The organism is Serratia sp. A07 (assembly GCF_058725505.1).
In genome coordinates, this window is sequence record NZ_JBZXDO010000014.1 from 1 (window position 1) to 57319 (window position 57319).

General features: G+C 59.7%; 53 protein-coding genes and 1 tRNA gene (1 of these 54 cut by a window edge). 15 read left to right on the forward strand and 39 right to left on the reverse strand.

Annotated features, from left to right (window positions below; all coding sequences use genetic code 11):
• The 14 genes from AC4PR2_RS15125 to AC4PR2_RS15190 form a co-directional block, all read right to left on the reverse strand.
• On the reverse strand, positions 1–1082 hold a 1082-nt coding region (locus AC4PR2_RS15125; RefSeq protein ID WP_492175267.1), incomplete at its 3' end, for a fimbrial protein.
• Positions 1083–1089: 7 nt separating this feature from the next.
• Positions 1090–3639, reverse strand: coding sequence for a fimbria/pilus outer membrane usher protein (locus tag AC4PR2_RS15130; protein ID WP_492175268.1), 2550 nt, complete (start codon positions 3637–3639; stop codon positions 1090–1092).
• A 106-nt stretch (positions 3640–3745) separates the two neighbouring features.
• The gene (locus AC4PR2_RS15135; protein WP_060422955.1) at positions 3746–4423 is read right to left on the reverse strand and encodes a fimbrial biogenesis chaperone; all 678 of its coding nucleotides are present in this window, start codon (positions 4421–4423) and stop codon (positions 3746–3748) included.
• Between the two features lie 96 nt (positions 4424–4519).
• Complete coding sequence (locus AC4PR2_RS15140; protein ID WP_060441332.1) at positions 4520–5041, reverse strand: fimbrial protein; 522 nt, start codon at positions 5039–5041, stop codon at positions 4520–4522.
• Positions 5042–5522: 481 nt separating this feature from the next.
• Positions 5523–6071 carry a tyrosine-type DNA invertase gene (locus AC4PR2_RS15145; RefSeq protein ID WP_044030581.1) on the reverse strand — a complete coding sequence of 183 codons (549 nt, stop codon included), beginning with the start codon at positions 6069–6071 and terminating at the stop codon, positions 5523–5525.
• 545 nt (positions 6072–6616) lie between these two features.
• Positions 6617–6859 carry an acyl carrier protein gene (locus tag AC4PR2_RS15150; RefSeq protein ID WP_060422950.1) on the reverse strand — a complete coding sequence of 81 codons (243 nt, stop codon included), beginning with the start codon at positions 6857–6859 and terminating at the stop codon, positions 6617–6619.
• 11 nt (positions 6860–6870) lie between these two features.
• Positions 6871–8124: a beta-ketoacyl-[acyl-carrier-protein] synthase family protein gene (locus tag AC4PR2_RS15155; RefSeq protein WP_197803868.1), complete on the reverse strand. Its 1254-nt coding sequence runs from the start codon at positions 8122–8124 to the stop codon at positions 6871–6873.
• Positions 8125–8126: 2 nt separating this feature from the next.
• A complete protein-coding gene (locus AC4PR2_RS15160; protein WP_330113037.1) occupies positions 8127–9506 on the reverse strand; it encodes an efflux transporter outer membrane subunit in 1380 nt (459 codons plus the stop codon).
• Positions 9503–11461, reverse strand: a complete 1959-nt coding sequence (locus tag AC4PR2_RS15165) for an ABC transporter permease (protein ID WP_492175269.1) — start codon at positions 11459–11461, stop codon at positions 9503–9505. Before AC4PR2_RS15165 ends, AC4PR2_RS15160 begins: the two co-directional genes overlap by 4 nt.
• Positions 11451–12638, reverse strand: a complete 1188-nt coding sequence (locus AC4PR2_RS15170) for an efflux RND transporter periplasmic adaptor subunit (RefSeq protein ID WP_458309232.1) — start codon at positions 12636–12638, stop codon at positions 11451–11453. Before AC4PR2_RS15170 ends, AC4PR2_RS15165 begins: the two co-directional genes overlap by 11 nt.
• Positions 12616–14739 (reverse strand): peptidase domain-containing ABC transporter, encoded by a 2124-nt coding sequence (locus AC4PR2_RS15175; RefSeq protein ID WP_084827204.1) that lies wholly within the window; start codon positions 14737–14739, stop codon positions 12616–12618. The genes AC4PR2_RS15170 and AC4PR2_RS15175 overlap by 23 nt, the downstream gene beginning before the upstream one ends.
• 19 nt (positions 14740–14758) lie before the next feature.
• Complete coding sequence (locus AC4PR2_RS15180; protein WP_197803865.1) at positions 14759–15703, reverse strand: lysophospholipid acyltransferase family protein; 945 nt, start codon at positions 15701–15703, stop codon at positions 14759–14761.
• Complete coding sequence (locus tag AC4PR2_RS15185; protein WP_330113039.1) at positions 15703–16212, reverse strand: DsbA family protein; 510 nt, start codon at positions 16210–16212, stop codon at positions 15703–15705. The genes AC4PR2_RS15180 and AC4PR2_RS15185 overlap by 1 nt, the downstream gene beginning before the upstream one ends.
• A gap of 333 nt (positions 16213–16545) precedes the next feature.
• Positions 16546–16749, reverse strand: coding sequence for a DUF4762 family protein (locus tag AC4PR2_RS15190; RefSeq protein ID WP_060441325.1), 204 nt, complete (start codon positions 16747–16749; stop codon positions 16546–16548).
• Between the two features lie 426 nt (positions 16750–17175).
• On the opposite strand from AC4PR2_RS15190, the gene AC4PR2_RS15195 reads away from it, so the two are divergent.
• The 3 genes from AC4PR2_RS15195 to lldD all read left to right on the forward strand — a co-directional run bounded on the left by AC4PR2_RS15195 (position 17176) and on the right by lldD (position 21185).
• Entirely contained in the window at positions 17176–18096 is a 921-nt protein-coding gene (locus tag AC4PR2_RS15195) for a LysR family transcriptional regulator (protein WP_060443595.1), read from the forward strand.
• Between the two features lie 323 nt (positions 18097–18419).
• Positions 18420–20003 carry an L-lactate permease gene (locus AC4PR2_RS15200; protein WP_197803863.1) on the forward strand — a complete coding sequence of 528 codons (1584 nt, stop codon included), beginning with the start codon at positions 18420–18422 and terminating at the stop codon, positions 20001–20003.
• A 42-nt stretch (positions 20004–20045) separates the two neighbouring features.
• Positions 20046–21185 (forward strand): FMN-dependent L-lactate dehydrogenase LldD, encoded by a 1140-nt coding sequence (lldD, locus tag AC4PR2_RS15205; RefSeq protein ID WP_047570674.1) that lies wholly within the window; start codon positions 20046–20048, stop codon positions 21183–21185.
• Position 21186: 1 nt separating this feature from the next.
• Here lldD and AC4PR2_RS15210 read toward each other — a convergent pair whose 3' ends face one another.
• On the reverse strand, positions 21187–21996 hold the full coding sequence (locus AC4PR2_RS15210) for a MoaF C-terminal domain-containing protein (protein ID WP_330113040.1): 810 nt from the start codon (positions 21994–21996) through the stop codon (positions 21187–21189).
• Between the two features lie 36 nt (positions 21997–22032).
• The gene (locus AC4PR2_RS15215; protein ID WP_236553274.1) at positions 22033–23298 is read right to left on the reverse strand and encodes an MFS transporter; all 1266 of its coding nucleotides are present in this window, start codon (positions 23296–23298) and stop codon (positions 22033–22035) included.
• Positions 23299–23952: 654 nt separating this feature from the next.
• On the opposite strand from AC4PR2_RS15215, the gene AC4PR2_RS15220 reads away from it, so the two are divergent.
• Positions 23953–24384 carry a VOC family protein gene (locus AC4PR2_RS15220; protein ID WP_084827904.1) on the forward strand — a complete coding sequence of 144 codons (432 nt, stop codon included), beginning with the start codon at positions 23953–23955 and terminating at the stop codon, positions 24382–24384.
• Positions 24385–24390: 6 nt separating this feature from the next.
• Here the strand turns inward: AC4PR2_RS15220 and AC4PR2_RS15225 are convergent, their stop codons facing one another.
• Complete coding sequence (locus AC4PR2_RS15225; RefSeq protein ID WP_087763655.1) at positions 24391–25935, reverse strand: BCCT family transporter; 1545 nt, start codon at positions 25933–25935, stop codon at positions 24391–24393.
• A gap of 158 nt (positions 25936–26093) precedes the next feature.
• Between AC4PR2_RS15225 and betI the strand changes: the two genes are divergently transcribed.
• Positions 26094–26690: a transcriptional regulator BetI gene (gene betI, locus AC4PR2_RS15230; protein ID WP_330113041.1), complete on the forward strand. Its 597-nt coding sequence runs from the start codon at positions 26094–26096 to the stop codon at positions 26688–26690.
• A gap of 9 nt (positions 26691–26699) precedes the next feature.
• On the opposite strand, the gene AC4PR2_RS15235 is transcribed toward betI, so the two are convergent.
• Complete coding sequence (locus AC4PR2_RS15235) at positions 26700–28469, reverse strand: ABCB family ABC transporter ATP-binding protein/permease (RefSeq protein WP_060441369.1); 1770 nt, start codon at positions 28467–28469, stop codon at positions 26700–26702.
• Positions 28470–28650: 181 nt separating this feature from the next.
• Between AC4PR2_RS15235 and AC4PR2_RS15240 the strand changes: the two genes are divergently transcribed.
• Positions 28651–29508 carry an AraC family transcriptional regulator gene (locus tag AC4PR2_RS15240; protein ID WP_047729951.1) on the forward strand — a complete coding sequence of 286 codons (858 nt, stop codon included), beginning with the start codon at positions 28651–28653 and terminating at the stop codon, positions 29506–29508.
• 34 nt (positions 29509–29542) lie between these two features.
• Here the strand turns inward: AC4PR2_RS15240 and actS are convergent, their stop codons facing one another.
• The gene (actS, locus tag AC4PR2_RS15245) at positions 29543–30298 is read right to left on the reverse strand and encodes an amidase activator ActS (protein WP_048234629.1); all 756 of its coding nucleotides are present in this window, start codon (positions 30296–30298) and stop codon (positions 29543–29545) included.
• A 149-nt stretch (positions 30299–30447) separates the two neighbouring features.
• On the opposite strand from actS, the gene AC4PR2_RS15250 reads away from it, so the two are divergent.
• Positions 30448–31017 (forward strand): HdeD family acid-resistance protein, encoded by a 570-nt coding sequence (locus tag AC4PR2_RS15250; RefSeq protein ID WP_033644791.1) that lies wholly within the window; start codon positions 30448–30450, stop codon positions 31015–31017.
• 135 nt (positions 31018–31152) lie between these two features.
• Positions 31153–31491: a hypothetical protein gene (locus tag AC4PR2_RS15255; RefSeq protein ID WP_049194795.1), complete on the forward strand. Its 339-nt coding sequence runs from the start codon at positions 31153–31155 to the stop codon at positions 31489–31491.
• A gap of 20 nt (positions 31492–31511) precedes the next feature.
• Here the strand turns inward: AC4PR2_RS15255 and AC4PR2_RS15260 are convergent, their stop codons facing one another.
• Positions 31512–32000, reverse strand: coding sequence for a GNAT family N-acetyltransferase (locus tag AC4PR2_RS15260; protein ID WP_330113042.1), 489 nt, complete (start codon positions 31998–32000; stop codon positions 31512–31514).
• A 232-nt stretch (positions 32001–32232) separates the two neighbouring features.
• Between AC4PR2_RS15260 and AC4PR2_RS15265 the strand changes: the two genes are divergently transcribed.
• The 4 genes from AC4PR2_RS15265 (at position 32233) to AC4PR2_RS15280 (ending at position 36672) form a co-directional block, all read left to right on the forward strand.
• A complete protein-coding gene (locus tag AC4PR2_RS15265; RefSeq protein ID WP_224217742.1) occupies positions 32233–32847 on the forward strand; it encodes a 2OG-Fe dioxygenase family protein in 615 nt (204 codons plus the stop codon).
• The gene (locus AC4PR2_RS15270) at positions 32844–34076 is read left to right on the forward strand and encodes a cysteine desulfurase-like protein (protein WP_159318579.1); all 1233 of its coding nucleotides are present in this window, start codon (positions 32844–32846) and stop codon (positions 34074–34076) included. The genes AC4PR2_RS15265 and AC4PR2_RS15270 overlap by 4 nt, the downstream gene beginning before the upstream one ends.
• A gap of 95 nt (positions 34077–34171) precedes the next feature.
• Complete coding sequence (locus AC4PR2_RS15275; protein ID WP_225529547.1) at positions 34172–34519, forward strand: hypothetical protein; 348 nt, start codon at positions 34172–34174, stop codon at positions 34517–34519.
• A gap of 155 nt (positions 34520–34674) precedes the next feature.
• Positions 34675–36672, forward strand: a complete 1998-nt coding sequence (locus AC4PR2_RS15280) for a BCCT family transporter (RefSeq protein ID WP_047729946.1) — start codon at positions 34675–34677, stop codon at positions 36670–36672.
• 167 nt (positions 36673–36839) lie between these two features.
• On the opposite strand, the gene AC4PR2_RS15285 is transcribed toward AC4PR2_RS15280, so the two are convergent.
• The 6 genes from AC4PR2_RS15285 to xerD form a co-directional block, all read right to left on the reverse strand.
• A tRNA-Gly gene (locus AC4PR2_RS15285) sits at positions 36840–36913 on the reverse strand.
• A 147-nt stretch (positions 36914–37060) separates the two neighbouring features.
• Entirely contained in the window at positions 37061–38578 is a 1518-nt protein-coding gene (lysS, locus tag AC4PR2_RS15290; protein WP_197803858.1) for a lysine--tRNA ligase, read from the reverse strand.
• Between the two features lie 9 nt (positions 38579–38587).
• Positions 38588–39686 (reverse strand): peptide chain release factor 2 gene (gene prfB / locus AC4PR2_RS15295; protein WP_096242572.1). Its coding sequence is split into 2 segments (ribosomal slippage): positions 38588–39610 and positions 39612–39686, totalling 1098 coding nucleotides; the frame shifts between segments, so codons are not numbered across the junction.
• A gap of 166 nt (positions 39687–39852) precedes the next feature.
• The gene (gene recJ / locus AC4PR2_RS15300) at positions 39853–41586 is read right to left on the reverse strand and encodes a single-stranded-DNA-specific exonuclease RecJ (RefSeq protein WP_337046860.1); all 1734 of its coding nucleotides are present in this window, start codon (positions 41584–41586) and stop codon (positions 39853–39855) included.
• Positions 41587–41592: 6 nt separating this feature from the next.
• The gene (gene dsbC / locus AC4PR2_RS15305) at positions 41593–42309 is read right to left on the reverse strand and encodes a bifunctional protein-disulfide isomerase/oxidoreductase DsbC (protein ID WP_060441317.1); all 717 of its coding nucleotides are present in this window, start codon (positions 42307–42309) and stop codon (positions 41593–41595) included.
• Positions 42310–42335: 26 nt separating this feature from the next.
• Positions 42336–43235 carry a site-specific tyrosine recombinase XerD gene (gene xerD / locus AC4PR2_RS15310; protein WP_060441367.1) on the reverse strand — a complete coding sequence of 300 codons (900 nt, stop codon included), beginning with the start codon at positions 43233–43235 and terminating at the stop codon, positions 42336–42338.
• A 106-nt stretch (positions 43236–43341) separates the two neighbouring features.
• Here xerD and fldB point away from each other — a divergent pair, with 106 nt between their 5' ends.
• A complete protein-coding gene (gene fldB / locus AC4PR2_RS15315) occupies positions 43342–43860 on the forward strand; it encodes a flavodoxin FldB (RefSeq protein ID WP_038871234.1) in 519 nt (172 codons plus the stop codon).
• Between the two features lie 36 nt (positions 43861–43896).
• On the opposite strand, the gene creD is transcribed toward fldB, so the two are convergent.
• The 5 genes from creD to sdhE all read right to left on the reverse strand — a co-directional run bounded on the left by creD (position 43897) and on the right by sdhE (position 48121).
• Positions 43897–45261, reverse strand: coding sequence for a cell envelope integrity protein CreD (gene creD / locus AC4PR2_RS15320; protein WP_049277063.1), 1365 nt, complete (start codon positions 45259–45261; stop codon positions 43897–43899).
• Positions 45262–45341: 80 nt separating this feature from the next.
• A complete protein-coding gene (creC, locus tag AC4PR2_RS15325) occupies positions 45342–46760 on the reverse strand; it encodes a two-component system sensor histidine kinase CreC (RefSeq protein WP_197779674.1) in 1419 nt (472 codons plus the stop codon).
• Complete coding sequence (gene creB / locus AC4PR2_RS15330; protein WP_033644777.1) at positions 46757–47452, reverse strand: two-component system response regulator CreB; 696 nt, start codon at positions 47450–47452, stop codon at positions 46757–46759. The genes creC and creB overlap by 4 nt, the downstream gene beginning before the upstream one ends.
• Positions 47452–47874: a protein YgfX gene (locus AC4PR2_RS15335; protein ID WP_060422869.1), complete on the reverse strand. Its 423-nt coding sequence runs from the start codon at positions 47872–47874 to the stop codon at positions 47452–47454. The genes creB and AC4PR2_RS15335 overlap by 1 nt, the downstream gene beginning before the upstream one ends.
• The gene (gene sdhE, locus AC4PR2_RS15340) at positions 47855–48121 is read right to left on the reverse strand and encodes an FAD assembly factor SdhE (protein WP_019455657.1); all 267 of its coding nucleotides are present in this window, start codon (positions 48119–48121) and stop codon (positions 47855–47857) included. Before sdhE ends, AC4PR2_RS15335 begins: the two co-directional genes overlap by 20 nt.
• Positions 48122–48441: 320 nt before the next feature.
• Here sdhE and ygfZ point away from each other — a divergent pair, with 320 nt between their 5' ends.
• Positions 48442–49440, forward strand: coding sequence for a tRNA-modifying protein YgfZ (gene ygfZ, locus AC4PR2_RS15345; protein WP_492175270.1), 999 nt, complete (start codon positions 48442–48444; stop codon positions 49438–49440).
• A gap of 38 nt (positions 49441–49478) precedes the next feature.
• Here ygfZ and AC4PR2_RS15350 read toward each other — a convergent pair whose 3' ends face one another.
• Together AC4PR2_RS15350 and trhA are read right to left on the reverse strand one after the other, a co-directional pair.
• Entirely contained in the window at positions 49479–49976 is a 498-nt protein-coding gene (locus tag AC4PR2_RS15350) for a DUF2165 family protein (RefSeq protein ID WP_060422863.1), read from the reverse strand.
• A gap of 150 nt (positions 49977–50126) precedes the next feature.
• The gene (trhA, locus tag AC4PR2_RS15355) at positions 50127–50801 is read right to left on the reverse strand and encodes a PAQR family membrane homeostasis protein TrhA (RefSeq protein ID WP_038871224.1); all 675 of its coding nucleotides are present in this window, start codon (positions 50799–50801) and stop codon (positions 50127–50129) included.
• A gap of 183 nt (positions 50802–50984) precedes the next feature.
• Between trhA and AC4PR2_RS15360 the strand changes: the two genes are divergently transcribed.
• Positions 50985–51593 carry an HD domain-containing protein gene (locus AC4PR2_RS15360; protein WP_060422860.1) on the forward strand — a complete coding sequence of 203 codons (609 nt, stop codon included), beginning with the start codon at positions 50985–50987 and terminating at the stop codon, positions 51591–51593.
• Between the two features lie 32 nt (positions 51594–51625).
• Here AC4PR2_RS15360 and rbsK read toward each other — a convergent pair whose 3' ends face one another.
• The 6 genes in view from rbsK to AC4PR2_RS15390 are tightly spaced (at most 30 nt apart) and all read right to left on the reverse strand, a layout consistent with a single transcriptional unit that may run on beyond the window.
• Positions 51626–52552: a ribokinase gene (rbsK, locus tag AC4PR2_RS15365; protein WP_197779676.1), complete on the reverse strand. Its 927-nt coding sequence runs from the start codon at positions 52550–52552 to the stop codon at positions 51626–51628.
• Positions 52549–53457, reverse strand: a complete 909-nt coding sequence (alsK, locus tag AC4PR2_RS15370; RefSeq protein WP_337046859.1) for an allose kinase — start codon at positions 53455–53457, stop codon at positions 52549–52551. The genes rbsK and alsK overlap by 4 nt, the downstream gene beginning before the upstream one ends.
• Positions 53458–53467: 10 nt before the next feature.
• A complete protein-coding gene (gene alsE, locus AC4PR2_RS15375) occupies positions 53468–54139 on the reverse strand; it encodes a D-allulose 6-phosphate 3-epimerase (protein WP_033635837.1) in 672 nt (223 codons plus the stop codon).
• A gap of 30 nt (positions 54140–54169) precedes the next feature.
• Positions 54170–55204, reverse strand: coding sequence for an ABC transporter permease (locus tag AC4PR2_RS15380; protein WP_038871213.1), 1035 nt, complete (start codon positions 55202–55204; stop codon positions 54170–54172).
• A gap of 10 nt (positions 55205–55214) precedes the next feature.
• Positions 55215–56201, reverse strand: coding sequence for an ABC transporter permease (locus tag AC4PR2_RS15385; protein ID WP_060422852.1), 987 nt, complete (start codon positions 56199–56201; stop codon positions 55215–55217).
• A protein-coding gene (locus AC4PR2_RS15390) for a sugar ABC transporter ATP-binding protein (protein ID WP_060441311.1) crosses the window boundary here: on the reverse strand, positions 56194–57319 show its 3' portion. Its footprint extends 392 nt past the window's final position; 1126 of the gene's 1518 nt are visible here — the last part of the coding sequence; its start codon lies off the right edge, out of view — the gene reads right to left on this strand; its stop codon occupies positions 56194–56196. Before AC4PR2_RS15390 ends, AC4PR2_RS15385 begins: the two co-directional genes overlap by 8 nt.

A 57319-nucleotide genomic window follows, 5' to 3' on the forward strand; every position in this document is an offset into this window, starting at 1 on the left:
GAGGCGGCATCACTGGCGCCGTAGTGAACCGGCCATTTTAATTGTCGCCGACCGGCCAAAATAATTGACGCGAGATACTGGCCGGTGGTGTTGATCGGATAGATGCTGATCCGTGAACTGCCACTCTGATTGGGATATTGGAAGTTATCGATTGGCAAGCGCCCGCTCTGAGGCCGAATCACATTGCCCTGCATATCCTTAATCATCACGCCAATGTCGCGATTGCTGGTTTTCAGCGCCTCAGGCATGCTGCCGTCAGCCTCGCCGCGGAATGACAGGCTGACCTTGACGCCGGCGGAAATATTGCGACAGGCCAGCGTCAGCGTTCTCTCTTCTGGAGTAAAACGGGGCGGCATCGCGCCCTTGGTTTGGATATTCGAGGTCAAGATGTCGCCAAAATTGACCGTAACCACTTGCGGATCGATAACACAACTTTGCGGCACGGTGACGGTGCCACTCATTGATATCGTGGAGACCGGCACATCGCTTTTCACGCCACTCGCCACCGAGACATAGGTGTCCACCAGGCGGGTGCTGGGGATTGTGGTCACGCCAACGAAAGGGCGGCGGAAATACAGATGAATTCGCCCGCGAGCGCCGCTGTTGTAGGGCGTGCTAGCACAGGATTCGTCATCGCCATCCATATCGGTCTTAAAGTTAGACTCATTGGTGAACGGTGCGGCAATAAACTCATTGCGATATCCCGCCACGAAAACTTCGCTCGCGACCCCCAGGTATTCATTCAACGCGTAATACGTTAACCCCCCGCTGCTGAATACCGGCTCGCTCAGCAGCATTTTGGCGGTGACATAAGACGCCGTACGCGTCTGGCATTCGCACTTCACCCGATAAGAACCGGGCAAATTCCAGTTGCCGCCGTCAGCATTCTTAATAATCCGCCCCACCACGTTTTGCGACGGGTCGGTTAAAACCGGGGAAAAGAGGAATGAAAACCCATGAGTCCCCGAAATAGGAGCACACTGCCCGAAAGCCGCCTGTACTTGTGGTGCGCTGAACGTTGCGCACGCCAATAGCCCGCCGACGATGATCCCTCGTTGAATCGATATTCCTGTCGCCATCATATGTACCTTATAAACACTGCCCGTTAACGAGACGAATCCCACCGCTCTCGAGCTGATTAGCCAATTGATAGTTGACCTGACATTGCTGAGCCGCGTCATTGCCCCACTTCACCCGCAGCTGCCCACTCTCCGCCAGGCCGGCCAGATAAACCTGGCCACCGTCGCCGACGATGCCGGCATTGTCAGAGGGGCTGTTGAGATTGCTGACGGTGGCGCCGAACGGCACCGGGTCACCGCTGCGCGTCAGCAAGGTCAGCAACACGCGGGCACCGACGTCCGGATTGAAGCGGGCACGCACCACGGCGCCGCGGGTTGGGATCACCGTTTGGCTGCTCAGCGTCATGTCGACATCTTCAGCAAAAGATTCACCGTCCAATCCGACGATATTGCGCCGGTAAGGCGTCAGGTAAGGCACGACCGCATAGCCGCGCCAATCGGTGCTCACCCCGGTTTGGTTCAGGACATCCACCCCTGACGCGCCGGGCGCCTGCACCAACGCCACCGTATCGCCCAGCGGCTGCGACAGCGTGACGCCGTTTTGGTGCACCAGAACGCCCCCCTGTACGCCGTAGTTCACCTGCCGGCGATGGCGATCGTAGCCATACCCCAGGTTCCACTCGGCGAGGGCGCCTTTGTAGTCCGCCTGAATATTGCCGTTCGCCCCCGCGCCCCTGCCGGTATAGCCCTGGTTGATGCTGTAGTTGAGGTTATTGCCCGGCAAGGTGGTACCGCTCAACCCAAGGTTATTGCTGGTAGCGCCATTGCGGCTGGCGTTCATGCTGTAGGTGGCATAGCTGCCCGGCAGCCATTTGCTGAGCGGTACGCTGACGTTGAACGCTACGATATGGTCACGAATACTGCTGCGATTGCCGTTACTGTCGTAGCCGTTCTGGTTGAAGGTGTAATTCAGCCCGTAACTGACGGCCTCCCAGCTGTTGTTGTAGCTGAGGCTGACAGACTGCGAACGGCGGTTATCGTCCCAGTAGTCTTCGTTAAACAGGCTGAGCGACAACGTTCCCCCCCGCTCCCACAGGCTTTGGCTCATCGTCAGCTCGGCGCGACTCTTCTTGTGATCGTTATAGATAGCGCTGTTGCCGCCGTAGCTCTCCAGCGCCTCTTGCAGGTTATAAAAACCGCGCGTGGAATAGCGGTAGCTGGCCAGACTAAAGTTGGTGCCGGTTTCAATGAAGTTCTTGCCGTAACGCAAACGCCATGACTGCCCCTGCTCCTTCGGCCGGGTTTCCTGCTTGGTCCAGGCCTGGGTGACATCGGCAGACAGCGCGCCCACCGCCCCCAGGTTCTGCCCCCAACCCAGCGCCAGGGACTGATACTTACTGGCCGCCTGCACGCCGCCATACAGCGTGGCTCCCCACGGAAGACCGTAGATCCCGGTCGCCTGGCTGAACGGGCGTTCATCAACGCCACCGCCGTATGAACGGTATTTCCCGCTGGTCAGGCTGTATTTAAAACGCCCTTCGCGCTGCAATACCGGCACCACGGCGTACGGCACCACAAAATGCTGCTCCTGGCCGTCAGCCTCACGCACGTTCACATTCAGGTCGCCGCTGCCGCCCGTGGGATACAGATCGGTAATTTCAAATGCCCCCGGCGGCACATAGCTTTGATAAATCACATAGCCGTTTTGCCGGATTACGATTTGCGCATTAGTACGCGCGATCCCGCGCACCACCGGCGAGTACCCTTTCATGCTGTCCGGCAGGATGTCGTCCTCAGAGGCCAATTGCCCCCCACGGAACTGCACGCTATCGAACACATCGCTGGGCGTTGTGCTGTCCCCCAGGGTCAGGCGGCTTTGCAACGCAACGATATCGCGCTGCAGGTAGGTGTTGATTGAGCGCCAGGAAGAAGAACCGCCGGTGTAATGGTTCCAGATCGAATAGTTACGCAGGCGCCAGGCGCCCCAGTTGATGCCCGAGCGCAGATTGAGGTAATAGTTATTGTTGTTTTGCCGTTCGCTGTCGCGCATCTGGTTATTGGCGCCGCTGAAGTTGTAATTGACCAACAGCGCCGGTATGCCGGAGTCCCATTTATCCGGGGAAACGTAGTCGCGCGCATTCAAGCGCAGTGCCGCTTGCGGGATGCTCAAATTCAGCCTCAGCTGATTGAACAGGAATACCGCAGAGGCCTGTGGAATGGTCTGTGCCAGGTTGACGCAGCTATCCCCGGGCACCATCGCCGGAAACATGGCCACCCTCACGCCCAGTTCCGCCAATTTTTCCGTGCTGAAACAAGGCTGCAGCGCTTGCTTCCCGTCGGCTCCCGGCATAAGCCGAAACTCGACGTCAAGGCTGTCGATCTGTTCGCCGTTAAGGTAAAGATCGACCCGGTAGTTCCCGGGCGCCTGGCTGCTGTTCTCCTCAAACACCGAGAGATCGGCGCCGCGCAGCGCCGGATTATCAATTTCCAGCAGCGCCGGGTTGAAATAATCGCGCGCATGAGCCGTGCCGATCGAGCTCAGCAGCGCCATTTGGCAAGATATCAGGCCGGCCAGAACCGATCGCGCCCCTGGTAAACCAATGCAATTCGGGTTATTCATCCTTTTAACTCCCTGTCCCGATTGGCTCGGCCCGACGAAGAATCAGGTAAGCCGAACGCCTGCTCCAGCGTTATCCCAGAGCAAAAAAACACGCACCGCGGCCCGGTTATAACGTGCTGGTGAAGGTCTGGCCGGTGCCGCCATAGTCGTTGATGATTTGCCAGCTCAGGCTGCCACCTGCGCCACTTGCCGTCGGCAACGGGAAACTGGCGCTCGCCTGCGGCGCCACCATGGTGTTGCCGGTAATGGCGCGGCCATTCAGCTTCAAATTGAAAAAGGTGAGGTAGTAGGGAGAAGGGTTGGTCACCTGCAAACGATCGCCGCTGCGCCGCCACGTCACTTTACCGGCCGCCTCTTCCAGATTGCCGACGAGCCCCTGCGGGCGATAAATCAGCTTTATGCGGGTCTTGATCGCAATTTGCAGCGTGTTCTCTTTCTTTTCCACCGAAGGAATAGCCTTCACATTCAGCCAATACAGCGACTCTCTGTCCGTCGGTAAATTGCCGCCCGCACGTACCACGCGCAGCAGGTTATTTTGGCCCCCGTCTAAACGAAATAGCGGCGGCGTGATAATAAAAGGTGCTTTCGCGCTATCGCCCTCTTGCGCATCGACCCAGGATTGGATCAGATAAGGCACCGCATCCGGATTGTTGATATTCAGAGCAGACTCTTTTTTACCGCCGTCATAGATGAGGCGCGTTCCACCCACTACCACGCCGGCCTGTACCGGAGCCCAAAGCGTCATCAACAACGCCGCCGTCAGCGCAAAGTATCCAGCTTTCATCTCTTTCTTCCCGTTCCCATCACCGATGAACAAGAGCCAGAGAACACGCCCTCTGGCTCATTTTTCTAACTGTTTCGCCGCCGTGACGGCATAGCCTTACTGATAAACGATGGTGAAGTTGGCCGTAGCGTTAGCGCTACCGACGGAAACGTCGTCATAAGCGAAATAGCGCGCGACAAAGCCCAGGGTGTTGTCTTTGTTTTCTTCCAGCGCATACACGCGGGAATCGTTGCCGATATTGAGCACGTTGCTGCCGTCGTCCAGCAGCTGTACGCCAATACCGCCCGCGACCCCAGCGGTGCCGGCGCCGGTCAGTTGCAACAGCCCGGACTGCCCCTGCACCTGAGTACCGTCAAAACGCACGGTGGCGCCGGTCACAGTTTTCGGGCAGTTTTTCAGCACCAGGTTGAAGGCTTTGGCGCCAGCGGTTTTAGACAGGGTGAATGCGTCTTTGGCAATCTTACCCAGAGCGACCTGCTTGTTCTGGGAGTCCGGATCGACGGTGCAAGACTGATCGGTAATGGTGCCAGTGATATTCAGCGCGCCGTCAGCAGCAAATGCAGAGGGGATAAATGCGGACGCGGTCAATACAGCTACAGCCAACAGATTCTTTTTCATCCTACTTTCCTTAAAATTATGCAAAATATGCATGGGGTTTATTTCCGACATATCCTTAATGTCATTCCTTTTATTTAGTTCCATGAATGTGAAGGGCCGTAGCCAGACTGATTAATGACTTCGGGCTTATTCACCCAAACGATTCATTTTGAACTAAAGTGACTCCTTTGGTTTTTAAAACCAATAAAAACCCATTTAACAGGATTTAAAACCAGCTGAGTAACAAAGTGATATTAAATCAGACTAAAAAACCAAGGCGTAAACTCAATGATTTAAATTCGCGGATTTTTGATTAGGATTTTGCTTAGATTAAGAGGGGGCAGGGGATACGAGAAAAAATCACAACACACTGTTTTCAAAAAGAATTAAGCTTTAAGCAGGAAAGAGGGCATGGGAATATTGACATTGTTTTTACGCGTCCTTACAGTATGTTTCAGTTTAGTTCAAAGTGACTCCTTATCGTTATTAACTTAAATCACACTTACCAAATTTCCTTAAAGCGCTGTGCATTGCTGGCGGTATAAATCACCGTATTCTGGATATTTCGGTGCCCGAGGTAATCCTGAATTAAACGGGTGTCGATACCGCGGTCCGCCAATGCAAATCCGCAGCCATGCCGCAGCATATGTGGATGAGCGTTGACCTCCAATTTGGCCACCTTGCTGTAATGGCGAATCAACCCGTAAATACGTTGGCGCGACAGACGGCCACCGCGGTTGGACAGGAACAGCCACTCTTGATCGGCCCAGCGGTGCCGTTGACGCTTATCCAACCAGCGCCGCAGACATTGCCTTTCGCGCAGATAGAGCGGATGGACGGTGGAAAAGCCATTTTTCAACCGATGTACATAGATATTACCGCCTTCCAGATCGATATCCGATAAGCGCCACCCCCCTATTTCGCTGGCGCGACACCCATGAATAAAACACATATAAATCAAACAATAATCGCGTTCTGGATTCTTTCCCTGCAGCGTGACCTCAAGAAGTCTCTCCACTTCGGAAGGCGTCAGATGTTTACGATTAGACATACAACCTCATTACTTTGCTCGGAAAAATGTGGCTGTCATTTTCCTTTTACGTCACCACAATGGACACTCAGGGTAGCCCCTGGCTTATGGATAGGTTCCTGCATCCAGCGCGGAGTATAGCGGATTTGCCGAATGCGAACAGCGCGACAGGCGTTATTATCACGGGCATCAACCACCCTTGTGAGTCGCTCTTGCGAATGGGTTCCGCAGATTCCCGGCATTATCACCACACGGCTTCCTGTTTGCTTTAGCTTGCGTTATCACTGCCTGGCACGATGTGGCGTAAGATTGATAAATTAACCGGCAAAACAAAGAATATTCCTAAAAAATATTGCCATGTCATTAACACTCGCCATTAATAACACCGCCAAAATGAGAATGAAAAACCGCCATCACGGGTTCATATTAACCTGACGGATAAGCATTAATAATTATGGATATCGATAACAGAGTGAAACTGGAAGGGTAAGAGATGAAATGGCAGTCACAACAGACGAAAAAAACCCAGGCCTGACCTCAACAAGCGATCGCCTGGGGGGATGAAATTATTGACGGATTATCACGTGGCACAATTCACCGAGCGTCAACTCAGGGTGTTCGATAAGCATTTCCGCAGTGAGCGTAATGCCGAATTCTCGCCGAACCACCAGCATCAGCTCCATATAATCCAGGCTGTCCAGCCCAAGCTGTTGTAGCGGCATATCTGCCGACAGCTGCGTTCTCTCCAGCCCTCTGGCTTCGTACAACATGCCGCAAATCGTCTCATATAACCGATGATACTTTTCCATAGGCCCTATCGCTATTCATTGTGATAACCAAATACCAGCGCCGCATTGGCGCCGCCGAAACCGAAGCTGAGGCTCATGACATTACGCAGACGGCCATGCCGATGCCCCTCGCGAATATAATCAAGATCGCATTCGGGATCGGTCTCGTGCAAATGGCAGGTTGCCGGCATCATTTGTTGCTGTAACGCTTGCAGGCAGACGATGGCCTCAAAACTGCCGGATGCGCCAAGCAGGTGCCCAGTATAGGATTTCGTGCTGGAAATCGGCGTGCGGTAAGCATCGCGCCCCAGAGCCGCCTTGATCGCCTCGGTTTCGCTCACATCGTTTTGCAGCGTAGAGGTGCCATGCGCATTGATATAGTCGATTTTATGACTGTCGAGCTGCGCCTGCTCTAAAGCCCGTCGTATGGTTTTCACTTTCGCCTGCTGATCCTCCGCCGGGGCGGTAAGATCGAAAGCGTCTGAAAAATTGCCGTACCCTTTGATCTCCCCCAGGATCGTCGCACCACGCGCTAAAGCCGCTTCCCGTTCCTCAAGGCATAACACGGCGGCCCCCTCCGCCAGGACGAAACCGTTGCGATCCCGGCTGAACGGGCAACTGGCTTTGGTGATATCTTTCTGCTCCCGGCTCAACAAACGCAACGCATCCATATTCCAGATCGCACCGTTGCCGCTCAGCGATTCCGACGCGCCGGCCAGCATCATTGCGGCGCGGCCGCTGCGAATCGCCTCAAACGCATCGCCAATCGCGATGCCGCCGGTCGCACAGGCCGCCGCCGGCGAGCCTTGATAACCCCGTAGCAGCCAATGCTGGCCGCATATGGCGGTCGCGATATTGGGCATCGCGTGAAAACAGCCAAACAACTGCCCCAATCCGGATTGCAGATAGTCCGCATTGTTTTGCATGATCTCATCCTGCCCTCCCCAGCCGCTGCCGATAATCGCCCCGCACTCCAACGACGAATAAAAGTGCGCAGGCCCCCTGTAAGAGGATGAAAACGCCATTTCGATCGCCTCTGCGGCGGCGGCAAGCGCCAACCTGGCGAATCTGGGTAGCCGGCGACTTACCCGCGCAGCAACGCCCTCCAGCGGCGGCTCAGACTCCAGCAAAGCAAAAAAGCGCGCGTGGATCCCTGCCGCCGATTTATCGTGATAGCGATAGGCCAGGCGGCTGGCCATGATAGCCTGCCAGTTTTGCTGCGCATTGCCGCCCAGCGCGGTGACGGCACCGTAACCGGTGACCACCACTCGTCTTATTTTCTCCATGCTTATTCTCCTTGCCCCGATGCGAAAGCCTCGTTGCCGCCCAGCGCCAGCCAGAGCTGCATCGTGGCGTTCAGGTAGCGGTATTGCAGCGCCGACAGCGAATTTTCGCTGGTCAACACCGCCTCTTGCGCATCCAGCAGCGTTTGCAGCGCGACGGAACCAGCCTGATATTGATGCCGCGCCAACGCCACGGCTTGCCGGCTCATCGCCAGATGCCGCCGCTGGTTGCCGATTTGCCGCTGTGCTTCCAGGCGTTGTCGCATGGCGTTGTCCACATCGGCCAGCGCGCGGTAGACCGCATCGCGAAATTGAATCTCCGCCCGCTGCGCCTGCAACGCCGCTTTGTCACTGGACAAGCGCATCTTGCGCCATTCGATAAACGGCAGCGTCAACGTGGCCCCCAGCGAACGCGAAGGTTCACTGAACCACCGGCGGAAAAGCCCACTGCCGGCATCCAACCCGGCTTCCAGGCTCAGCGTCGGATAAAAACTCAACCTGGCCGCCTCGGCACCGGCCAGCGCCGCTCTCAGGCGGCGCTCTGCCGCCTGAACATCCGGCCTGCGTGCAATCACCGCCGCTGGCAGGCGCTGCGCGATAGCCACCTCTTCAAGCGGCAACGAACGTCGTTCGCTATAGCGCAGCAGCGGCGATCGCCCAAACAATAACGCCAGCGAGTTACGCGCGTCTTCCCGCTGCCGCTCCAGCTCATGCAGCTGATTCTCTCTCGCCAACAGGTTCTGTTCCGCCTGCAACAGCTCGAATCGGCCAACGTCGCCCGCGGTGTGACGTGCCGCCACCAGCCGCAAAGTTTCACGCGCGATCGTCACCATCCGTTGCTGATGGATAACTTGCTGATTCAAATCGGCAATCTGCCAATACCCGCGCGCGGTAGCACCGATCAAGGTCAACGCGGTATTGCGCCGGTCCAACGCCGAGGCGACGGCCTGCCATTCTGTCTGTTCGCGAATGCGCGCCAGCTTGCCCCATAAATCCAGTTCATAGCTCAGAGAAAGCCCTGCACGGTAGCTTTCCTGCGGCGTAGTCGTGCCCCGCAGCGCTCGGGTATTGCGGCCACTCAGGCTGGCGGCCAGATCCGGCGTCAAATTGCCCTGCGCTAATCCGGCCTCCAACATGGCCTCACGCCACTGCAATCCGGCCAGCGCCAGATCCTGATTCGCGATCAGCACGCCGTCGATCAGCGCCGACAGTTGCGGATCGTTGAAGTTTTCCCACCAGGCGATGCCCGCGCGCAGTGAACCGGAGCGCTCATCGACCACGCGCCACTGCGGCGGCAACGACGGTGGCGTCGTGGCGTCGATCGGCCGCCATCCGCAGGCGCTCAGCGACAGCATCACCAGCCCACAAACCCAAAGTCGGCTCATTCTCGCGCCAGCGCCTCCACCGGCTGCAGGCGCGCGGCGGTGCGGGCGGGAAAGAACCCGAACCCGACACCGATCAACGCCGAGAATCCGCAGGCCAGCAACAGCGGCGGCCAGGTAAAGATCATCGTCACCTGCGGCGCCAATCCGCTCAGAGCCCCTTTAACCAACGCGGCGCAGGCGATCCCCAACACGCCCCCCAGGCTGCAGATCACCACCGCCTCGATCAGAAACTGCCGCATAATGTCCCTCTCAGCGGCGCCCACCGCCAATCGAATGCCGATCTCATGTGTCCGTTCCGTCACCGAGACCAGCATGATGTTCATTACCCCCACACCGCCCACCAGCAGCGAGATGGCGGCAATCGCGGTAATCAGCAGTTGCATGGAGTCTGAGGCGCGCTGAATGGATTGCGTCAGCTGATCGTCGGTCAGGGTGAAGAAATCCCGCCGCCCGTGTTCTACGATCAAACGCCGGGTCGCATCCCGCCCCGCCTCTTCCAGCGTCAGTTTTTCATTCACTCGCATCACAATGGATTCCAGCGGCATATCGCCGGCGATGCGGCCGGTGAGGGAGGTATAGGGCAGCCAGGCAAGCGGTTGAGAGCCGGCGTATTGAGCGCCGCGACGCTGCGCGACGCCAATCACCCGATAAGGCACGCCCGCTATCAGCAATACCGCGCCTACCGGGTCTTGCCGGGAAGAAAACAGCGCCTGCTTTAACAAGGGATCAATCACCGCTACCGGTGCACGCTCACTCAGATCCTGCGCGGTTAACAGGCCGCCGGAAAGCAGGCGAATGCCCTGCGTGCGGAAATACCCTTCGCCGACGCCCATCACGGCGAGTGGCACCTGTTTGCTTTCGCGAACGGCCAGCAGTTGGGTGCCGATCACCGGCGAGACGCTGTCGACGTAAGGCAGCGCCGCCAAAAATGCAGCATCGCGCGCGCTCAGCGAACGCGCGAAATCAGGGCGCGATTTTTCCCACCCGAGGCCAGGGCGAATCTCCAACGTGCTGGTGCCAAGCTGGCTGATTTCCTTGAGAATATTACGCCGTGTGCCTTCTCCGATGGCGATGGCGGAGACCACCGCCGCAATGCCGATAATGATGCCGAGCATCGACAACACGGCCCGGACCCGATGCCCCAGCAATGCCCGCCAGGCCATGCCGACAGCCTCTTTCAGCGCCACACCCGGTGCCATGCGCTTCAGGGGGGCCACCGGCGATAGCGGCCGTTCGAACGTAGCAGGCTGTCGGGAGGCCTCATGGCGACGATCCGCCACGATCTCGCCGTCGCCGATCTCAATGATCCGCCGTGCCTGCTCGGCGATCCGCCGATCGTGCGTCACGATAACGACGGTGTGCCCGACCGCGTTCAGCTCGTGCAAAATGGCCATCAACGCCTGACCGCTGGCGCTATCCAGCGCGCCGGTCGGTTCATCGGCCAAAATGATTTCCGCACCGTTCATCAGGGCACGGGCAATACTGACCCGCTGCTGTTGCCCACCGGAAAGCTGCGCCGGGCGATGACCGCCGCGCTGCGCCAACCCTAGCCGAGCCAACAAATACGCTGCCCGCTGGCGGCGCTCTGCGGCCGGCATGGCGGTATACAACGCCGGGATCGCCACATTCTCGCCGGCGGTCAGATAGGGCATCAGATGATAGCGCTGGAAGATAAAGCCGATATGCCGGCTGCGAAGCTGCGCCAGGCGATCGCCGTCGGCTTGCCCAATAGCCACCCCGTTGATGTACACATTGCCCTGAGAAGGCTTGTCCAGACAGCCGATGATGTTCATCAGCGTCGATTTTCCAGAACCGGAGGCGCCGACGATAGCGACCATTTCCCCCCGCTGAATGCTCAGGGATACGCGCTTGAGGACCGCAATTTTCTGCTCCCCGGCCTGAGACTCGCGCGAGACGTTTTCCAACGCAATAATGGGCTCGGCGTTAGCTGACATGGCCTTCCTCCGCATCAGGCTGCTGATCCAGCAGCACCCGTTCCCCTGCGCTCAGCCCTTCCAGCACTTCGGCATAGCGACGATCGCGGGTACCGATACGCACTCGGCGTACCACGGTCTGCTCGCCATCCAACACCTTGACCTGGTAATCCCCTTCATCTAATGCCTCGCCCAGCGCAGCCATCGGCACCCGCACCACGCCCTGCGCGCGTTCGGTAATGATAAATACCTGCGCCGTCATCGAGGTGCGCAGTCGGCGTTCGTCGTTGGCGACGGCAAACACGCCGTTGTAATACACCGCCGCCGTTTGCTGGCTTGAATTCCTGCCCAGCGGGTCGGTTTCCAGCGCCTCCGCCGGCGCCTGCTGTATCGCACCCATGGCCCCCTCATATCGGCGGCTGGGATCGGCGGCGACGTAAAACCACAGCGGCTGCCCCGTCTTCACCTGCAAGATGTCATTTTCCGATATGCGGGTGTGCACCATCATGGTATCCACGTCTGCCATCACCAAAATGGTCGGCGCGCTTTGCGACGAGACGATGGTCTGCCCTTCCTGGGTGACAATGCCCAGCACCTCGCCGTCGATAGGGGCGGTAATACGGGTAAAAGCCAGATTGGCCCTCGCGGTTTCCTGCGCCACTTCGGCCTGGACGATCTGCGACTCGTTCACTTTCAGCTGCGCCAGTTGCGCGTCGCGCTGCGCCTGCGCTTTTTCCAAATCGCTGGCCACGCCGGCGCGGTCACGCGCCAGCGCCCTTTGCCGCGTCAGTTCCAGCTGGTACTGCTTCAGCTGCGCCTGGCTCGCCAGTTTCTGTGCCTGTGCGCTGCGTAATTCGGCCTGTGACTTGCGCAGCTCGTTAAGCTGCAGCGTCGGATCTATCTCGGCCAACAGCTGCCCCTGGGTCACCCTGTCCCCCTGTTTGACATACAGTTTTTTCAACTGCCCGTTGACCTGTGCGCCAACGTTCACCTGCCGGATCGGTTTTAGAATACCGGTCGCCAACACGCTTTTTTCGATGTCCCCGCGCTCGACGCGCGCCGTTTGCGGTGGTTGCATGTCAGGAGACCGATTCAGCAACGACAGCCCGCCAACCATCGCCACCAAAACGCACAGCGCCAGCGCCACTCGCCGCCAGCGTCTCTTCCCGGACTCGTCACTCCACCGCAGCACAATCATTCATCCTCACGTCATGGGGGAATTCAGGCACCAACCGCCCCTGAGACATGCGCAAGACCCGATCGAACAACGGCAACAGCCGCGGATTATGGGTGACCGTCACCAGGGTTTTACGATTTTCACGGCAATGCGCCACCAGAGCCGACATCACCGTCGCCGCGGTCTTTTCATCCAGATTCGCCGTCGGCTCGTCCAGCACCAACACCGGGCAACGGCTGTACATGGCGCGCGCCAGCAACAGACGCTGGCGTTGCCCCAGCGACAGCCCGGCATGGCTCTCCCGTACCAAGGCATTCACGCCCCCCGGCAGCTGCGCCACCGCGTCCGCCAACCCCAGGCTGCGCAGCGCCTGCTCCACCTGCCGTTGCTGGCCCGGCGCAGACGGCGCGAACAGCGTGATGTTCTGCAACACTGAGGCATTGAACAGAATGTCCTCCTGGCTTTGCAGGAAAAACAGCCGCTGCGCGGCGGCGCTTGCCAGTACGCGCCCATCCAGCGCCAGCGCCCCCTGCTGCGGCGTCAGCAGACAGGCGAGCACCTTCAGCAACGTGCTTTTACCCGCGCCGGAACCGCCGCAAATGGCAATACACTCTCCCCGTTCCAGTGTCAGAGACAAATCGCGCAACACCGGTTGGCCGGCATCGTAAGCGAAGGTCACCCCCCGATACGCCAGCTGCGCGTCAAAATGGCTCACGCTTTCGTCCTCAGACGGTGCCCGAACGGATACCGCAGGAAACAGGTCCCGCGCGCGTTCATCGATGACGTGCAGCTGGTTTTTCTGCAAAACGGCGAAAAAGATCTTGCTGCTGTACGAGGTAAAGATTTCGCGCAGAAAGCTGTAGGCGAAGAATGCCCCCAGGCTGAGCTCGCCCTCCTTGAGCAGCGGCAACGCCAGCAGCATGAACAACACCATCTCCAGACTGCCGATCAGCTGGTAAATGCTGCCCTTTATCTGCTCATAGATCTTTTGCTGCTGCAGGCAGTTGAACAGCGAGCGGGCATGTTCGGCGAACCCTTCCTGCCGCTGGCCGGCCAGGCCGGCGGACTTGATGGTCGAAAACCCCTGGATGGTTTCCAGGATGAAGTCATTTTGCACCGCGCCTCGTACCTGCAGCTGCTGGGTGTAATGCCGATCGCGGTAGATGGCCCACACGCTGACCGCCCCCATCAGCAGCACGCCGACAACCGGCACCAGTGCCAGCATCGGGCTCAGATACCCCATCACCGCTAGCGCGATGGCCCCAATGATCCAGTCGGTGCGCAGGCCGTTATCCAGTTCGATTTTCTGACCGGCGGCCATCTGCCAACTGGTGAAACGGCTGAAGATCTCGCCGGGGGCGCGTTTGCTGAAGAAATTGAGCGAGTTTTCCAGCAGGCGAGAAAAACCGGCGGCGCCGTGCAACAACACGAAATTTTTGATGAAGCGTTCGGTAAAGATGCGAGCAACCAGCGCCAACGCCGTGGACGCCACGAACGCCAATAGATAGTAGGCATAGGGGAACGCGACCTCGCCGGCCATGGCGAACACCTGATTGATCGCGCTGGCGACCATCATCGGCATGATGAACAGCGTCAGCGAGATAAAAAACGTCATCGCCGCCAGGCGATAAATGCCGGCGATGCCGGCGGTATCCTTCAGGCTTAAGCTGGCGAAAGCGCGCCGGCGGCCGCTGCGCGGGGCCGGTGCACCAGCCGGTATCTCATCGCGATCCAGTACCAACGCATAACCGCTGATTTCCGCTTTCAGGGCAGCGTACGGCAGCAGTTGCTGCCCCAATGCCGGATTCATTACGCATACGTACCCCCCCTGGCGATACGCCAGCAACACATAGTGGCCTGCGCCGTAATGCAAAATGGCCGGTAAAGGCAGCGCCGCCAGATCCTGATGCTCAAACGCCACCGGATAAGCCGGTAGCGCCAGCTCTCCCAAAATGGCGCACAGCGTCGCCAGCGAAGTGCCGTGCTGCGAAGCGGGATAACGCTCCCGCAGTTCCGTCAACGGTGCGCGAATGCCCTGAGTTTCCGCCAGCATGGCGATACAGGCCAGCCCGCACTCATTGATTTCGCTCTGCAAGACCGGCGTAGGAAGGATGTTTTCCATACGTAGTGATATCCCTGACTTATTCGTTGATGAAAAATAAAGAGTGCGAATGCCATAACAGCCAATCATCCGCATGCCGCCGGAGGGTTCGCTCGACGATCGCCGGCATGGCGCGGCCGACCCGGTCTGCAGCGACCGGCTCTTCGATGTGAATGCGGATGCCGCGATCGAAATAAAGCGAATAGAACACCACCTGAGCCCGTAGCGCCCGGGACAGCCGAACGAGGCCGCTGTGCAAATGCGCCGGCCGGCCGAACAGATGACAGGCCAGTTTGGCCGCAGCATCCTGATTGCTGTGCAGGGTGTAATCCGGCGTGATGTCCGGGAAGAGGATGATGTTGCGCCGATGTTCCGCCGCTTCCAGCATCGCCTGCGATAAGGTGCCGGCGATGTGCCGCGGATCGTCGTGAATAGAGCAATAGTCGAGCTGCTGCCGCCATTCGTCTTCCGGTGCTCGCCGCGCAAACGCCTGCACATCGCCGGAAACGATCACCGTGGCTCGTCTGGGATAAACATTCGCACCGACCAGCGTCGCCAACACGTCGGAGACCGTATGCATCGGCGCCAGCAGTACCGGCACGCCCGCGCGATGCAGCGGTTCCACGACCCGATCGAGCTGCGCGGAACAGTGCGCCAAATGCTTCATCAGCGCCGCATTGCGAGCATAGACCGCCGCGAGATCCAGCCACTGCCGCCGCTGCATCAGCCAGGCGAAGTCCAGCTTGCCCTCCCCCAACAGGCTCTGGCGGTTCGCCAGCGCTACCGCATGCCGGTGGCGAAAGCGGCGCTGCGGTCTGCTTCCCCCCAACCGCCGGCGCACCTCCAGCCACAGGCGATAATCCACGCGCCGCAGCACAGCACACGTCAGGCGGTTGCCCATCCCGGCACCCGTTGCCGATAAGCGAGCCATCGCGTCTAGGCCGTTGCGCCAGGCCAAATACCCCCGAACCGCGAGCAGGCGCATCACGAGCCCAGCGGCTTATCGTGCTGCAATAGCGACAGCAGCTGCTGGCTGAAAGCGGAAAACTCGCGGTCTTGCAGCGCCAGCCATTTGCGATTGACGATAAAACTGGGGGTCGCGTTGATCTGGTAATAACGGCTCACTGCCGTCATATACGCCAACAGCTCTTTGACCCGTTCCGACTCTCTGGCCTGCTGATAGGCGGTCTTATCGATACCGTTGGCCGTCAGCCAGGCGCTGAGCTGCTTGTCGTCCGCCAGGTTGAGGTTTTCTTTGATAATGGCGCGGTAAGCGGCGGGGCGATGTTGCGCTTCGATCCCCATGATCGTCAGCGTGGCGAACAGGGGCGCAAAGGCCGCCATGCCGGCTTGACTGTCGTCGCTAAGGTGCAAGCGCACCAATTTGGCCCCCGCCGGTAAACTTTTTTCCAGCTCGGCCACGCCGCTTTCGTTGACTTCACAATAGTGGCAGGCATAAGAGAAGACTTCGACAATGGTATTATCGTCTTGCAACGGGCTTTGCTCGATTTTTTCCGGGGCGATAAAGCTCAGGCTTTCTGCCTCCGGCGGTTGAATGACGTAATGTTTAAAATAAAAGGCGGTCAAAAAAGAAGAGGCAAAAATAATGACAAGCGTGTAGCTAATGAAAAGCAAGGGACGTTTATACATAACGGACGCATCCTGCGCATATATTAATACTCACCCGGCAGGGTGAATACATGAAAAAGAGTTAATACCGTAAATAATGAGAACGTAAAGATGACTTTTTCGCCCGGTATCAGGCGGGCCAGCGTGAACGCTGCCCGCCTGCCCACCGCTAATCTAAATGCAGGGGATTAACCCGCCTCAGCTTGGCGTGGTTGGGTTAGACGGGCAGCTTGCCACCGGCGCCGGGTAATAGAACTTCTGTACGCCACCGAATTTGTTCGCACAGGTTTTCACCAGCTGGCAGGTACGGTTATTGCCGCTGCCCACCCAGGCAAACTCCTTGGTACAAACAAAAGTACCGCCGACGATGTTTCCCGCTTCTGACAGATTGATTTTCTTCATTACAATATCCTTATATATATTAAAATATAAACACACTACCCATTACTCTGTCGGCAGACAGAGCAATTCTTCAATACATTTTAAAACCATCTGATTAATAACAATGAGAGCGCTTCGAGAAAAAGCATAGCCATCCCAAACGAGCAGATCAATACAATTATTTACACTGCAAGAGAAGGTTAGTCGAATAAGTAAGCCGTGAATACGGGACTATTCCAATTTAAATTAGTCTAAAAACAAGAAAAGTAGATCAAAGCCTATTAAAGCAAGAAAAACATAAAAGGATAATTCTCAATAAAATGAAAAAACAAATAAGAAAAATTCAGATCTGACCAGTTGGCGACGACGTGCAACACGCTGAAAAGATTGCTTCCTGCCGCGCCGGATTTACACTGGGCAGCAGGACTCTCACTCTACAGGATGCCCATGCTCGCCACTCACGAATACGCCAACGACCTGATTCTGTTCGCCCTGATTGTCGACTGCGGCTCGTTCAGCAAGGCCGCGGAGAGCGCCGGCATCACCAGCTCGGTGGTCAGTAAACGCATCGGGCGGCTGGAAAAATCGCTGGGTGCCCGGCTGTTGTACCGCACCACCCGCAGCCTGACGCTGACCGAAAGCGGCCAGGCGCTCTACCAGCAGGCCAAAGAGATCGGCGCCAAAGTGCAGGAGGCGCTGTACGCCGTCAGCGAAAAGAGCGAAGAGTTGACCGGCACCATTCGCATGTCGGTGCCGACCATTTCCGGCGAGCTGCTGCTGAGCGAGAGCGTGGCGGAATTTTGCGCTCTGCACCCCAGCCTGAAGGTCGAGATGCGGCTGGAAAACCGCTTTGTCGATCTGGTGGAAGAAGGTATCGATCTGGCGATCCGCACCGGCACCATGCCGGATTCGAGCCTGATTGCCCGGCCGATCTTCGATTCTCGCTGGGTGATCGTCTGCTCGCCGGGGTACCTGGAAAGCCACCCGGAACCGCGCAGCGCCGAAGACCTGCTTGGCCACAACTGCCTGACCTACACCTACCAGGAGAGCGGCACCGCCAACTGGCTGATGAAGCGGCCGGGACGCAACGAAATCTACGAGCTGCAGGTTAACGGCAACCTGTCGGCCAACAATGCGCGAGCGATCCGCAAAGCGGTGATCGGTGGCCACGGCATCGCCATGGTGCCGCGCTGCATGGTGTATGAAGATTTGCAGGACGGCAAGCTGACCGAGATCCTGGCCGGCCACTGCGGCAAAGTATTGGGCATTTACGCCGTCTATCCTTACACCCGCAATCTGCCGTTAAAAACCCGTCTGCTGATCGAACATATCATCGGTTCCTACCAAAATATCAGCCATTATTTTTGAGTTCCCTGCTCTGATTATTTCCCCGCGGCCGCAAAAAGCCGCGGGGATTACCGCATTTTTGGACATAATCTATTGAACATTACCGCTTAATTAATGTGAACCCACGCATTTATCACACAAAATCGCTTCCTATCAAACTGATTTTAAAGCAGTTAATTTAACCCCTTCTGCCGGCCAGTTTCCCACCGCCGCCGCCGTTCGCCGATGTTAAAAAAATACCGCATGGCATCGTCACCAACGTTGTGATTAGAATGAAAATGTTGCGGTAATTAACCTTTCAGCTACATATCTCTGCCCATAAAAATAATAACCCTGAGGATCTTATGCCCCTGCTTTTCAGTATTGCGCCCATCGTCCTGCTGATTTGGATGATGACCAAAAGGAATGGCGTGCCCTCTTACCTCGCCCTGCCGCTGACGGCCGCCGTGGTGTATGCCGTACAGCTCCTGTGGTTCGATGCCTCGCTGCGGCTGCTGCATGCCAATATCATCACCGCGCTGGTGTCGACGCTGACGCCGATCACCATCATCGCCGGCGCCATCCTGCTCAACAAACTGATGCAGATAAGCGGCGCGGAAAACGTGGTGCGGCGCTGGCTGGAAACCATCAGCCCCAATCCCGTGGCCCAGCTGATGATTATCGGCTGGGCCTTCGCCTTTATGATTGAGGGCGCCAGCGGCTTCGGCACCCCGGCCGCCATCGCCGCGCCGATTCTGGTCGGGCTGGGCTTCAACCCGCTGCGCGTCGCCCTGCTGACGCTGGTGATGAACTCGGTGCCGGTCTCCTTCGGCGCCGTGGGCACCCCCACCTGGTTCGGCTTTGCCAACCTCGGTCTGTCGGACGCCAGCCTGCTGGAGATCGGCCGGCAGACCGCGCTGATCCACTTTGTCGCCGGCTTCGTCATTCCTTTGCTGGCGCTGCGCTTTATCGTTTCCTGGCAGGATATCCGCCGCAACCTGCCGTTTATCCTGCTCAGCGTGCTGAGTTGCACCGTGCCCTATCTGCTGCTTGCTCAGGTGAACTATGAATTCCCGGCGCTGGTCGGCGGCGCGATCGGCCTGGCGCTCTCGGTACTGTTGGCGCGCGGCGGCATCGGCCTCACCCGCAGCGACAAATCGCAGAGCGCCGGGCAGGCGGTGCCGTTCTTACAGGTGGTCAAAGCCATGACCCCGACCCTGCTGCTGATTGCTATTCTGATAGTGACACGCGTCCACCAGCTGGGCCTTAAAGCGCTGCTCAACAACACCGCGCTGCTGTGGCAGGAAAACCTCGGCTGGCTCGGGGAACTGCGCATCAGCCGGGCGCTGATCGTCGAACTGCAGCAGGTGCTGGGTACCTCCGCCGCTGCCGGCTACAAAACGCTGTATGTCCCGGCGCTGATCCCGTTCCTGCTGGTGGTGCTGCTGTGTATTCCTCTGTTCCGCCTGAATGGCGACCAGGTGCGGCAAATGTTCAGCGAAACCGGCGGGCGCGTCGCACGGCCCTTTATCGCCCTGTTCGGCGCGCTGGTGATGGTCAACCTGATGATGCAGGGCGGCGACAACGCGCCGGTGATCCTGATCGGCAAAGCGTTGGCGGCGCTGACCGGCGAGAGCTGGCTGCTGTTCTCGTCGTTCCTCGGCGCGCTGGGCTCGTTCTTCTCCGGTTCCAATACCGTCTCGAACCTGACCTTCGGCGGCATTCAGCAGTCGATCGCCCAGAGCAGCGGCCTTGACGTCAATCTGACGCTGGCCTTGCAGTCCGTCGGCGGCGCCATGGGCAACATGGTGTGCCTGAACAACATTATCGCCGTCTGTTCGATCCTCGGGATAGGCAACGCCGAAGGCAAAATCATCAGAAAGACCGTGCTGCCGATGCTGGCGTACGGCGGGATTGCGGCCGGTATGGCAGCGATCCTCACGCTCTGACTGAACACTCGTTATCGCAAGCAAGACAAGAAGGTAAACACTATGATCATCTCCGCGTCAACCGACTACCGGGCCGCCGCCCAGGCCAAACTGCCACCGTTTCTGTTTCACTACATCGACGGCGGGGCCTACGCGGAGCATACGCTGAAGCGCAATACCGCAGATCTGGCCGATATTGCCTTGCGCCAGCGCGTGCTGCGCAATATGTCCGAACTCAGCCTGGAGACCACGCTGTTCGGCGAACAGCTGGCGATGCCGGTGGCGCTGGGGCCGGTGGGGTTGACCGGCATGTACGCCCGCCGCGGCGAAGTGCAGGCCGCGCGGGCCGCGGCTAAAAAAGGCATTCCGTTCACGCTGTCCACCGTGTCGGTCTGCCCGATCGAAGAGGTGGCGCCGGCGATCGATCGGCCGATGTGGTTCCAGCTTTACGTGCTGAAAGATCGCGGCTTTATGCGCAATGCGCTGGAGCGCGCCAAGGCCGCCGGCGTGAAAACGCTGGTGTTTACCGTCGACATGCCGGTGCCGGGCGCCCGTTACCGCGACGCCCACTCAGGGATGAGCGGCCCTAACGCCGCGCTGCGCCGCGTGCTGCAGGCGTTTGCCCATCCGCAGTGGGCCTGGGATGTCGGCCTGCTCGGCAAGCCGCACGATCTGGGCAACGTCTCGGCCTACCGCGGCAAACCCACCAGCCTGGAAGACTACATCGGCTGGCTGGGCGCCAACTTCGATCCGTCGATTTCCTGGAAAGATCTGGAGTGGATCCGCGAATTCTGGGACGGCCCGATGATCATCAAAGGCATTCTGGATCCGGAGGACGCCAAAGACGCGGTGCGCTTCGGCGCCGACGGCATCATCGTCTCCAACCACGGCGGCCGCCAGCTGGACGGCGTGCTGTCGACCGCGCGCGCCATGCCGGCGATCGCCGACGCGGTGAAAGGCGACATCACCCTGTTGGCCGACTCCGGCATCCGCAGCGGTCTGGACGTGGTGCGCATGATCGCCCTGGGGGCCGACAGCGTGCTGCTGGGGCGCGCCTTCGTCTATGCGCTGGCGGCGGCCGGCGAAGCCGGGGTGGCTAACTTGCTGGATCTGATCGACAAGGAAATGCGCGTCGCCATGACGCTCACCGGCGCGAAAACCATCGCGGAGATCAACGCCGGATCGCTGGTCAGAAACGCCTGAATCAAAGCGGCTGCACGCCTTCTGGGTAGGCGTTGTAGCTCATCTTGCTGATGAAGGCCCCGGCCGGTGACACCAACACCCGGCCGGCGGCGTCCAGCCCGAGGAAGGTACCGGTGCAGCGCCCGGAAATAAAGTCGAAGAAGAACACCGAGCACACCGGGATAATCTTTTCCCGGAAGGTGAACAGGAACATCTCGTCCTCAAACTTGTAGTAGGTGGCGTAGTCCATATCGCCGTGGCCGAATTGCTCGCCGCGCAGGTTTTGCCAGGCATAGCGCTCGGTATTGACGTAGAAGTGTTCGTAATAGTGGTTGGGGCTGTAGACATTCAGCGTACGATAGCCGATCAGCTCGCGGGTCAGATGCGGCGCGACGCCACTCGGCGTGACGCCGACAATCCGGCCGACGTGGAAGCTTTGCTTGAGGCGCGAGCCCTTTTCCACCGTCTGTTCCGGCAACAGCGTGCTGCGCACCAGCAGCGCCCGGCCGCTGTCACGATTGAGTACCAGCGTCAGGCACTCGTTGCCCGGCGACTGCAGCGGAATATTGAAGAAATAGCGCGCGGCGGAGGTTTGCACCTCTTCGTAAGCGTCCTCACCGCTCTCCCCTCCCCAGGCCCACAGCACCCGTTGCCGATCGGCACTGAAACGCAGCGTGATTTCCTCGTCGTTGTCAAAGGCGATCTGCAGCGTTTTGCCCCGCCAGTCCTGGGTGCCCGGCAGGCGGTTAGTGTCGATACCGCGCGCGAAATCGTCGTAATTCTTCCAGTTCGGCTCGGCATTTTGATTCAGTACGGATTGTTCTGCTGACATCTTCGCTCTCCTTGATTGAATGGGATGAAAACCGCCTCAAACGTCGGCGACGCTCGCCGGTTTCACCGCTCTGCGGCTCACCACCGCGGGGGCGGTTTCATCGAGAAAACAACTCAGTACGCCGGCGCAAACGGCGCCGGCGGCCGCCAGCCACATCACGCTGACCAGCCCGTAGCGATCGGCGATCAGCCCGGCGATAAACGGCGCCAGACAGCCGCCAATCACCTCGCCAATCCCCATCACCAGCCCCAACGCGGTGGCGATACGGGCCGGCGATACCGTTTCCGACGGGATGGTGGCCATAAACAGCGTGAAGCAGCCAAGGCCGGTATAAGACAGGAACACCAGCACGCCCAGCAGCCACGGGTTATCGACGTAGCTCAGGAACAGCGGGCAGCACACCGCCAGCAGCGAAAAGAAGATCAGCGTCGGCTTGCGGCCGAGGCGATCGGAAATCGCCGGCACCGCCACGCCCCAGAACACCCAGGCGGCGCCGATGGCGCTCATGATGCCGCCCATCGTGCCTTCGCCGAAGCCGCGGTCGGTCACCAAAAAGTTGGGGGTGAAGGTAATGATGATCATGAACCAGGTGACGAACACGCAGGAGATCAGAATGCACAGCGCCACATTCTTGATTTTAAACAGCTCGCCGTAAGCGGCTTTGTTCGCCGCCTTGCCGGCCGCCGGCGCGGCGATAAAGGCGGGATCTTTTTTGCCGTTCACATAGCGATAGATCAGCCACGCCAGAATGATGCCCGGCACGGCGGTCAGGTGAAACGCCATGCTCCAGCCCCATTTCTGCGCCAGATAGATGATCAGCGGCGGCGCGATAATGCCGCCCAGCAGCCCCGGCGCCGCGCCCTGGATCAATCCCATGTTGAAACCGCGGCGCTGCGGCTGCGATTTTTCCACCATCAACGACTGTGCGATCGGCAAAACCGGCCCTTCGGCGATCCCCATCAGCGCCCGGAAGATCAGTAGCATGGCAAACCCGCTGACCAGCCCCGACAGCGCGGAGAACAGTGAAAACACCAGGATCGACAGGATCAACATCGGTTTACGGATATTAAAGCGATCGGCAATCGCCCCCAGCCCCGCGCCGGATAGCGCCCAAGTCAATGCCAGCACCGCCGACAGCGTACCGAGATGCACGTTGCTCAGCTTCAAATCGGCGGCGATCATCGGAAACAGGAAAGAGATAGTCAGGCGATCGACGAACACGCAGCCGAACACGAAGAATAAAATAATCAGCAATCGGTTCTCTTCGCTCAATCGCGAGCGCTGCCCTGGCGAGTTATTCATAGCGTCATTGGTCCATAAGTTAACTTATGAATGGCGAGCGGCCATGGCATAAGTCGATTAAGCGCGCAGCCAAGAGAAGCATTGGCCATCGGTCACGATAACAACTCATTAACATATTAACGATATAAACTTATCTCAAGTAACGGGCATGTCAAACGGCCGTTGAAAACGACGACCGGGTGGCAAATCAGGTATTTTTCACAGAGCGCGAATGACATGAAAATAAATCAACATTATGTTTTTACTGATTTAAATAAAATTACCCGGCACTTTTTACTTTTATTGAAAAAGCCAAAATGCCGTGATTTATAAACAGGTTAATAAATAAAACTTAACCTTCCCTTATAAATTGACGCTATTTCCCTTTTCATCGGTCGTATTGCCCCACCCGCTTTATTATTTGAATCCGTTTGCTTTATCGCGGTTATGGCGCGAACGATTAACTCCATTGTGTTAATCAATAATCACGTTATGACATTATCAATGCTGAATAATAATAAAAGCGTAGGCCGTGACAGGAATCACAAACAGAACGCCCTTTAACGCCCTGTGAGCGGGTTATTACCGGCGCGGCTAGCTTATGCCAACTCGATCCAACCCCGGATGGAAAAACGGCGGCATGATAAGCGGCAGGTACCCAGCAAGGAGATGAACATGACGACAGCACTGAAAAAAGCCGGTTTCTGGCGCAAAACCGCCGACTCTTCATCGCTGCGTGAGCCACGCGTGCTGATTCGGGTCTACGTTGGCGAAGGCGAAATCGATCGCACCATCGCGTTTTACGAGCAGCTGCACGGCGTAACGGCGGACATGCGCTTCGATTTTCCCGAGCATCGGCTGGTATTGGCGGCGGTGGGGCCGTTTCTGATCCTGGAGGGGGCGGAAGAGCAATTGCGCCCTTTCCGCAGCACCGTCGGCACGCTGCTGGTCGATGACATTTATCCCTACCACCAGCGGCTGCTGGCCGCCGGAGCAGAGATTTTCTTCGGCCCGGTGGAGGTACCCACCGGCGCCTGTTTCAATGCGCGCCTGCCGGACGGCACGACTGTCGAGTACGTGCATCACCGGCCGCGTGCAGACGAATAAACCGCCTCAGGGCAGCACCGGCTTCATGGCGTAACGACACAGATCCTTGCGCAGGCTGACCATGTACAGCACGATCACCGCCGAGAACGGCAGGCCGCACAGCACCACCGCCGTCTGCATCGCGCTGAAACTGCCGGCATACAGCAGGCCGGCGCATACCAGCGTAGTCACCGCCGCCCAGAATACCCGCAACCAGGCCGGCGCGTCATCATGGGCGGAACCGCCCTGGCAGGAGAGGTTCGCTATCATCAGCGTGCCGGAATCGACCGGCGTCAGGAACAGCACGAAGCTTATCACCACCACAAAGCCGGCGGTCAGCTGGGTATAGGGCAAGTATTCGAACAGCTTGAACACCGCCATCGGCGGATCGCTTTGCGCCACCTGCCCCAGGATCGCCTGTCCGCCTTCCAGCACCAGGCTGATGGCGGTATTGCCGAAGATGGACAGCCACGCCAGCGTGAAGCCCAGCGGGATCAGCAGCACGCCGAAAATCAGTTCGCGAATGGTGCGTCCTTTGGAAATGCGCGCGATGAACAGCCCGACGAACGGCGCCCACGCCACCCACCAGGCCCAGTAGAACAGCGTCCAGGCGCCCTGCCACTGGCGCGCCTTGCCGTACAGATACATATCGAAGCTGCGGCTGACCAGCGAGGTCAGATAATCGCCGAGGTTCTGCAACATGCCGTTCAGCAGATTCAGCGTCGGCCCGGCCAGAAACACGAACAGCAGCAGCAGGCACAGGAAGCCGACGTTGATGTTCGACAACATGGCGATGCCCTTCTCGACGCCGGTGACCGCCGCCAGCGTGGCCACCACCATCATCACCACGATCAGGGCCAGCAGCACGCCGGTGCTTTGCGGAATATCGAACAGATAAAACAGTCCAGAGTTCACCAGCAGCGCGCCGATCCCCAGGTTGGTTACCATCGAGATCACCGTCACCAGAATGCCGAAACTGTCCACCAGATGGCCGACGCCGCCGTGGGTGCGCTCGCCGAAGATCGGGTATAACGCAGAGCGCAGCGCCAGCGGCAGGCCGCGGCAATAGGCGAAATAGGCCAGCGCGGTGGCGATCAGAGCATACAGCGCCCAGCCGTGCAGCCCCCAGTGCAAAAAGGTCAGCGCCATCGCCTGTCGCGCCGCCTGCACGGTACCGCCGCTGCCTTCCGGTGGCGACAGGAAATGATCCAGCGGTTCATAAGCGCCGTAGTACACCAGCGCAATGCCGATGCCCGACGAGAACAGCATCGCCACCCACGAGGGATAGCTGAACTGCGGCGGCTCGTCATCCTGGCTGAGGCGAATATGGCCGAAGCGCGACAGCGCCAGCCAGAAGACGAATGCCATACAGGCGACCATCAACAGCATGTAGTACCAACCGAACACGTCGGCGACCCAGCTTTGCGCGGCGTTCAGCCACAGTTTGCTGGCGGCGGGAAACAGCACGACCAGCGATCCCAGCAGCAGGATCACCGCCGCCGAGCCGAAAAATACCGGAGCATTCAATCTGACAGGTTCTTCGTCAAGCGATGGAGGAGTTTTTGTTGTCATTGGCAGGCTTCCATGGTGCGAAAGACAGACGATTTCAATGCAACCTTCAGTTAACATTTTATCGTCATTTATTTGACATTTTTGCAGCATATAGAGTATTGATTGACCGTTCAATCAATCAAATCCAAAGTGTGATTGGCCTATCAGTTGGGGAAAATATGTACCGCAGAGATATTCCGGAGCAGCGTAAGGAGCAGCTGATTAACGCCGCCTTCGAGACCATTAACGTCGTTGGGCTGGCCGGCGTCACCCTGTCTCAGGTGGCGAAAGAAGCCGGGCTGTCGACCGGCATCGTCAGCCACTATTTTGGCGATAAAGAGGGGTTGCTGAGCGCCACCATGCGCAAAATCCTGCGCGATCTGCGCGACGCAGTGGCCGAATGCCGCGCGCAGGCGGCGAGCGACAGCCAGTCACAGCTGTTCGCCATTATCCAGGGCAACTTCCATCCCAGCCAAACCAACGCCGTGTCCATGCGCGCCTGGCTCGACTTCTGGGCCGCCAGCATGCACCAGCCGGTGCTGCGCCGCCTGCAGCGCGCCAACGATCGGCGACTCTATTCCAACATTTGCTGCCAGTTCCGCCGCGAGCTGCCGCTGCGGCAGGCGCGTGATGCCGCGCGCGGGCTGGCGGCAATGATCGATGGGCTCTGGCTGCGCGGCAGCCTGGCCGGCAACGAGACAGACCTGAAGCAGGACTGCCGCATCGCCTGCGACTACGTGGCACAGCGGCTCAATGCCGCGCAGCCGCTGGGGTGAACGCCCTCGTCAGCGCGATTCCTGCTCTTCGCTGTACTGGGTTTGCCACATCGCGGCGTAGCGGCCGTTCGCGGCCAGCAGCGCCTCGTGCCCCCCGCGCTCGACGATCGCCCCCGCTTCCAGCACGATGATCTCATCGGCGTCCACCACGGTGGAGAGCCGGTGGGCGATCACCAGCGTGGTGTGGTTGCGGCTCACCTCGCGCAGGTGCCCCTGGATTTCGCGTTCGGTCTGGGTATCCAGCGCGCTGGTCGCCTCGTCGAACACCAGGATGGCCGGATTTTTCAGAATGGTGCGCGCGATCGCCACCCGCTGCTTTTCACCGCCCGACAGCTTCAGCCCGCGCTCACCCACCCGGGTGTCGTAACCGTCGGGCAGACCGACGATAAAATCATGGATATGCGCCAACCGCGCCGCCCGCTCGATTTCTTCATCGCTGGAGCCGGTTTTGCCGTAGCCGATGTTGTAGCGCAGCGTATCGTTGAACAGCACCGTATCCTGCGGCACGATGCCGATCGCCTGCCGCAGGCTGGCCTGGGTCAGCTGGCGAATGTCCTGGCCGTCGAGGGTAATGGCGCCGCTCTGCACGTCGTAGAAGCGAAACAGCAGGCGCGACAGCGTGGACTTGCCCGCGCCGGAGGCGCCGACCACCGCCACCGTGTGGCCCGCCGGAATGGTAAAACTCACCTGCTTGAGGATCGGCCGGCGCGTGTCGTAACCGAAGCTGACCGCATCGAACCGCACTTCGCCGCGATCGAGGCGCAGCGGCTGCGCATCCGGGCTATCGACGATTTCACGCTTTTCCTGCAGCAGATCGAACATGTTCTCCATGTCGATCAGCGCCTGGCGCACCTCGGAATAAATAAAGCCGAAGAAGTTCAGCGGCTGATACAGCTGCAGCAGGTAGGCGTTGACCAGCACGAAGTCGCCGACCGTCATCGTCCCCTGCGTAATGCCCTGCGCCGCCATGGCCATCATCACGATCAGTCCGATCGAAATAATGGCGGTTTGCCCCAGGTTGATCGCCGTAAAACTGAATTGGTTCTTGATGGCCGCGTATTCGTACAGCCGGCGCGACAGGTCGAAACGCTCGGCCTCGAACTCTTCATTGCCGAAGTACTTTACGGTCTCATAGTTCAGCAGGCTGTCGATGGATTTGCTGTTGGCGTCGGCGTTGGCCTTGTTGAGCTCGCGGCGAAAGCGGGTGCGCCAGCTGACCGCCAGCACGGTAAACAGGATGTAGCAGCCGACCGTCGTCAGGATAGCCAGCGCGAACCAGCCGTTCAGCATATGCCACATGATCGCCGTGACCAGCGAGAGCTCGAACAGGATCGGCACGATGGAGAACAGCAGCCGCGACAGCACCGTGGACACCGCCTGGGTGCCGCGCTCGATGGACAACGACAGCCCGCCGGTCTGGCGCTCCAGATGGAAGCGCAGACTCAGCGCATGCAGCTGGCGAAACACCCGCACGCCCAGCAGGCGCGTGGCGTTCTGGCTGACGTGTATGAACATCACGTTGCGCAGTTCCTCAAACAGCGCGCCGCCCACCCGCGCCACGCCGTAGGCGACGATCAGCCCCAGCGGCACCGCCAGCATTTTCGCCGTCTCGCCGCTCAGCGCATCGACCATCGCTTTGTAGGCCAGCGGCACCAGCGTGGTGCTGACCTTGGCCGCCACCATGAACACGAAGGCCACCACCAGATACCCCCGCAGGCGCGGGTTGTCTTTCGGCCACAGGTAGGGCAGCAGGAATTTCAGCAAACGGGAACGATCCATCATGTAATATTCATCTTCTCGGTCGGGATCGCGGCACACGGCCGCACGGGGGTTATGAGTTTGGCCTGGCCGGCGGCAAACGCCGCAGCCATCCCGTTGTCCTGCGGCGGCAACTCAGCATCATCCGTCAGGATAAGCGGCGGCGGCTCGGGCAAAGTTCAGGCATGGAGGAGACAATCACATGACCCAGACGTATGCAAAGCGCTTTGCGCAGGTCTTTGACTATATCGATCGCCACCTGGACGAGGCGCTCACCGTCGAAAAACTGAGCGAAGTGGCCCACTTTTCGCGCTTTCACTTTCAACGCCAGTTTAGCGCGTATTGCGGCATCTCGGTGTGGCGTTATATCCAGTGGATGAGGCTCAAACGCGCCTCGTACCGCCTGGCGTATAACCCGCTGGAGCCGGTGATTGACATCGCGCTGGACGCCGGTTTTCAAAACCCGGAGTCCTTCAGCCGCGCCTTCAAACAGGCGTTCAGCCAAACGCCAAGCCAGTTTCGCAAACGGCCGGCCTGGATCGATTGGCAGCAGCGCTTTCCCGAGCCGAAACACAAAAGGAAACAACCCATGAAGGTAGACATTGTCGACTTCCCGGCCACGCCGGTGGCGATGATCGAACATCGCGGCCCGTCCGCGCTGGTCAACGAAACCGCCGCGCGCTTTATCGAGTGGCGCAAAACCAGCGGCCTGTCGCCGGTCAGAAGCAGCCGTACTTTCGGCATCGCACCGCACGATCCGGCCACCACCGAAGCGCAGGACTTCCGCTTCTTCATTTGCGGCGAGGTTACTGCGCCGATCCCCGAGGACAACGCCTTCGGCGTGGTGAACAGCACGCTGCCGGCCGGGCGCTGCGCGCTGCTGCGCCATCACGGCTCGCTGGATGGGCTCTCGGAAAGTGCCCATTATCTGTACCGCGAGTGGTTGCCGGCCAGCGGCGAGGAGCTGCGCGATTTTCCGCTCTATTTCCACTACCACAACTTCGTGCACGAAGTGGCGGAATATGAACTGGTGACCGATCTTTACCTGCCGCTGAAGTAACTGACATCTGGCTCCGCAAGGAGCCAGATTGACGTTAACAGGACGGCGACGAACCTTGCGGCGGCAGATAGCGCTGCGGATCGAGCGCGGTCGCGCGGTAGCGGATCTGGAAGTGCAGGAACACCGAATCGGTGCCGGTGCTGCCCATGGTGCCGATCTTCTGCCCCGCCTTCACATCCTGGCCGTTGCGCACCAGCGTGGTGTCGTTGTGCGCATAGGCGGTAATAAAGTCTTCGCCGTGCTTAATCATGATCAGGTTGCCGTAGCCGCGCAGCTGGTTGCCGACGTACACCACTTTGCCCTTGGCGGAAGCGTAGATCGGCTGGCCGCGTTTGCCGGCGATGTCGATGCCCTTGTTGCCGCCATCTGAATTGGAGTAGGCCTGCACGATCCGGCCGCTGGTCGGCCAACGCCAACAGCGGGCAGCGCCCGGCGGCGGCGTTTGCTTGGCGATCGCGGCGGAAGAAGAAGAGGTTTTACGGCGCGTGGCGGCGGTTTTGGTCGGTGCGCTGCCGCTCAGCCGCAGTTTCTGCCCCACTTCCAGGCTATAGGGCGGGCGTATCTTGTTGATTCTGGCGAGATCGCTGACTTCGCTGTCGGTGATCCAGGCAATGTAGTACAGCGTATCGCCCCGTTTGACGGTGTAGGACTTGCCGGTGTAGCTGCCCTTCGGCAGTTTGTCGTAATCGCGGTTGTAGGTGTTTTTACCCGAACACCCGGCCAACAACAGCCCCAATGTCAGACACACCGCGATGCGGCGCCACCCAGCCCATTTGCTTCCTGTGCTCAAATCCAGTCCTCAGTCGTCGTTTCGGTTCTGATACGCGTCAGCCGCACAGTGTAACATTTGCGCCGGGTCAGTCAAAAACCCCCAGACGGTCTATGCTAAACAGGTAAGGATGACTGATTAATTACCCAACGACGAAATGGAGTACTGTCATGTTGAACCTCGACCGCAATAATCTGCCCCTCCTGAGCGAAGAACTGCTCAAAAAGCAACGCACCACCCTGCTAATCATCGCCTTCCTGCTGCTGGCGGGCGGGATACTGTGCCTGGTCAATCCTTTCGCCTCCGGCGCAGCGCTGAGCATCGTGGTTGGCATCCTGCTGCTGTTGAGCGGCGCCGGGCTGATTATCGCCATGATCGCTAACCGGGCGCAGAATACCTGGCCGATGATCGGCGGCATTTTGCTGGGCGTAGCCTACCTGATTATCGGCTATGTGTTCATCACCAGCCCGCTGGCGGGCATTCTGGCGCTGGCGGTGTACCTCGCCGTGCTGTTCGCGCTCGGCGGCATCGCGCGCCTGGCGGCGGGCTACATGCGCCGCGGGCTGCCGGGCAACTGGCTGCAGTTCGTTATCGGCGTGCTCGATTTGATCATCGCCTGGATGCTGATCGGCTCAGGCCCGGCGGCATCGGTCACGCTGGTGACGGCCATCGTCGGCATCGAGATGCTGGTCAGCTCCTTTGCGCTGTTCCAGGCGGCGAATCTGTTTAAACGCGCCTGACGCTACCGGCCCGCCGCCGCGGGCCTCATCGCTTTCGTTGTTTCCAGACAAAACAAGGCGATACCCCCTCTGCTTGTCCGTGGTTATCTTCATCGGTAAGTGCCAATATAGGCGCAGACAAGGGAGCTGAAACCGATGACAACCCATTCCAACCCGTTGAACTCGCGGGAAGTCTGCCTGCAATTACGCCACTTCAATCAGGTAATCGGGCAACAATGCCGCAATATGGCGCGCCAAAAAACCACCTGCCCATGCTGCCTGACGGACATTGCCACCGGCTGCGACGCCGGTATCAAACTATGCGGGCAACAGTTAGCCAAACCCAGCCCGCAAACCCCGTTATTCCAGCAGATTCGCAACTTGCTGCTCGATCTGCGCGCCGAAGCGAAAGGGGTTCGCCGAATCGAGACGCTTAATCGCACCAACAACGAAATATCCTGGCTGTTGCGCGAGCTGTATTTCGAGACGTTCTGACCCCGCCTTTGTCGGGGCAGCTAAAGCGCCAGACTGTAGTAATGTTCTTCCTTTTCAATCTTGCCGGTAAAGCGAAAGCCGAAGGTGAGATACAGGCTTTTGGCGACGAGATTATGTTCATCAATCATTAGTGTCACCTGCTCTATGCCGTGCAACCTAAAATCCGCGAGTATCGCGGCGAAGCTCTCACGCCCCAATCCCTGCCCCATAAACTTATGGTCAAGCATATAGCGACACAGCTCGGCCTCATGTGGGTTATACGGCCAGCACTTGTACATGAAAAAACCGATGAGCTCGCCGTCGCGGTAAAGCGCGCGGGGCTGGCATTCCGGAAAAAACGCCGCCTCGGAAATAGAGATGGCGTTACAGCAAATAAACGCCTCGAACACGGTGCCAACGCCGTCTTGATTCGACGTCAGTTCGCACACGTCAAACAGGTTATCGCGGTTAATCTCGCGTATTTCAATCATAACGGTATCCCAGTAGAAGTAAGCGGCGAACTCCAGCATTCACCCTGGCGCTAACCATTGCTCTGCAGTCAGCTCGCTACTTTAACGCATCGCCGCCGGCATACAACGCTCCCACTGTTCACCCCACTTTACGACCGCCGTCACACCTCACCACCGCCAAATTGCGTTGGTTATAGAGTCGTCTACAATTCAATCGAATTACCCCCTACAACATCAGAAATTATTATTATTAGAGGTGATTATGTTACAGAAACACGAAAACGTAATAAGTATGACTGTACTAAGCCCGCAAGCCACCCAACAACTGATGCCTTCGTTTTCCTCCTTGCCCCACACGCAACACGCCGACGGCAAATATCGCCTGCGCCGTTATTCGGTCGTCAAATACCTCAACCCCAACGTCGCCGAAGTGGGGCCGCGTACCTTCATGCAGTCCGATCAGATCAACCACTTCCAGGGCAACGTGGTGCGCCGCTTCGAGCCTATCGACAGCGCCGTGCTGCAGAGCGCCGGCATGGCGGAGATGTGCAACCTGTTTGCCGAAAATAACGAACTGCCGGAGGGTGCCGAGATAGAGATCCACCAAATGCGCGTGGTCGCCATCCAGAAAGATACGCTGGTGGCGCCGGAAGGCATTCACCAGGACGGTTTCGACCATATCGCCATGATCGCCATTCACCGGCACAACATCGTCGGCGGTGAAATCATGCTGTACGACGACAGCCACCACGATCCCTTCTTTAAAAAAGCGCTGGCGGACGGTGAGGCCGTGCTGCTGGCAGACAGCAAACTGTGGCACAACGCCACGCCGATCAACGCCGTAAGCCCGAAAGAAGAAGGCTATCTGGATCTCTTCGTCCTCACCGCGCGGGGAGAGAAAGCATGACCTTTACGCCCGAGCTCGCCCGCGCCCAGTTCAGCGCCCTGTCCCAGCACATCGACGGCAAGCCGGCGATCTTTTTCGACGGCCCCGGCGGCGCACAGGTTTCACGGGGCGTGCTGGAAAAGATGACGGACTACCTGGGGAAATACAACGCCAACCTGGGCGGCCACTACTTCTCCAGCCGAGTCACCGGCGAAGTGATGGGCCAGGCGCGAGAATCGGTGCGCGCCTTGTTAAATGCGCCTTCGCCCGACAACATCGTTTTCGGCATGAATATGACCACGCTGACTTTCCATCTCAGCCGCATCATCAGCCGCGACTGGCAAGCCGGCGATGAGGTCATCGTCACCGCGCTCGATCACTACGCCAACGTCTCCAGCTGGCAGCAGGCCGCCGCAGACCAAGGGGCCGTGGTGCATCAGATACCGCTGGAGAGCGCCGACTGCGCATTGGACGCCGCAAAGGTGTGTGAGCGCATCAACGCCAATACCCGCCTGGTGGCGGTCAGCTACGCTTCCAACGTCACCGGCAGCATCGTCGATATCAAAACCATCGTCGAAGCTGCGCATCGGGTCGGCGCGCAGGTGTATGTCGACGCCGTGCACTATGCGCCGCATAACCTGATTGACGTGCAGGCGCTGGGCTGTGATTTCCTGGTGTGCTCCGCCTACAAGTTCTTTGGCCCGCACGTCGGCATGGCCTATATCGCGCCGCAGTGGCTGCAAAGCCTGCGGCCGTACAAAGTCGAGCCGGCCACCGATGTCGGCCCCGGCCGTTTCGAGACCGGCACGCAAAGCTTCGAGGCGCTGGCCGGCGTCGCGGCGGCGATCGACTATCTGGCGCAGTGGGGGACGCCGGGCGCGCCATTAAGACAGCGTTTGCAGGAGAGTTTCGCCGCCTACCACCGGCATGAAGAGGCGCTGTGCCGCCACTTTTTGCAACGGCTGAAGCAACTCGACGGCGTGCGGCTCTACGGCCATTCACAGGCGGACAGCACGCGCCGCACGCCAACCTTCGCCCTGACCTTCAGCGGCCAGACGCCTGACGCGATCGCCCGCCGCCTGGGGCAGCACAACATCTGCGCCGGCAGCGGGCATTTCTATGCGCTGGGCCTGATCCAGCAGCTGGGGTTGCAAGACGGCGGCGTGCTGCGCATCGGCATGATGCACTACAACACCCAAGGCGAAATAGACACGCTGTTTAAGGTGATCGCCGAAGATATCCTCAGTTAACTCGCCACATCGGCCCGCTTACCTTATTGAGCGGGCCATCGCGGCACGCTGGGGGTAGAATCAAGGGGATTTTATTTTAGAAATGGATTTTTATTTTGCGAAAATATGCAGTTATCGCCGCCGCATTGATGATGTCTTCCTGTGCCACGCCGGAGAAATGGGAAGCGCAAACGGCAACCCCTACGCCCCTTGAAGCGGCCAGAACCCACTGCCGGCAAGAAGCCGAACAGCGCTATCCCGTGAACCTGTCTTTGCACGCCAGCTCGCCGACCTTCTCCTCCATGACGATCAACGGCACGGAGATCCCCAACGCCGGTGGCGGCGCTTTCCCCTCGGACAGTAATGAAATGCGCAGAACAGAATTCGTTAATGCCTGCATGAAATTGGAAGGATGGGAAAATAAAAATAAGGTGACGGGATTATTGGCATTTTTATTTAACTAGCGGCAACACGGAATAACTCGGAATTACCGCGTTCAGGCAGCGGTAATTCCGCCCTATTGACCGGCACCGACAGCCTGACTATTTTGCTACGATATAACAGGTTACACCTCTCCTCCATTCAGGGCGATAATCAAACAAATGGAATAAATCAATTTATGAGTGAGAAAGACACCCCCCTAAAAAAGCCGCAGAGCCATATCAACAAAGCGGTATTCTTCACCTCTGCAGTCCTCATTTTTCTTCTGGTCGCGTTCGCCGCCTTTTTCCCCGACGTCGCTGACAAGAACTTCAAGCTTCTGCAGCAACAAATTTTCACCAACGCCAGCTGGTTTTATATTTTGGCCGTGGCGCTGATTTTGCTCAGCGTGACGTTTCTGGGGCTTTCCCGCTACGGCGACATCAAACTTGGCCCCGATCATGCGCAACCCGATTTTCGCTACCACTCATGGTTTGCCATGCTGTTTTCAGCGGGGATGGGCATCGGCCTGATGTTCTTCGGCGTGGCAGAACCGGTTATGCACTATCTCTCGCCACCGGTCGGCACGCCCGAGAGCGTCGAGGCGGCCAAACAGGCCATGCGCCTGACCTTTTTCCACTGGGGGCTGCACGCCTGGGCGATCTACGCCATCGTGGCGTTGATTCTGGCCTTCTTCAGCTATCGGCATGGCCTGCCGTTGACTCTGCGCTCTGCGCTTTATCCGATCATCGGCGAACGTATTTATGGCCCTATCGGCCATGCCGTCGATATCTTCGCCGTCATCGGCACCGTATTCGGGGTCGCAACCTCGCTGGGTTATGGCGTGTTGCAGGTCAACGCCGGGCTTAACCACCTGTTTGGCGTGCCGATCAACGAAACCGTTCAGGTGATCTTGATCGTGGTGATTACCGGGCTGGCCACCATTTCCGTGGTTTCAGGGCTGGAGAAAGGCATACGCTTTCTGTCAGAGCTGAACCTTGGCCTGGCGCTGTTGCTCCTGGCCCTGGTCTTGCTGTTGGGGCCAACCGTCCTGCTGTTGAAATCCTTTGTGGAAAATACCGGCGGCTATCTGTCCGAGCTGGTCAGCAAGACGTTCAACCTGTATGCCTACGAGCCAAAATCCAGCAACTGGTTAGGCGGATGGACGCTGCTCTACTGGGGATGGTGGCTCTCCTGGTCGCCTTTTGTCGGTATGTTCATCGCTCGGGTTTCCCGCGGCCGAACCATCCGCGAATTTGTCACGGGCGTGCTGTTCGTCCCGGCTGGCTTCACCCTCATGTGGATGACGGTGTTCGGCAACAGCGCCATTTACCTCATCATGGAACAGGGCGCGACAGACCTCGCCACTACGGTACAGCAAGACGTGGCGTTGGCGTTGTTTAACTTCCTGGAGCATTTCCCGTTCTCCAGCGTGCTTTCGTTTATCGCCATGGCGATGGTGATCGTCTTTTTTGTCACGTCCGCCGATTCCGGCGCCATGGTCGTAGATACGCTGGCTTCGGGCGGCTCCAGCAACACGCCGGTTTGGCAACGCATTTTCTGGGCGTCGCTGATGGGCATCGTCGCCATCGCCTTGCTGATCGCCGGGGGGCTCAGCGCGCTGCAAACCGTCACCATCGCCAGCGCATTGCCGTTCTCGGCCATCTTGCTGATATCCATTTACGGTTTGCTTAAAGCGCTGCGCCGCGACCTGACCAAGCGCGACAGCCAAAATATGGCCACCATCGCCCCCACCGCCGCCCGCAACCCCATTCCCTGGCAGCGCAGGCTGCGCAATATCGCCTATCTGCCAAAACGCTCGCTGGTTAAGCGCTTTATGGATGAGGTTATCCAACCGGCCATGACGCTGGTGCAGGAAGAGCTGAGTAAACAAAACACGCTCAGCAGCATCAACGCCACTGCGGAAGACCGCATTCGTTTCGAGGTCGATTTGGGCGATGAGCTTAACTTTATCTATGAAGTCAGACTGCGCGGCTACAGTTCGCCGACGTTCGCTCTGGCCGGGCTGGATAACGATGAACAGCAAGCCGAGCAGCACAAGTATTATCGCGCGGAGATCTACCTGAAAGAAGGCGGCCAAAACTACGATGTCATGGGCTGGAATCAGGAGCAGTTGATCAACGATATTCTCGACCAGTACGAGAAACACCTGCATTTCTTGCATCTGGTACGCTGAAGGCCAACATGCCGTCCCCCGGGGCGGCATTTTTTTGCCCTGCTTTCTTCACCACGGCGCTGATAATGCTGGTGGGATGGCGGACAACCAGTGATAACGCTTACAGGGGCAAAGGATTGGGTTGGGGTAATCTTTCAGAGAATCAGGATGTTTTCAGGAGGGAGTGCTGGAGCGGGTGAAGGGAATCGAACCCTCGTATGCAGCTTGGGAAGCTGCCGTTCTACCATTGAACTACACCCGCATCGGTGTGCGACAGGCATTATAACCGGTTATCGGCGGCGGGCAAGCGGAGATGGCGCGTAACTGTCGATGTTTTAAGCGGTTAAGTCCGGCGGGCGAAAAAAAACCGGCGCAGTTGCCTGCACCGGTGGTTTCACGCTAAACGGAATTATTTCTGTGGGCGCATCGCCGGGAACAGAATCACGTCGCGGATGGTATGGCTGTTGGTGAACAGCATCACCATACGGTCGATACCGATGCCCAGACCGGCGGTCGGCGGCAGGCCGTGCTCCAGCGCGGTGACGTAGTCTTCGTCGTAGAACATCGCTTCGTCGTCGCCGGCGTCTTTGGCGTTCACCTGATCGGCAAAGCGCTGAGCCTGGTCTTCGGCGTCGTTAAGCTCGGAGAAGCCGTTGCCGATTTCACGGCCGCCGATGAAGAACTCGAAGCGGTCGGTGATTTCCGGGTTCACGTCGTTGCGGCGCGCCAGCGGCGACACTTCAGCCGGGTACTCGGTGATGAAGGTCGGCTGAATCAGATGGCTTTCCGCCACTTCTTCGAAGATCTCGGTCACGACGCGGCCCAAGCCCCAGTTTTTCTCAACCTTGATGCCGATGGATTCGGCGATGGCCACCGCTTTGCCCATGTCGGCCAGGTCAGCCAGATCGGTTTCCGGGCGGTATTTCTTGATCGCCTCGGTCATGGTCAGCTTCTCGAACGGCTTGCCGAAGTCGAACACTTCGTCACCGTACTGCACCTGAGAGGTGCCCAGCACTTTCTCGGTCAGGGTGCGGAACAGCGTCTCGGTCAGTTCGATCAGGTCTTTGTAATCCGCGTAAGCCATGTAGAGTTCCATCATGGTGAACTCTGGGTTGTGACGCGGAGAAACGCCTTCGTTACGGAAGTTGCGGTTGATTTCGAACACGCGCTCAAAGCCGCCGACCACCAGACGCTTCAGATACAGTTCCGGCGCGATGCGCAGGTACATGTCGATATCCAGCGCATTGTGGTGCGTGATGAACGGACGCGCGGACGCGCCGCCCGGGATCACCTGCATCATCGGGGTTTCGACTTCCATGAAGCCGCGTTCCACCATGAAGTTGCGGATAGCCGACATCACCTGAGAACGCACCTTGAAGGTGTTGCGCGATTCTTCGTTGGCGATCAGGTCCAGGTAACGCTGGCGGTAACGGGTTTCCTGATCCGCCAGGCCGTGGAATTTGTCCGGCAGCGGGCGCAGCGCTTTGGTCAGCAGACGCAGCTCGGTGCAGTGGATCGACAGTTCGCCGGTCTTGGTTTTGAACAGCTTGCCGCGTGCGCCGAGGATATCGCCCAGGTCCCACTTCTTGAACTGGTCGTTGTATACGCCTTCAGCCAGATCGTCGCGCGCGACGTACAGCTGAATGCGGCCACCCACGTCCTGCAGCGTGACGAAGGATGCCTTGCCCATAATACGGCGGGTCATCATGCGGCCGGCGACGGTCACTTCTACGCCCAGCGCTTCCAGCTCTTCGTTGTCTTTATCACCGTACGCGGCGTGCAGTTTGTCGGAGGTGGAGTCACGACGGAAGTCGTTCGGGAACGCAATGCCGTTCTCGCGCAGGCCGGCCAGTTTCTCGCGGCGGGACTGCAGTTCGTTATTGAGATCCAGCGCCTGATCGGCGCCCTGTACTTGTTGTTCAGACATTTCTATTCCTCATAACCCGGCTTTCAAACTTGCCTCAATGAATTTATCCAGGTCGCCATCCAGTACGGCCTGCGTGTTACGCGTTTCGACGTTGGTGCGCAAATCCTTGATGCGGGAGTCATCCAGCACGTAAGAACGGATTTGGCTGCCCCAGCCGATGTCTGACTTGTTGTCTTCCATCGTCTGCTTATCAGCATTTTTCTTTTGCATCTCAAACTCGTACAGCTTGGCTCGCAGCTGTTTAAACGCTTGATCCTTGTTCTTATGCTGAGAACGATCGTTCTGGCACTGCACCACGATGTTGGTTGGCAGGTGAGTAATACGTACGGCGGATTCGGTTTTGTTGACGTGCTGACCGCCCGCACCGGAGGCGCGGTACACGTCGATACGCAGATCCGCCGGGTTGATTTCGATATCGATATCGTCGTCGACTTCCGGGTAGATGAACACCGAGCTGAACGAGGTGTGGCGACGGCCGCCGGAGTCGAACGGGCTCTTGCGCACCAGGCGGTGAACGCCGGTTTCAGTGCGCAACCAGCCGAACGCGTAGTCACCGATGATCTTGATGGTGGCAGACTTCAGGCCCGCGACGTCGCCGTCGGACTCTTCGATCACTTCGGTCTTGAAGCCCTTGGCTTCAGCCCAGCGCAGGTACATGCGCAGCAGCATGCTTGCCCAGTCCTGCGCTTCGGTGCCGCCGGAGCCGGCCTGGATATCCAGGTAGCAGTCGGCGCTGTCGTATTCGCCGGAGAACATGCGGCGGAATTCCAACTGATCCAGCTTGCTCATCAGTTGATCCAGCTCGGCGACCGCTTCGTTGAAGGTCTCTTCATCGTCGGCTTCCACCGCCAGTTCCAGCAGCCCGCCGACGTCTTCGCCGCCCTGCTCCAGCTGATCGATGGTTTCAACGATGGCTTCCAGCGCGGCGCGCTCTTTGCCGAGCGCCTGTGCGCGCTCCGGCTCGTTCCAAACGTCCGGCTGCTCCAGCTCGGCGTTGACCTCTTCTAGGCGTTCCTTCTTGGCATCATAGTCAAAGATACCCCCTAAGAACCGCAGTCCGCTCGGACAGGTCCTGAATTCGGTTTTTTACCGGGTTAATTTCAAACATGGTTTCGTTCTTTTACGTTGATGTCGTCGATGGCGGAATGCCATTGGAACCGCTAATTCTAACGGATCCGGGCGGCAGTTTATAGCGAGTTGGTCAGTTTTTGTGGCGATCGGGAAGGATGCAGGGGATTGGAGAGCCCAATCCCCGAATTGTGTTCAATTTCGCCTCAGCGCGGCCAAAGATGCTGGATCAGCAGCTGCACGTTGCGGTTGCCGCGAAACTCGTTGACGTCGAGCTTGTAGGCCAGTTCGACCTCGCGCACGCTGCTGTCCGGCCACAGCGTGGTGTCCACGTTGAACGCGATGCCGTCGAGCAGCGGGCCGCCGCCGAGCGGTTCCACCATCAGCTTCAGGTGTTTCTCGCCCACCAGCCGCTGCTGCAGGATGCGGAATTTGCCGTCAAAGGTCGGCTCCGGGAACGCCTGGCCCCATGGGCCGCCCTCGCGCAGCAGCTCCGCCGTCGTCAGCGACAGCTCCTGCATCGCCAGTTCGCCATCGGACCAGATCACCCCTTCCAGCATCGCCGGATCGAGCCATTCCCCCACCAGCTCGCCGAAGCGCTGGCGGAACTCGTCGAACCTGGCCTCTTCCAGCGACAGCCCGGCCGCCATCGCGTGGCCGCCGAACTTCATCATCAGGCCGGGGTTCAGCATATCCAGCCGCTCCAGCGCGTCGCGCATGTGCAGGCCGGGCACCGAACGGCCGGAGCCTTTCAGGATGCCGTCACCCGCCGGCGCGAACGCGATCACCGGGCGGTGGAAACGCTCTTTGATACGTGAAGCGAGGATACCCACCACGCCCTGGTGCCATTCCGGGTGATACATCGCCAGCCCGTAAGGCAGCTCGGTGCTGGTGCGCTCCAACTGGTCGCACAGCTGCAGGGCTTCCACCTGCATGCCCTGCTCAATCTCGCGCCGCGTCTGGTTCAACGCGTCGAGATCGTTGGCCAGCATACGCGCCTGCGCGATGTCGTCGCTCAGCAGCAGCGCCACGCCGATCGACATGTCGTCCAGCCTGCCGGCGGCGTTGAGACGCGGGCCGAGGGCGAAACCGAGATCGTTGGCCGCCAGCTGGCGGGCGTCGCGGTTGGCCACCTCAAGCAGCGCGCGGATGCCCGGTCGGCATTTGCCGGCGCGGATGCGGTTTAACCCCTGATACACCAGAATGCGGTTGTTGGCGTCCAGCGGCACCACGTCGGCCACGGTGCCGAGCGCCACCAGATCCAGCAGTTCCGCCAGATTGGGCATCGCCAGCGCGCGCTGTTCGAACCAGCCGCTGTCCCGCAGCCGGGCGCGCAGCGCCAGCATCAGGTAGAACGCGACGCCCACTCCGGCCAGCGATTTGGACGGGAAGGCGCAGCCGCGCAGGTTGGGATTGACGATCGCTTCGGCCGCCGGCAGGGTCTCACCCGGCAGGTGGTGATCGGTCACCAGCACCTGCATGCCCTTGGCGTGCGCCACGTCGACGCCGGCGTGCGAGGAGATGCCGTTATCGACGGTGACGATCAGCTCCGCGCCGCGCGCCGCCGCCTGCTCCACCACTTCGGGGCTCAGGCCGTAGCCGTCTTCAAAGCGGTTCGGCACCAGGTAGTCGACGGTTGCGCCGCCCATGCTGCGCAGCGCCAGCACCGTCAGCGCGGTGCTAGTGGCGCCGTCGGCGTCGAAATCGCCCACCACCATGATGCGGCGACCGTCGGTCAGCGCCTGTTGCAGCAGGCTGACGGCGTCGTCGATGCCGTTCAGCTGTTGCCAGGGCAGCATGCCCTTGACGCCGCGCTCCAGCTCCTGCTCACCCTGCACGCCGCGCAGGGCGTAAAGCCGGCGCAGCAGCGGCGGCAAACTGGCGGGCAGATGCGTGTCGTCCGCCGCTGGACGGCGGCGTAGTTGCGTTTTAATACTCACCGGCGATTAACCACCGGCTTTGGTGGCGGCCTGGTGCGCATCCAGCATGGCGGCCATTTCTTTTGGCCCCTGATAGCCCGGGATCATCATGCCGTTTTCCAGAATGATCGCTGGCGTGCCCTGAATGCCGAACTGCACGCCCAGCTCGTAATGCTTGCTGATGTCAGTTTTGCAGGTGGCCGGAGAGATGGCGTCGCCCTTCATGGCGGCGTCGAACGCCTTGGCCTTGTCGGCGGTACACCAGATAGACTGCATGTCTTTCTCAGCCTGGGAAGCCAGCCCCTGACGCGGGAACGCCAGATAACGCACGGTGATGCCCAGATCGTTGTACTCTTTCATCTGCTGGTGCAGCTTATGGCAGTAACCGCAGGTGATATCGGTGAACACGGTGATCACGTGTTTCTCTTTCGGCGCTTTGTAGACGATCATTTGATCTTTCAGCGCGTCCATCTTGCTGCTCAGCAGTTGGTTGGTCACGTTGACCGGCTCTTTGCCGCTGACGTCGAACAGCGGGCCCTGCAGGATGTGCTTGCCGTCTTCGGAGGCGTACAGCACGCCGCTGTCGGTCAGCACGGTTTTCAGGCCGTTAACCGGCGAAGGCTGCACGTCCGCCTGCTGGATGCCCAGGCTGGCGAGCGCTTTTTTGATCGCCGCATCATCGGCATGGGCGGCACCGGTCACCGAAGCCACCAGCAGAGAGAGCAGCATTAAACCTTTTTTCATTGTTCCAATCCTTTCGAACCCGCCGCTCAGGCGCGCGGGTGATGCTGTTGATGTAGCTGTTTCAGTCGTTCGGTCGCTACATGAGTATAAATTTGCGTGGTCGAGAGATCGCTGTGCCCTAACAACATCTGTACGACACGGAGATCGGCCCCATGGTTCAGCAAATGGGTGGCGAACGCGTGCCGCAACACGTGCGGCGACAGACGTTCGCTGTCGATGCCCGCAAGGATGGCATAGTGTTTGATGCGATGCCAGAACGTCTGTCGGGTCATTTGCTGGCAACGGGTGCTGGGGAACAACACATCCAGCGTCTGGCCGTTGACCAGCCAAGGGCGGCCGTGTTCCAGATAATTTTCGATCCAGTAGACTGCCTCTTCACCCAGCGGCACCAGCCGCTCCTTGTTGCCCTTGCCGATCACCCGCACCACGCCCTGGCGCAGGCTGACGTCGCTGATGCTCAGCCCCACCAGTTCGGAAACCCGCAGCCCGGTGGCGTACAACACTTCGAGCATCGCCTTGTCGCGCAGCTCCAGCGGTTGATCGACGCAGGGCGCCTGCAGCAGCGCATCGACCTGCGCCTCGCTCAGATCCTTCGGCAAACGCTGCGGCAGTTTGGGAGACGCCAGCTGCGCGGTGGGATCGTCGGCGCGCAGTTTTTCGCGATACAGGTACTGAAACAGGCGGCGCATGGCGCTCAGCAAACGCGCGGAGCTGGTGGCCTTGTAGCCGCCGTCCACCCGCTCGGCGAGAAAGGCCTGCAGATCCAACGCCTGCGCCTGCAGCAAGGCGGTGTTTTGATGGCCAAGCCAGGTGCCCAGGGCCTGCAAATCCAGCCGGTAGGAGGCCAGCGTATTTTCCGCCAGATTGCGCTCAAGCCACAGCGCATCCAGGAATTGTTCAATCAGCGCATTGTCTTGCTGTTGCACGCGGTCCTCTCTTTGTTGCATTTCCACCCGCGCCATTATGCCTTAAGCCGACGCAAATCAGGTATACTCGCTGCAATTCTCTAAACAGCAACGTAACGGTTTACACATGAAGATTGGTCTGTTTTACGGCTCCAGCACCTGCTACACCGAGATGGCGGCAGAAAAAATCCGTGAGATTCTGGGTGAAGACCTGGTCGACCTGCACAACCTGAAAGACGTCTCTCCCAAGCTGATGGAGGACTATTCCATTCTGATCCTCGGTATCCCGACCTGGGATTTCGGCGAACTGCAGGAAGACTGGGAAGCGATCTGGCCGCAGCTGCCGGCGCTGGACCTGAAAGGCAAGATCGTCGCCATGTACGGCATGGGCGATCAGCTCGGTTACGGTGAGTGGTTCCTCGACGCGCTGGGTATGCTGCACGATCAGATCGCGCCGCTGGGCGTGCAGTTCGTCGGCTTCTGGCCGACCGACGGCTTCGAGTTCACCAGCCCCAAACCGCTGAGCGCCGACGGCAAACACTTCGTTGGCCTGGCGCTCGATGAGGTCAACCAATACGATCTGAGCGAAGAGCGCCTGCAGCAATGGTGCGAGCAGATCCTGTTGGAGATGGAGCCGCTGCTGTAGCCGCTGTCGGGCGCTGAGCGCGCCCGATTTCCCCACTTATTTCCACAGACGGAAGCGTGGCTCCTCTTCCCCGGCCGGCGTTTCCTTGGTCAACCGCGCCGGATCGGCTACCTGATACCAGTCCAGTTTGCGCGTCAACAGCATAATGCCCGCCAGAATGGCGAACAGCAGCCCTGCCCCCAGCACCAACGCATTGTCCTCCGACTGCAACAGCAAATAGAGCACGCCGTACAACAGCAATAGGCTCGCGGCGAACAGCGCACCGCGCAGCTTGCCGCGCAGTACGGCGCTCAGATAGAAGCCGATCAGACCGCTACAGGCGATGCTGGCCGCCAGGTAAGCGAGAGCGAATCCCAGGTGTTCGGAGAAGGCCAGCAGAATCAGGTAGAACAACACCAGCGCCGCGCCCACCAACAGGTACTGAATTGGGTGCACCCGCAGCCCGGTCAGGGTTTCGAACAGGAAAAACGCCATAAACGTCAGCCCGATAAACAGCAGCGCGTATTTGACCGCGCGCTCGGCCAGCTGATAGTGATCGACCGGTTCGACCAGGCTGGCGCTGAAGGCCGGCAGCTTGTCCTCATCGATAATGCCATCGTCGTAATGGAACGCACTGTTGATATTGTTGGCGAACCAGGTGCTGCGCCAGCGAGCGCTAAACCCTTGCTCCGTCACCTTGCGTTCATCCGGCAGGAAGTTGCCGAGGAAATTCGGGTGCGGCCAGTTGCTTTGCAGCTGCAATTCGCTGCTGCGCCCCAGCGGCACCAGCGACAGGCTGCTGGTGCCCGCCAGCGTAAGGGTGAAATCGGCGTTCAGCCCCTCTTTTTGTTGCAGCGCCGCCAGCGTCAACGGTGCGTGGATCCCCTGACGCAACGATCCCACGCCGGTGCCCGGTTCAAACGCCACCGGCTGCGGTATTTCCAGAGGAGAAATGCTCTTGATGCCGCGAGAGTCGCTCAGCGCCACCAGCAGGAACGGCTGGCCGAGGGTCACGTTGGCACGTTGCAAATCCGCCAGTTCCGGCTGGCCGAAACGCACCTTGAAGTTCAGCGGCCCCTGGTAAACCTGCGTCTGATAAATGCCCAGTTTACGCACCTCTACTTTCGGCGCCCCCAGCACCTGAAGCGACTCCGGCAGCAAATAGCGGTAATGCTGCACCCGCTGCACTACCGTTTGTCCTTTCTCGTCTTTCTTCTCTTCTCGTTCGACGTAGGGAATGACAATCAACGGGCCGAGCACGCGCTGTGCCCCGCTGGTGCTTTCGCTTACCTGCCCGACCACGCTTTGCCGATAGCCGCTGCGTTCGTCGATCACGCTCATCAGTTGGGCGATGGGGATCAACATCACCACCATCAATCCCAGCAGCGTGGTTATTTTCCAGAAAAGTACCGATTTCATCATGCTCGCTCCTCATAGGTAATGAGGCCACGATAAAACCCGCAGGTGAAATCAGAATGTGGTTATGTGAAGGGAAGGTGAAGTCACAGCGATAACCTGAAAGTCGCTTCCACCCCGTGCGGCCGGCGGTTGCGCAGGTGAATGCCGCCATGATGCAGGCGGGCGACCTCCTGCACGAAGTTCAGCCCCAGCCCGCTGCTTTTTGGCCGTTCGGCGCGCGGCAGCGAATAAAAACGTTCGAACACCTTATCGAGCGCATAGTCCGGAATGCCGCTGCCGTCATCGCAAACGCTGATGCAGTAGTGCTGTTCCCGCCGTTCGCCTCGTACGCTGACGCAACCACCCGGCGGGGTAAAGTCGATCGCGTTGTCCAGCAGGTTGGTCAGCGCCTGGCTGATCAGCAACGCATCGCCGTTCAGCGTCACCTCTGCCAGCGCCTCCAATTGTAACCTGACGCCGCGCTGCGTCGCCTGCGCCTCTTTGCCCGCCACCGTCTGGCTGACCAGCGCCGCGATCGCGATGGGCGCGGTCTCCATGTCTGGCCGACTCTCCAGCCGCGCCTGCACCAGCAGTTTGTCCACCAGCTGCTGGATGCGTGCGCTTTGCTGCTCGATATTGGTGAGAAAACGCCGGGCGGTCTCCGGCGGCGGCAACTCTTGCAACAGCTCTGCCGCGCCCCTGATCGCCGCCAGCGGGCTTTTCAGCTCATGCGTCAGGGTATGTGCATACTGTTCGATATATGCTTTGCCTTCCAGCTTCAGTCGCATGCTCTCCAGCGCCTGCGCCAGCTGCGTCAGTTCCCGGCCGCCCACTTTGGGCAGCGGCGCGTTTTCTCCCTGCGCCACCCCGTCGGCATAGCGCACCAGCCGGCCTATCGAACGGGTGATCCACCAGACGAATACCGCCCCGATCAGCAACGCGATCCCCAGCAGCAATGCGCCGGCCCACAGAATGCGCCGTTCGCTGCGTTTGATCACCGGCGCCATGGTGCTGTTGGGTTTGCCCACGGTGAGTACGCCGATAATACGCCCTTGTTCTATCACCGGCGCGGCCACATACATCACCGAACTGTTTTCATCCTGCGGGTCGCTGCGGGTACTGCGGGCGCCGTACTGGCCGCGCAGCGTCCGATAAACGTCATTCCAGCGCGAATAGTCCTGCCCCTGCGCGCGGCCGGCAGAATCGAAGATAACTCGCCCCTGGGCATCGGTAAGATAGACGTGGTATTCGCTGCGATCCTTGCGGATGCCGGAGATATTTGCGCCGATCGGCCGCTGGTTCAGCTGCGTAAACGCCTGCGCCAGTTGACCATGCGCCGCATCGCCGCGCTGCATGTCCTGACGGGCGATCTGCGCCAGCAGGTTGGCGGTATCCACCAGCGTGCCTTCGGTAGCGCGCCGCACGCCGGGCTTCACTTCCTGGACGAAAATGCTCAGCACGAAGTACCCGGCCACCGCCACGATCAGAAAATATCCCAGCAGCAGGCGCAGGCCAATTTTCATGGCTGGCGGCTCACGCTGTAGCCCAATCCGCGGTGGGTGTGGATGGGCGGCTCACCGGGTTCCACCGCACGCAGCTTGGCGCGCAGCGTTTTGATGTGGGTGTCGACGGTGCGATCCAGGCTTTCTTCCGCCTGCGCCCAAACGCTTTCCATCAGTTGCTGCCGCGAGAACACCCGTCCGGGCGCCAACAGCAGAGTCTTCAGCAGCAGGTATTCGTAACGGGTCAGCGGCAGCGGCCGCTGATGGTAGGAGATGGTGGCCGCGTCTTCGTCGAGCGTGAAAGCGCCGAAATGGTAGCGCGCGCTCTGTTGCAAGCGCTGCTGCTTATACAGGCGGCGCAAAATGGTGCGCACCCGTGCACTGACCTCGCGAGGGGAGAACGGCTTGGCGACATAGTCGTCGGCGCCGATCTCCAGCCCGATCAGGCGATCCACTTCATCACTGCGGGCGGTAAGAAACAGAATCGGCAGATCGGCCGCCTGAGCCAGCAGGCGGCGACACAATTCAAAGCCGTTGATATCCGGCAAGCCGACATCGAGGATAGCGAGCGCGGGCGCGCCTTGCGCCAGCGCCTGCAACGCCGGTTCCGCGCGTTCGAACCAGCGCACCTCGAAGCCTTCGCTCTCCAGCGTGTAAACCAACGTATCGGCAATGCTGGGTTCATCCTCCACCAACCAGAGTACGGGTTTCATCAGGCCTCCTCGCCGTCACCCGCCGGCGGATACAGCAACAGCTGCCGCAGGTGACGCCACTCCTCTTTGCTCATGCAGTCGGAAGCCAGCCACAACCGGCGGCGCTTTTTGCCCTCCGTCGGCTGCAGCGTCAGCAGCATGCCGTAACCCGGCATCCACGGTTTTTTCGCCAGCCGCCACTCGCGGCCGTGCCAGCTGAAGCGCCGGTCCGCCAGCAGCCGCAGCTCGCCCTGCACCGCGGCGATGCGCTTCTGGCTGCGAATGCACTGAAACACCACCAGCGTCAGCAACACCAGCCAGAGCGGGCCCAAGCCTTCCGGCCAGGGCGAAATCAGGATCAGCAGGATCAGAACGCCGTGGGTCAACAGGGAAAACAGCTGAGTGCGCCAGGAAATGCGGATATCACATCGCCACTGGGCCACGGTCTTTATTTCGCGTTTGGATCAGGGTCACCATTCTCTGCAGCTCGCTGTCCTGCGGCGCGCCATGATTCATCAGCCAGTTGAACAAATCGGGATCGTCGCACTCCAGCAGGCGGATGAACAACGCCTTGTCCGCGTCATTCAGGCTGTCGTATTCGTATTCGAAGAACGGCATGATGGAGATGTCCAGCTCGCGCATGCCACGGCGGCAAGCCCAGTGAATACGTGCTTTGTTGTTAATATCCATGTTGTTATGACTCACCTCTTTTCAGCGCGGCAGCACCAGCGCAGGGTTCAAATGACACACTGTATGGCAACGCCGTCGCAATATAATTCCATCAGCCGGGGATCTGTCTGCAAGGGTGCCCAGGCCGCAAGCCTATAGAGTAACAATTTGACATACACGCCGGGAAGGCGCTTTGCTGCGGAAAACGTAATAAAGCGCAAAATGCCAAAAAAAGCGCCCCCCGGCCCCACGGCGCGAATAACAGTTTGCAAAGCCCGCCGCCTCTTTTACCATGGGTTCAATACCCTTCAGGTAAGCTAAACGTTGAGCAGGAACTTACTATGGCGCATAACATTCCATTCCCACCCCGTCAGCCCTCCGCTTCCACCCATCTGCCCCTGACGCTGATCTCGCTGGAAGATTGGGCGCTGGTGACGCTGAACGGGCCGGACACGGTGAAATATCTCCAGGGCCAGGTGACGGCGGACATCGACGCGCTGGCGGCCGATCGGCACGTGCTGTGCGCCCACTGCGACGCCAAGGGCAAAATGTGGAGCAACCTGCGTCTGTTCCACCGTGGCGAAGGCTTCGCCTATCTGGAACGCCGCAGCGTGCTGGACAGCCAGCTGGCTGAAATCAAAAAATACGCGGTATTCTCCAAAGTCACCATCGCCGCCGATAACGATGCGGTGTTGCTGGGCGTCGCCGGTTTCCAGGCGCGCGCTGCGTTGGCGGGCCTGTTCGCTACGCTGCCGCTGCCGGATGCCGAACACCCGGTGGTGCAGGACAGCGAGACCACGATTCTGCACTTCAGTGCACCGGCGGAACGTTTTCTGCTGGTGACCCGCCCCGCCGTGGCCGAACAGCTGATCGGCAAACTGCATGACCAGGCGGAACTGAATGACAGCGGCCAGTGGCTGGCGCTGGAGATCGAAGCCGGCTATCCGGTTATCGACGCCGCCAACAGCGCGCAGCTGATCCCGCAGGCCACCAACCTGCAGGCGCTGGAAGGCATCAGCTTCAGCAAGGGCTGCTATACCGGTCAGGAGATGGTGGCGCGCGCCAAATTCCGCGGCGCCAACAAGCGTGCGCTCTACTGGCTGGAAGGTAAGGCGGCCCGCGCCCCGCAGGCGGCGGAAGATCTGGAGCTGCAGCTGGGTGAAAACTGGCGCCGCACCGGCACCGTACTGGCGTCGAGCCAACTGGCCGACGGCACGCTGTGGGTACAGGTGGTGATGAACAACGATTTGGATGCCGACAGCAAGCTGCGGGTGCGCGACGATGCCGCCAGCCAGCTGGCGATCAAACCTTTGCCGTACTCGCTGGCCGAAGAGAACTAATCCATCGGCCGCAGGCGCCCCGCCTGCGGCCGTCTTCGTTACTCGTCCAATTCCCCGTCGCGCTGCACCAGATAGATCAGCACCAGGATGATGGTGACGAAGAAGCGAAACGCATCGGGCACGCCGTTCCATTGTTTCGACATCCACATGCCAAACCACTCTCCCCCAATCGACATAAAGCCGACCTGCCAGGTGAGGAAGCCCAGCGTCAGCCCCACTACCGCCAGTTTTTTCCGGCCGTTAAAGGTTTTAGCGGGCAGTTTCAGGCCGCACAGCAGGCGCAGGCCGCCGATCCAGCACAGCAGCGCGGTCAGGCTCTCCAGCGCGATGATGAAGATATAGCCGGCGTGATGCAGCCACGGCGTCTGTATCGAACGGTAGCCAATGGTGGCGTCGGGAAAAATGGTGTCCATCATAAAGACGTGGCGCACAAAGGCGAAGTTGGAGCCGTAATCGGTGATATTGCCGAAGGCCACCAGCGAAGCGAACAAAGCGATAGCGCAGACCAGCAGCGCTTTGGATAAGCGAACGATCATCGTGATGAGTCCTGAACAAAGTTAAGAGAAAGAGTATGCGGGCTCAGAAATGAAAGAACGGGCTTGCTGGATACCCGAAAGAAGCAAGCGCCTCTTTTTTAAAACAAAAGAGGCGCCTGTTCAATACGCATTCAGACGTAGCGATAACGTTTAGACGTAGAGATAGATCGCCATGAAATGGCAGGCGCTGCCGCCGAGCACGAAGGCGTGCCAGATGGCGTGGCCAAAGCGGATGCGCTTGGAGGCGTAGAAAATCACGCCGAGGGTATAGACCACCCCGCCTATCGCCAGCAGCGTGACGCCGCCGGCCTCCAGCCGCGTAACCAGCTGATAAATCACGATCAGCGACAGCCAGCCCATCGTCAGGTAGGTCACCAGCGACAGGGCTTCAAAACGGTGGGCGAAGGCCAGCTTGAACAGCACGCCGAGCAGCGCCAACCCCCAGATTACCGCCATCAGGCCCTTCGCCAGCGGCGAATCCAGCCCCACCAGCAAAAACGGGGTGTAAGTCCCGGCAATCAGGAGATAAATGGCGCAGTGGTCAAATTTTTTCAGCCAATGCTTGGCCTTCTGATGCGGGATCGCATGGTACAGCGTGGAAGCGAGAAACAGCAGGATCATGCTGCCGCCGTACAGACTGTAACTGGTGATGGCCGTCGCATCCGCGCCGGTATTCACCGCCTGCACCAACAGCAACACCAGGCCGACGATACCGAACACCAGCCCGATGCCGTGGCTGATGCTGTTGGCGATCTCTTCCGCCCACGGATAAGCCGCGGCGACAATCTTATTGTTCCCGGCTTTCACTACGTCCGTTTTCCCCATAACGCGCACCCCCTCAAAATGCCCTGCTTTGTGCGAAATTAACGCAAAGCAGCTTAACTGAGAATAATTCCAGTGTACACGTGTACGCTAAAATAAAAATGTGAACGCGTGTAACCATCGAAATCGCTCGCCCGGTGGTCTACAATCGTCAGGCTTCAACCCACCCACCTTGAGGTTTACACCATGTCATCCGCTGTACCCGCGTTAGATTTCGGCTCAATGACCCAGGTCATCCAGTTCCTGATGGAAATCGATAAGTTGAAAGGCGTGCAACGCCGCACCAAAGTGCTGGGCACCCAGCGCCAGGAAAACTCCGCCGAACACAGTTGGCATTTCGCCATCGCCGCCATGAGCCTGGCGCCCTACGCCGGTGATGACGTAAACATTCAGCGCGTGATCCAGATGGCGCTGCTGCATGACATCGTGGAAATCGACGCCGGCGACGTGCTGGTCTACGATCTGGCGGCCCGCGCGGCGATCCACGATCAGGAAGTGGCGGCGGCGCGCCGTCTGTTCGGCATGTTGCCGGAGGCTCAGCGCGAGTATTTCACCGCTTTATGGCAGGAATATGAAGATGGCGAAAGCGCCGATGCACGCTTCGCTTTGCTGCTGGATCGCACCATGCCGATGCTGATGAACCTGCACAATGAAGGCCAGAGCTGGGTAGAGAACGGCATCAGCCTGGAGCAGGTGCTGGCGCGCAATGCATCGATCGCCGACGTGCACCCCGAGCTGTGGCACCACATGGAACAGCACCTGCGCGATGCGCAGCGCAAAGGCTGGTTGAAGTAAGTGAACCGGGCTGCCGCGGCAGCCCTTCAACGTCAAGCGAACGCCCGCTGGCGTTCCAACGCCTCCTCATAGCTCGGCATCGACCCCGCCGCCCCGGCGCGCTCCACGCAGACCGCCGCGTAGGCGGCGGCAAAGCGCACCGCATCGGCTAACGGCACCTGATTCGCCAGCTGCGCCGCCAGGGCGCCGTTAAACGCATCGCCCGCGCCGGTGGTGTCTTTCGGCTGCGCTGGAAACGCCGGGATCAGCTCGCTGTTTTCCCCGTCCGAGAACAACGCCCCTTGCGTGCCCAAGGTCACGATCAGTAAGCGAATGCCTTTGGCATGCAGCACCTGCGCCGCCTGGCGCGCCGAAGCCACATCCCGCACCGGCACGCCGGTCAGCAACGTACACTCGGTGGCGTTGGGCGTCAGCATATCGACCTGTGCCAGCAGGCTGTCCGGCACCGGCTGAAACGGCGCCGGGTTGAGAATGATGAACGTCTGCGCCTCGCGGGCGATGGCGATCACCTGCTCAATCGCCGGCAGATTGTTCTCCAGCTGGGTCAACAGAATGTCCGCCGCGGCGATCGCCGGCCGACACTGGCGCACCTCGTCTTCGCTGACCGTCAGGTTGGCGCCGGGATCGACGGCGATCATGTTCTCCGCCTCCTCACCGGCAACGTAGATAAGCGCATTGCCGGTCGGGCAATCGCCGGTCGAGAACAGCGTCACCGCATCGAAACCGGCGGCGGCGAGGTGGCGCCGGGCGAAGGTGCCGAAGTCGTCGCGCCCCACCTTGCCGATATAATGCACCCTTGCCCCGGAGCGCAGCGCAGCGGTGGCCTGGTTGGCCCCCTTACCGCCCGCGCCCATCATGCTGTTGCGGGCGATCAGCGATTCGCCGGGCTGCGGAAAGCGCGCCATGCCGGCGACGATATCCAGGTTGAACGAACCGAACACGCAGACTTTGCCTTTCATTGCGGGTACTCCCTGCTCAATTGGAGGTGGCGCCGGGCGGCCAGGCAGGCGCCTTTGCTGCCGGTTTCATCGGTCAGGCGGCTGATGGAGATCGCCAGCCCCTGCGCCGGCTGCGGCCCGCGCAAATGGCGGCGGATCTCCTGCTCAAGGCGCGCCAACGGGAAACCGCTCATGGCGATCACGCCGCCGCCCAGGATCAACTGCTGGGGATCGAGCACGTTCATTTCGATGGCGATGGTCTGCGCCAATCGTTCGACGAAGCGCCGCAGATCCGGATGTTCGCCGTGGCGTTCGAACAGCCGTTCGAACGGCGTTTGCGCCGCGTTGGCGCGCGCCCAGCCGGTCAGCCAGTGGCCAGAGGTCAGGCTCTCGACGCAGCCCCGTTTACCGCACGGGCACTCACCCTGATGGCCTGGCCAGGGAATGTGCCCCAGCTCACCGGCGGCGCCGTGCGCCCCGTGATAAAAGTCGCCGTTCAGCCACAGGCTGTTGCCCATGCCGGTGCCCAGATACACCCCCACCGCCACCTGCGGCAGCGCCGGCAGCTGCTGCAAGTCCCACCACAGCAGGTGATTGACGTCTTTATCCATCCGCACCGGCAGCGCCAGCGCATCGGCCAACAGCGCCGCCACCGGCTGGGCGTCCAGCGCCGGAATGAACGGCAGCGACAGCACCCGCGAGCGATCGCGGCTGAGGATCCCCGGCAGCCCGAGCATCACCTGCGCCACCTGACGATCTTTGCAATGCCCGGCGATCAGGCGGCCCAACGCCACCAGCGGATCGGCCTGCCGTGCCCAATCGGCGGTCGCTATCTTGAGGTACCCGCTGAACTCGCCGTCATCATCCATCAACAGCAGGCGGGTATTGGTGCCGCCGACGTCTACGCCAAGAAAATGCCGCATCATGTCCCCCGCCTCAGGCCGCCTGCCGCATCTGATCCAGCATTTTTTCCCATGCCGTCTCCAGATCCGGATCGAGGTTGAACAGCCCGGAGCTGCCGACGATCAAGACTTCCGCGCCGGCGCCCATCAGATCGCGGTAGGTGCGCTGATTGCAGGATCCGTCGATCTCGATCAGATAGCTCAGGTTTTGTTGGCGTTTCAGATCGCGCAACTGGCGGATCTTTTCCAGCATTTCGGGAATGAACGGCTGCCCGGCATAGCCCGGATCGACGGTCATCACGGTGATCTTGTCCAGCAGATGAAGGTAGTGGCGGATAAACTCCACCGGCGTAGCCGGGTTCAGCACCACCCCCACTTTTTTACCCAGCGCGCGGATCTGGTTGATCACCCGGAACGCATCGCGGTTGATGGTTTCGGCGTGCGGGCAGATAAAGTCCGCGCCGGCGCGGGCGATTGGGTCGATAAAATCGGTCGGGTTCTCCACCATCAGATGCACGTCCAGCAGCAACGAGGTGTGCGGGCGGATCTGTTCGATAAAGAACGGCGACAGCGTGATGTTTTTCACGTAGTGCCCATCCATGATGTCGATATGCAGCATATCGGCGCGGCGGTTCAGCACCGCCAATTGCTGGCGGATATCCATCAGGTTCATGCACATCAGTGAAGGTGAAATCTGGTATTTCATTAGCGTTATCCTGCGCAAAAGGGAAAAGGATCAGTGGCCCGCTGCGGCTCTGGCCTGGGCCGCGCTGCGGCGCATCGCCCGCCGCTGCCGATAGCGATGGCGGAAAAACTTCAGCGCCAGCACTGCGATCAGCACCGCGCCCCACATCGCCAGGCTGAAATGCGGGCTGACGTTCATCAGGTTCAAACCGGTGGCGATCACCTGCAGCACCACCAGCGCCAGGACCACGCCGCTGACCCGGCCAAAACCGCCGAACGGATCGGTGCCGCCCAAAATGATCGCCAGCACCGTCAGCAGCAGATAAGAGTCGCCGTAGCCCATGCGCGCCGAGTTGAAGCGCGCCATCATCACCAGCCCGGCGATCACGCACAGCAGGCTGGAGAGGGTGTAAATGGCGATCAACACCCGATGGGTATTCACGCCGCTGAAGTGGGTGGCGTTGATGTTGCTGCCACTCATGTAGATGCATTTGCCGAGCCGGGTTTTCTGCAAGAACAGCGCCAGCAGCACGGCAACCGCCAGGAAGATCCACAGCGGTACCGGTACGCCCAGCACGCGCTCGGCGCCGATAAACCGCACGATCTCCGGCATGCCGCTCAGGGCCGCACCGCGCGTCAGATAGATACCGATGCCGTTGACCGTGGTCATGGTGGCCAGCGTCACCAGAATCGGATGCGCGCCGACGTAGGCCACCAACGCGCCGGTCGCCGCGCCGATCATCACGGCCAGCAGCATCGCCGCCGCCAGCGCCAACACCAGCCACAGCGCCTGTAGCCCCAGCCCGGCGTCCGGCGGCAGATAGCTGATGAACAGCCAGGCCATCAGCAGGCTGGTCAGGTTGGCGCTGGCGATAATGCACAGGTTCAGGCCGCCGCTGAGGATCGGGATGAACATCGCCAGGGTCAGCAGGCCCAGCTCCGGCAGCTGGAACGCCACGCTGGTGAAGGTGGCGCCGCTGAAAAAGCGCCCCGGCATCAGCAGGCTGAAGGCCAGCACCACCGCCACCAGTAGCGCCAACAGGCCGACGGCAGTGCCGTCCGGACGAAATTTCAGGTAGTTGCCCATCAGGCGCTCCTCAGGCGAAACCGACGTCGGTTTCTTTGCGTTTCTTGTAGTGGGTGACGGTAATCGCCGCGACGATCACCAGGCCGATCACCACGTTCATGAAGTAGCTGGACACGCCGATCAGGTTGAGACCGTTTTTCAGCACACCGATCAGGAATACGCCCATCAGCGTGCCGATCACGCTGCCCTTGCCGCCGTTCAGGCTGGCGCCGCCCAGCACCGCCGCCGCCAGTACATCGAGCTCACCGCCCACCAGCGCATTGGGCACCACCTCCCCCATGCGGTACACCTGCACCAGGCCGCCGATCGCCGCCATCACGCCCAGATAGCCATAGGCGAACAGGTGCAGCAGGCCGACGCGGATGCCGATGCGCCGCGCCGACTCCGCATCGCCGCCGACGGCAAACAGCTGACGCCCGAGGTGCGTCTTGTTCAGCAGCAGCCAGGTCAACAGCGCCACCGCCAGCATCACCAGCGTCGGCAAACCGAGCTGATAGCTCTGCTCACCCAGCTGAAACGGCAGCACGCTGCGCGGCAGCGTCCACCAGTCCGGCAGCGCGTACAGGCTGCGGCCGTTGGTCAGCCACATCAGCATGCCGAACAACAACGCCTGCATACTGATGGTGACGATGATCGAGACGATGCGCAGGCAGTAGATCAACAGCGCGTTGACCATGCCCAGCGCGGCGCCGATCGCCAACGCCAGCAGAATGCTGCCCGCCGGGCTGGCCAGCCCGTAGTGGGTCGCCAGCGTGGCGATCAGGTACTGCACCACCGAGGCCACCGCCGCGAAGGAGATATCGATACCGCCGGTCACCAGCACCACGAACAGGCCGAGGGCGAAAATGCCGCTCACCGCATAGCTTTCGCTGAGATCGAGCAGGTTTTGCACCGTCAAAAACCGATCGCTGAGCAGCGAAAAAACGATGACCGTCAGCAGCAGTACCCAGGCCAGGTAGCCTTCGTTGCCGCGCGGTTTCAGGCTGAATCTACGCATTGACCGCCTCCGCCAGCTGTTGCTGGCTCACCTGCCCCGGCAGGTATTCGCCGATCACGCTGCCGCCGCTGAAGTGCAGCACCCGATCGCAGTTGTAATACACCTCCGGCACCTCGTCGGAGATCAGTAAAATGGCGATCCCCTCCTGCGCCAGCAGATGGATCAGTTGATAGATGCTGGCCTTGGCGCCAACGTCGACGCCGACGGTCGGCGAGTCGAGGATCAAGATCCGCGGCTGGGTCAGCACCCACTTGGCCAACACGATCTTTTGCTGATTGCCGCCGGACAGCGTCGAAACCGCCTGCTCCGGATCCGCCACCCGCACGCCAAGCTTGGCGATCCACTCCGCGACGATGCGATTCTTGCGGTAGTCGTCAATCAGGCGAAAACGCCCGCGCAGCTTATCGAGAATGGTCAGCACCGCGTTGTCCGCCACCGACTGTTGCTGCACCAGGCCGAGCGTCAGGCGATCCTCCGAGACGTAGCCGATACCGGCCTTGATCGCGTCCTCATGGCCGCGAAAGCGCACCGGTTTGCTGTCGAGGTAGAGCTTGCCGCTGTCCGGCCGGGTCATGCCGAACAGGCTCAGCGCCAGCTCGGTGCGCCCGGAGCCGAGCAGGCCGCATAGACCGAGCACCTCGCCCTGATGCAGCCGGAAGCTCACGTCCTGATACTGCCCGGTGCGGCTGAGGCGATCCGCCTCCAACATCACCCGATCCTTATTCATGCTCGGTGACTTCAGGCGATAGTCCAGCTTCAGACCGGTCATCAACTCGGTCAGACGATCGCCGGTGATCTCCGCCGCCGGCCAGGTGCCGATCTTGTTGCCGTCGCGGATCACCGTGACGCGATCCGAAATTTCCAGCACCTCGTCCAGCCGGTGGCTGACGAACACCACGCAGATGCCTTTCGCTTTCAGGTAATCCACCGTGCGCAGCAGCTGATTGACCTCGGTGCGGGTCAGCGAGGCGGTTGGTTCATCCATGATCACCAGCCGCGCCTCCGCCACCAGCGCGCGGCAGATCGCCACCTGCTGGCGCTGGGCGATCGGCAGCTCCGCCACCCGTTTGTCGAGATCCAGATGGAAACTCAGCTCCTGCAGCAGCCGCTCGGCGGTG

Bases quoted from the DNA above. Each gene is read 5' to 3' on its own strand.
- AC4PR2_RS15130 (WP_492175268.1), bottom strand. From the start codon at position 3,639: ATGAATAACCCGAATTGCATTGGTTTACCAGGGGCGCGATCGGTTCTG.
- AC4PR2_RS15135 (WP_060422955.1), bottom strand. From the start codon at position 4,423: ATGAAAGCTGGATACTTTGCGCTGACGGCGGCGTTGTTGATGACGCTT.
- AC4PR2_RS15140 (WP_060441332.1), bottom strand. From the start codon at position 5,041: ATGAAAAAGAATCTGTTGGCTGTAGCTGTATTGACCGCGTCCGCATTT.
- AC4PR2_RS15145 (WP_044030581.1), bottom strand. From the start codon at position 6,071: ATGTCTAATCGTAAACATCTGACGCCTTCCGAAGTGGAGAGACTTCTT.
- AC4PR2_RS15150 (WP_060422950.1), bottom strand. From the start codon at position 6,859: ATGGAAAAGTATCATCGGTTATATGAGACGATTTGCGGCATGTTGTAC.
- AC4PR2_RS15155 (WP_197803868.1), bottom strand. From the start codon at position 8,124: ATGGAGAAAATAAGACGAGTGGTGGTCACCGGTTACGGTGCCGTCACC.
- AC4PR2_RS15160 (WP_330113037.1), bottom strand. From the start codon at position 9,506: ATGAGCCGACTTTGGGTTTGTGGGCTGGTGATGCTGTCGCTGAGCGCC.
- AC4PR2_RS15165 (WP_492175269.1), bottom strand. From the start codon at position 11,461: ATGTCAGCTAACGCCGAGCCCATTATTGCGTTGGAAAACGTCTCGCGC.
- AC4PR2_RS15170 (WP_458309232.1), bottom strand. From the start codon at position 12,638: ATGATTGTGCTGCGGTGGAGTGACGAGTCCGGGAAGAGACGCTGGCGG.
- AC4PR2_RS15175 (WP_084827204.1), bottom strand. From the start codon at position 14,739: ATGGAAAACATCCTTCCTACGCCGGTCTTGCAGAGCGAAATCAATGAG.
- AC4PR2_RS15180 (WP_197803865.1), bottom strand. From the start codon at position 15,703: ATGCGCCTGCTCGCGGTTCGGGGGTATTTGGCCTGGCGCAACGGCCTA.
- AC4PR2_RS15190 (WP_060441325.1), bottom strand. From the start codon at position 16,749: ATGAAGAAAATCAATCTGTCAGAAGCGGGAAACATCGTCGGCGGTACT.
- AC4PR2_RS15195 (WP_060443595.1), top strand. From the start codon at position 17,176: ATGCTCGCCACTCACGAATACGCCAACGACCTGATTCTGTTCGCCCTG.
- AC4PR2_RS15200 (WP_197803863.1), top strand. From the start codon at position 18,420: ATGCCCCTGCTTTTCAGTATTGCGCCCATCGTCCTGCTGATTTGGATG.
- lldD (WP_047570674.1), top strand. From the start codon at position 20,046: ATGATCATCTCCGCGTCAACCGACTACCGGGCCGCCGCCCAGGCCAAA.
- AC4PR2_RS15210 (WP_330113040.1), bottom strand. From the start codon at position 21,996: ATGTCAGCAGAACAATCCGTACTGAATCAAAATGCCGAGCCGAACTGG.
- AC4PR2_RS15215 (WP_236553274.1), bottom strand. From the start codon at position 23,298: ATGAATAACTCGCCAGGGCAGCGCTCGCGATTGAGCGAAGAGAACCGA.
- AC4PR2_RS15220 (WP_084827904.1), top strand. From the start codon at position 23,953: ATGACGACAGCACTGAAAAAAGCCGGTTTCTGGCGCAAAACCGCCGAC.
- AC4PR2_RS15225 (WP_087763655.1), bottom strand. From the start codon at position 25,935: ATGACAACAAAAACTCCTCCATCGCTTGACGAAGAACCTGTCAGATTG.
- betI (WP_330113041.1), top strand. From the start codon at position 26,094: ATGTACCGCAGAGATATTCCGGAGCAGCGTAAGGAGCAGCTGATTAAC.
- AC4PR2_RS15235 (WP_060441369.1), bottom strand. From the start codon at position 28,469: ATGGATCGTTCCCGTTTGCTGAAATTCCTGCTGCCCTACCTGTGGCCG.
- AC4PR2_RS15240 (WP_047729951.1), top strand. From the start codon at position 28,651: ATGACCCAGACGTATGCAAAGCGCTTTGCGCAGGTCTTTGACTATATC.
- AC4PR2_RS15250 (WP_033644791.1), top strand. From the start codon at position 30,448: ATGTTGAACCTCGACCGCAATAATCTGCCCCTCCTGAGCGAAGAACTG.
- AC4PR2_RS15255 (WP_049194795.1), top strand. From the start codon at position 31,153: ATGACAACCCATTCCAACCCGTTGAACTCGCGGGAAGTCTGCCTGCAA.
- AC4PR2_RS15260 (WP_330113042.1), bottom strand. From the start codon at position 32,000: ATGCTGGAGTTCGCCGCTTACTTCTACTGGGATACCGTTATGATTGAA.
- AC4PR2_RS15265 (WP_224217742.1), top strand. From the start codon at position 32,233: ATGACTGTACTAAGCCCGCAAGCCACCCAACAACTGATGCCTTCGTTT.
- AC4PR2_RS15270 (WP_159318579.1), top strand. From the start codon at position 32,844: ATGACCTTTACGCCCGAGCTCGCCCGCGCCCAGTTCAGCGCCCTGTCC.
- AC4PR2_RS15280 (WP_047729946.1), top strand. From the start codon at position 34,675: ATGAGTGAGAAAGACACCCCCCTAAAAAAGCCGCAGAGCCATATCAAC.
- lysS (WP_197803858.1), bottom strand. From the start codon at position 38,578: ATGTCTGAACAACAAGTACAGGGCGCCGATCAGGCGCTGGATCTCAAT.
- dsbC (WP_060441317.1), bottom strand. From the start codon at position 42,309: ATGAAAAAAGGTTTAATGCTGCTCTCTCTGCTGGTGGCTTCGGTGACC.
- fldB (WP_038871234.1), top strand. From the start codon at position 43,342: ATGAAGATTGGTCTGTTTTACGGCTCCAGCACCTGCTACACCGAGATG.
- creD (WP_049277063.1), bottom strand. From the start codon at position 45,261: ATGATGAAATCGGTACTTTTCTGGAAAATAACCACGCTGCTGGGATTG.
- creC (WP_197779674.1), bottom strand. From the start codon at position 46,760: ATGAAAATTGGCCTGCGCCTGCTGCTGGGATATTTTCTGATCGTGGCG.
- creB (WP_033644777.1), bottom strand. From the start codon at position 47,452: ATGAAACCCGTACTCTGGTTGGTGGAGGATGAACCCAGCATTGCCGAT.
- sdhE (WP_019455657.1), bottom strand. From the start codon at position 48,121: ATGGATATTAACAACAAAGCACGTATTCACTGGGCTTGCCGCCGTGGC.
- ygfZ (WP_492175270.1), top strand. From the start codon at position 48,442: ATGGCGCATAACATTCCATTCCCACCCCGTCAGCCCTCCGCTTCCACC.
- AC4PR2_RS15350 (WP_060422863.1), bottom strand. From the start codon at position 49,976: ATGATCGTTCGCTTATCCAAAGCGCTGCTGGTCTGCGCTATCGCTTTG.
- trhA (WP_038871224.1), bottom strand. From the start codon at position 50,801: ATGGGGAAAACGGACGTAGTGAAAGCCGGGAACAATAAGATTGTCGCC.
- AC4PR2_RS15360 (WP_060422860.1), top strand. From the start codon at position 50,985: ATGTCATCCGCTGTACCCGCGTTAGATTTCGGCTCAATGACCCAGGTC.
- rbsK (WP_197779676.1), bottom strand. From the start codon at position 52,552: ATGAAAGGCAAAGTCTGCGTGTTCGGTTCGTTCAACCTGGATATCGTC.
- alsK (WP_337046859.1), bottom strand. From the start codon at position 53,457: ATGATGCGGCATTTTCTTGGCGTAGACGTCGGCGGCACCAATACCCGC.
- alsE (WP_033635837.1), bottom strand. From the start codon at position 54,139: ATGAAATACCAGATTTCACCTTCACTGATGTGCATGAACCTGATGGAT.
- AC4PR2_RS15380 (WP_038871213.1), bottom strand. From the start codon at position 55,204: ATGGGCAACTACCTGAAATTTCGTCCGGACGGCACTGCCGTCGGCCTG.
- AC4PR2_RS15385 (WP_060422852.1), bottom strand. From the start codon at position 56,201: ATGCGTAGATTCAGCCTGAAACCGCGCGGCAACGAAGGCTACCTGGCC.